A 57671-nucleotide genomic window follows, 5' to 3' on the forward strand; every position below is an offset into this window, starting at 1 on the left:
CCCACGGGCCGGTCTGTTGACGCAGGTCAGCTTCTTGTCGCTGCACGCACATCCGGGACGCAGTTCGCCGACGCTACGCGGTATGGCGTTGCGTGAATTGCTGTTATGCCAGGTCGTGCCCGCGGCGCCGGCAAGCGTGGATTTTTCGGTCATCAATAATCCCGACTCGCATTACCCAACACAGCGCGATCGCGTTAACGCACATCTCGAGACACCCAGCTGCGCTGGCTGCCACCGAATCATGGATCCCATCGGTTTGACGCTCGAGAGCTTTGACGGCGAGGGTCGCTTTCGAACGACCGAGAACGGCGTCGCTATCGACACGACAGGCTCGCTGGACGGTGTGGAATACAGCGATGCGATTGGCCTGGCGCACGCATTGCGCGACAACCCCGGCCTGCCGAGCTGCCTGGTTCAGCGTGTCTTTGCGTATGGCACTGGCGGACCAGTGCAACAGCAAGACCGTGCTTACCTGGAATACATGACTGAAGCGTTCAAGGCAGAAGGCTACCATTTGCGCGGTTTGCTACGGTCGGTCGTTCTGAGCGACGCCTTCTCCAAAATTAATGAGCCTCCGCCGTCGCAGCCTGCAGAGCAGAATGACGAAGGTCGAACAGCTACCCTCTCACCAGATGACGAAGCGAAACTCGCAACAAGCGGCGATTAATTCGAACGCCAGCTAGCGACACGCTTCCGATTGCAGGACAGGAGATCAAAGTGAAAAAGCTAACGAGACGTAATGCTCTAAAAGGAATGTTAAGCGGTGGTGCGGTGACCGTTGCACTTCCTCTGCTGGATTGCTTCTTGAACGAGAGTGGCACAGCCCTCGCCGCTGGTGCGCCTATGCCGCTGCGGTTTGGCACGTGGGGTTACGGACTCGGCGGCTCGTCCAATATCATGGTGCCGAAGACAATCGGTGCCAACTACGACTTGCCCGAGGAGATTGCCTCGTGGGAGCGTGTGCGCGATCACATTAACTTTTACTCGAACACGACGGCGCATATGGATGCGTCTCCAAACAACAACCATTTCACGGGTTGGGTTGTTGGGCGATGCGGCATAGCGCCTTCTGGCGGCATTCCGAGTGAAACCATCGACACCACGATTGCCAACCGCATCGGTAAGACGACGCGCTACATGTCTCTTACCGCGACGGCAACCGGTGACGTTACCAACACCTACAGTTACGTAAACAAAGTCACGCCAAATCCTGCGGAATGGTCGCCGCTGAAGTTTTATACACGCCTGTTCGGGCCGGACTTCCAGGACCCGAATGCGCCTTCGTTTACGCCTGATCCGCGAGTCATGGTCCGCAAAAGCGTTTTATCCGGTGTGATGGATCAAACCCAGACGCTGTTAAAAGCTGTGGGCAGCGAAGACCGCAATCGCATTGATCAGTACTTTACCGGCTTGCGACAACTCGAGAACCAGTTCGAGCAACGTCTTACCAAACCTGAACCCATCGCGAGTTGTATTGCCCCCGGCAAGGCACCCGTTGATCCACCAATGAATAAAGAAGTGGAAACCGTGCAGTTGCGGCATCGCATGATGACCGAACTCATGGTGATGGCGGTCGCGTGCGATCAGACCCGGGTCTTCAATATGGCGTTTTCTGCTGCTTTCTCTGCACTGGTAAAACCGGGCTTTCCACAGCCGTACCACACCTGCACGCATGAAGATCCGATCGATCCGGACCTCGGCTACCAGCCGAACTCATCATGGTTTACCCGCCGCACGATGGAATCGTGGGCCGACTTCGTTGAAGCATTTACCAAGGTTAAAGAGGGCGACGGTACGTTGCTCGACAATGTCTTGATATACGCCACGACTGACGTAGGTAATGCGAGAACTCACGCCGTTGACGACATGCCAGTATTCACTGCTGGTCGCGCGGGCGGCAAATTGAAGTCCGGATTGCATATCGACCTGAAGGGCGCGTCGCCCACCGTTGTCGGCTATACCGCATTGCGACTGATGGGCGTCGATGTACCGTCGTGGGGAACCTTGAGCAATCAGACCTCCGAAGTATTCAACGAAGTCCTCGTATAAATGTGACGACAGGCTTTGCCAGCGCCGTGTGGACTAGCGTTCATCCACCGGCGTTGCGGGCAATGTACTTAGGCCAGACAGGAATCAAGTAGATATGCGGTCATCGGCGAACCAGTTCAGGGTTCTACTCAAAGTCTCACTTGCGATCTTTGCGACGACAGCGCTACTCAATGGCGCACCGATCGTAACTGACGCGGCAGCAGCAACCATTACGCCCGATAGTCCGGAGGCCGCCAAATACTGGCAGTCGCCGGAAAGTACTGATCGCGAACCCTTTATCGAAGAGCCGATGCCGCCCGGGTTTCAGGTTATCGTCAGCCAGTTTGAAGGGCCGGTATTCGCGGACGCACAAGGGCGAACACTCTACAAATGGCCACTGCGGGCGTTACGCAACGGTGCAACCGGCGACCGGGAAGAAAAGCCTTCCAATTGTACGGACGAGGTTCTGACCACATCGGCGGGCATGATGAGCCCGTACCCTCCTGGCTTGTTGTTGCCTGATCTTGATACGCGCCTGAGTTGTACAGCCGTATGGCCGCCTGTTATTCCTTCCGAAGGCGCCGAAGAGGTCGGAAACTGGACCATCATTCCGCGTCTCGACGGCACACCGCAATGGGCTTACGGCGGCTACCCGTTGTACACCTCGATACTGGATCATCAACCGGGCGATGTTAACGGCGGCACGAAAATGCAAAGCTCCAGCGATGGCGGTGTCGTGCGCGTACCCGTAGAACCGAAATACGGCATCCCGCCCGATTTTGCTGTCGTTCAGTCTTCCACCGGACGGCTGCTCCTTAACAAGGACAAATACTCGGTGTACGCCTGGGATGGCGATGCGCCCAATACTTCGAATTGCCACGATGCCTGCTTGCTCACATGGACGCCCGTGCCGGCGCCGCAAAACGTTGTGGAACACTATGGATGGACCGTCATCGAGCGTTCACCCGGCATTAATCAGTGGGCATTCCGCGGTCAGCCGCTTTATACGTATAACCATGATCGACGTACCCAAAGTTTTTGGGGAGCTGATATAGAGGGCTGGCACAACGTCTATACGCAACGTGACCTGCGACCACCCGAAGGATTTACCGTCCAGGACGTAGAAGCTGGCGGCCAGGTTTTGGCGGACTCAGAAGGCAGACCCATTTACCTGTACAACTGCCGGGACGATTCGTTAGCGCAGCTGGCCTGCGATAATCCGGATTCGACCCAGGCGTACCGTTTGGCGATATGCGGTGCCGGCGACCAGGCGGTCTGTCGTGAAAACTTCCCGTACGTTCCTGCACCGACCGACGCGAAGAGCGACAGTCCGCTATGGAGCGTCATGGCCATCGACCCTGATACCGGCCATCGAGCCAGCGCCGGGCAAACAGCGATTCATGTCTGGGCCTATCGCGATCGGCCGGTCTACACCTACAGCGGTGATCATGGCAAGCCAGGGGTGACCCTCGGTGACGGCTACGGTGAGTTCACCGGCAAGCGCAACGGTTTCAAAGCTTTTATTCTGCGAGATGTATTTCAGCGCAACAATTTTCGTCGATGATTCTGGCAACGGAGTCGCCGGTAGTGAAGAGGACACCTATGAATACGAAGTGGGCAAATACAACTGTGCGGCAATCGAAGGTCTCTCACTTGCTTCTGGGTACCTTGGCCTTCGGTATGCTGGCCACGAGTGGAGCGGCACTGGCCGATGCACCCAAGGACGGCCGGATCGGCTACGTCCTGACCAAACGGGTGTGGGCAATTCACGAATCTGAACGCGGTGAGGTTGAGTGCCCGCAAGGCTTCAACACCGGGCCGCGAGAAGAGTATGCCCTGCTGTTTCCCGAAGACAGCGGCAAGACCTACACCGAGATGGAAACCCGACTGGCGCGGGAAGGGCTGGCTTTCCATACGACGGACGAAAAACCATTGCCGTTCTTCGATGCACAAGGGCCAACGTCCTACGGCCTGAACCTTGATGGCAAAGTTGGTCCGGAAGACTTTACCAACCCGGATGGCGAAGAAGGTGTCGATAACCAGATGTACCGCGCGATGGGTTGTGTCAACGCTTACCGTACGGATGGCGTAATCTGGTTCTTCGCAACCGATGACATGTACCGGAATGCCTACAACCGCTGGCTGATCGAGCTGACTAATGTGGACGACCTCACCAATGACGACGACGTTACGGTAACGACCTATCGTGGCCTGGACGAGTTGACGCGGGACGGTACCGGCACGGCGTTTATCGCTGGCGCAACCCAGCAAGTTGATACGCGTTGGGGTCAGAGTTACATCGAAGAACTCAAGGGCAAGATTGTTGACGGAGTGTTGATCACAGAACCCGTCGATTCAATCACCATTCCATGGTCACAGCCGGGTGTCGCCACTGGCGTTTATGTCGTGCGGGATTTGCAACTAAAGCTCGACCTGACCGACAAGACCGCGGACGGACTCTGGGCCGGTTATCTCGACGTGAATTCGTACAGTCACCAGCTCAACACGAACTGGGCAACGCACCACCAGAGCTACGGCCAGCTTTCTGCATCGTCGATACACCGCGCAGCACGCCGCCTGGCTGATGCGTACCCGGATCCGGAAACCGGCCAGAATACGGCGATTTCTACCGCGGTGCATGTGTCGTTCGTGCAAGCCCACATCAATCATCCGGATGAAGACACCCGGATGGCTGGCGCCAAGGCGCCACGCAACTAGCGAAGCGACGCCCGCCAATCCGCGGGCGTACGGTAGTGGAGTGTGCAAACAGAAAGGGGGCGTGACGCCAGACGTCACGCCCCCTTTTTCTTTTCGGCGATGTTAGCGACCAGCGCGAGCAATGCGCCAACGCCAATAGACAGTGATTACTCAGTCTGCCTTCTTATTCTCAACGCGCTGCATTATGTACGGCGCCAAGCGCTCTTCGTACAGTACCCGCGGCCTGGACTTCGCACCGGCAATGACCACTGATACTCCCAGACTGATGTCACCACTGCGAACCGCCAGGCCATCACCCCACCAAAGCGCTTCGTCACCGAACTCTTTCGGTGTGGGTGCAGAGGGTATTTCGCCATTATCGGCAGCATCGCGAAAATCCTGCAAGAAGCCGCTTGCGAGTCCGCTGCCAGCTGGCCATTGAGTCGCATTCAGGATTACAAAACTTCTGCCACCCAGCGGAGCCCGCGGATTGAGTTCTACGCCCTCCGCTTGTTCCATGATCCAGACGCAGGTTGACGAGTAAGAGCCATCGGCCTGAAAGCCCATGTCATTGCGAAAATCACGCTCGACCGGGTGACCAATTACCTGAGAAATTTCTGCTGGCACCAGCAAAGTACACGCGTCGAGCTCCTTCGCCATTGCACCCGCTACCGGCGCTTCAGCGCCGACCTGATGGCCAAAAAGCATCAGCTTTCCTGCCGCTACGGCCGCAATCAACAATCTGGTTTTCATTCCTGCTCCAACAAGTTTTGGTCGCGCCATTCTAGCAATTCAAAGAAAATATTGGCGAGTAACCGGGCATAACGCACGACCAAACTGCCGCATACCTATACCGCTATGCCCTGGGTGCTTTAATCACCATGACCTTCATTAGCACGAAGGCGCTGAGTGCGGTGATCGAGAAAATACCGAGTGCCGGCCCCACGGTTGCAGCGGGAACATACCGGCCGTAAAGAAGATACAGACCGACAACCAGGCCGGCCGTTCCCAATTGATGCAAAAGGAACTGTGTGGTCGCCAGTTTTCCCGTGGTTCCGGGTAGCCAAAGCTTGTGTACTGCGGCATAAAAAAATGACACCAGGAAGCCAAGCAACATGATGTGAGCATGAGCCACCATCTGGCTGTGGTTCTCGCTGGCGGCCATGTAGATGCCGAGTATCAGCCCGAGTATGCCGTAGCCCATGGCAGTCATCAGAAATTTCCTGTCCATTATTATTGTTCTCCAGAGCAGAAAAAACCCGCCGATTGTAAATCAGGCAGGGTGCATCTGTTGAGTAGAACTCAAGGCGGCAGGGCGGATCGGATCACGGCAGGCTAACGCCTTCAAGTCGTGCTAGGACGGTGCAATCGGCTCCCGGCCGGAACGCCTACGCTACCGCAGCGACTCTTTCGGACCAAAAAAAGGGGGCCAGATGGCCCCCTTTTTTACTGCTGCTGAAGCCGTACTCAGAAACGGGCCTGAATACTCAACCGAACGTAGCGCGGTGTCTGCCAGCCATAGGCGGCACCGTACCACTCGTTCGCCGTACCTTCAGATTGTTCAACGTGCTCGTTGATCGAAGTCGCTTCCTGAATATCCAGGATGTTGAAAATCTGCAGGTTGGCCGACATGTCCACATCACCCACGAAGAAGTCGTAGGTCAGCGATGCGTCCAGCGTGGTTAACCAAGGCGTACGACCACCGGAACCGCGTGGGTTGAACGTGTAGATTTTGTCCGCTTGTACGTTGGCGGGTGTGCAAGGGCCAACGACCCCGGCGGTGTTGCAGGTGTTGGTGAACAGGTAGAACGTATCACCGTAGGCACCGTAGATATCCGCGGCATCATCAGGATAGCCCTGCCCAAACATGCTGAGCGGACGACCACTGGCCAGCGACGCATTCCAGCCCGCCGTCAGCTGTTCGCTGATCTGGTAGGAGCCGAAGAACTTGAACACGTGACGCCGATCGTTCGGCAGATAGCCATCCGAACCGTCCATCAATGCCGGGAAGTCGAAGTCCTGAGTAATGCCTGCATCCGGTTGTTGGATATCGGATTTAACCGCGCCCTCGAAGTTACCGATGCTTTGTGACCAGGAGTAGGTGAAGCTGTAGCTGGTCCGTTCACCCGTATGGTCCCACTGCAACTGCACGGCGTTGTACTCGTTGCGCCCTTTCGGCAGTTTGATCTGATCCGCCGGGTGGAAACGGGTTACGCCGTCGGTATCTTCCCACGTGCCACCGAATCCAGGATTGACCAGCGTGCAGTACGTGCCGTTTGCGAGCGGGCCGCAGTAGTCGTCCAGCGTGGCGCCCACTTCACGGTTCACGTAACGAATCGACACTTTGTCCTCATCGGACAGGTACTTCTCGTAGCCGAGAATGAACTCTTCCTTGAAGAACGGATCGGCCTCCTGAGCCTGGAACTGCGCCTGGGTGGGCGCCGTGCCATCCGAGTTCACAACGGTCGAGGTATTCAGATCACCGGTTACCGGCGAAAGCCCTGTCGGTGCGCCTGTCGTTGGATCCACACCCGTATAGGTGTAATGGGTGGTGGTATCACTGACGCCAGAGGCTACCCGGAAGTTAGTGTTGTTCGCGACGGGCAGGTAGTAACGGCCCCACGTTGAATACACTTTGTCCTGACCGTTGCCGGTTGGGTCCCAACTCAAGCCAACGCGCGGCGCCCATTCCTGATCGAAGTCGGTGAACACAACACCCGTGCCACCGATATTCGTCAGCTGGTCTTTGCGAGCGCCCAGATAGAGAACGACGTTGTCATTCAGCTGCCATTCGTCTTCGATGTAATAGGCTGTCAATTCGCTCGTGAACTTACCGCCTGACTGGCCATTATCAAACAGGCGATTGTTAACAATCTCCTGCGGGGCGCCCGTCGTGTTGGTGTAAATCACACCGTTGGTACCCTGAATGGTGCTGTTTGGCGCGAGTGTTGAGTAGGTGTAACGACCGCCGCCAATCGGCGAGGAGAGGTGGAAGGTGTCGCGGTCCTGCTTATCCAGACCGACGCGTACCAGGTGGTCGCCGATCGAATACTCGAGATCCAGGCGGAACTGTTCATTCGTGTCGCGGTTGTCGCCAAACTGGCCGCCGGGCCCGCAACCAGTGAACGGTGCGGCCGGTGCCGGGGTACGGTTGTCAGTCACCCGTGGGCACCGAACCACGTCATCCGGTTCAGTGGTGTACTCGGTTTCGATCGTGCCGAACATCGCGGACACCGTGAAGTCATCCATGAACGTGCCGGTATAAGCAATACTCGATGCTGTTCCGCCGCGTTTGCGGATAAAGAACGAGTTTGACGTAGAGCTGATTTGGTTCGTTACCGGGTCTTTGGCAAAGTGGGTGTCAATGCCGTCACTGCGGTTCGAATAGCCCCAGGCACTCAGGCGATGGTAATCATTGATGTCCCAGTCGACCTTGGCTCCCCAGAACAGGTTGTCCGAACCGGACTTGTCGATTTCCCGGTATTCCGTGTCGCGGTTGAACTCTGCAGACGGCGAGCCTGCCTGCCAGGAGAAGTTTTGTTGTTCGTCACGCGGATTGACGATGGCGTAGACAAACAGCCGGTCCTCAATGATCGGTCCGGATGCTGTCAGCCAGTACTCGAAAAGGTCATTCTCGTCCTTGGTCGTGTCGCGGAAAATGCGACCTGTGCCGACGCCGCCCTGGCCGCCACCCAGTGCGCCGTTGCCGCGTGAGATTTTGCCTTCTTCATAGAGCGATTTCGGTTCTATTGCGGCGCCAACTCCGAACTCCCACTCATTACCGCCACTCTTGGTAACCGCATTCAGTACACCGCCGGTGCTACGACCGTACTGTGCGGAGTACCCGCCGGTCTTTACCTGGAACTGCTGGTAAAACTCGAACGGCACAGCACCGCAACCGAGGCCCTGGCTGGTGTTCGTGACTTCAAGACCGTTGATGTAACACGAGTTCTCAGCGATGGACGAGCCACCGAACGAAGCAAAGCCCGGTCCGCCGCTCAGTCCGAATTTGCTTTCACCCAGTACAACACCGGGCGCAAGCAGGGAGATGCCGGTTAAAGTGCGCGCGACCGGCATGATGTCAATTTCCGTTTCGCTGAGCACAAGACCCGAGTCTGTGGAATAGACGTCGCCGGTCAATGCAGTGGCTGTCACCACGATCTCTTCCAGTGCTCCGTCCGACACCTCAAAGCGCGCTACGGTGTTGCCGTTAAGCGCAACGTTGTATTGACTTTGTGCAATGACATTGCCGTTGTTACTGACGGAGACGACGTACGCGCCAACCGGGAGTTGCGAAAAGCGAAAATCGCCACTTGCGTCCACGTTGACGTCGCGCGACCGGCCGGTAGCCGTGTGCGTTGCATTGACGGTGAAATCCCCGCCGCTGTAGTTTTCAAGTGAGCCAACAATATTGCCCGTGGCCTCACCGACTGCGTATGCGGGTACGGTGACGAATAACGCCAGCGCAACGCATAAAGTGCGCATTAGCAATCTGATGTTCATGGATTGATTCCTTAACGTAAGTAAAAGAAACGTACTGGAGTAATGTGCAAAGCCCCGCTCCCGGCAGCGATGAATCGAGCCAACGGCGGACGCCTGAACTGCATGGTGTGAGTTGGCACTCTTGAGCGGCGCGGAAGAGTAAGTCGCAATCTGCATAAGTCGTAACGACGACTGTCTCCACTGTTGTTGTTTGCCAACAAGAGCGTGTGAGTTCCTCAGGCTCTGTTTTGCATGGCACGGAGCATACTGGCTATGCTGCTGTATTCTTACGATCAAATGGTTATAACGTTGCCCTGTCTATATCTGTTGTGAAAAACCATCACACCGAAACGCATGACTTATTCCTTGTGGTTATTGATGGCGTCGCCGGGTGTTGTCGGGGCACGATGTAACTGGCAGTTGGCAAGTCCCGCTGAGCCGCGAATCAGAAAGGAAATGCGATGGGCCCGTTGGCAGGCATTAAGGTCATTGAGATGAAAGGGCTGGGGCCCGGGCCCTACGCCGGCATGTTGCTGGCAGACATGGGTGCTGACGTCGTGGTCGTAGAACGCGCGTCAACCGCAACCGGCCTTGCACTGGCAAGTCGCCGCGATGTGCATTCGCGCGGCAAGCGCTCTATCGCTGTCGACTTAAAAAAGCCGGCGGGCATAGACGTCTTGCTGACCCTGGTCGAGCAGGCCGACATGTTGTTGGAGGGTTACCGACCGGGCGTTGCAGAACGTCTTGGCTTTGGTCCTGATGTCTGCCGGCAACGAAACCCGAAACTCATCTACGGTCGGGTTACAGGTTGGGGGCAGGACGGGCCACTCGCGAAACGGGCCGGTCATGACATTAACTACATTGCGTTGACCGGTGCACTCGCTGCGATCGGCGATCAGGAACACCCGGTACCGCCGCTCAACCTGCTCGGCGACTACGCGGGCGGCAGTCTCTTCGTCGTGCTTGGCTTGCTCGCCGCCTATATAGAAGCGAAGTCTTCGGGCAAGGGTCAGGTCATCGATGCGGCGATCACCGACGGCACTGCGAGCCTGATGTCAGTCGTACACAGTTTGTCAGCTTTGGGTATGTGGAGTACGGAGCGCGGCAACAATCTACTGGATGGCGCGGCACCGCAATACGCTGTGTACAAGACCAGCGATGGCAGACACGTAGCGATCGGTGCGCTGGAGCCCGCATTCCTCGATGAACTGTTGACGAAGATTGGTGCTGATTCCGGCGTTGCAGAAAGGCTGCGCGATCAACGCCAATGGCCACAGATAAAACGGGAACTGTCGAATTTATTTGCGCAGCATACGCAACGCTACTGGTGCGACCTCCTGGAAGGCAGTGATGCCTGCTTTTCGCCAGTACTCAACTTTGACGAGGCTGCTGCGCACCCACACAACCGTGCGCGCAGCACGTACATCGACCTGGCAGGACAGCAGCAACCCGCTCCAGCTCCGCGATTCAGTCGTAGCAAAAGCCGTGAGCCGATGCCGCCGCACCGGGAAGGGGAGGATACGGACCAGGTGCTCACGGAAGCCGGCTTGAGTGTCGCTGACATCGCGTTGCTACGTGCGAATGGCGTACTCAGCTGATGGCTACCGGCAAAGACCGGGTTCCATCGGGGCAGTCACGGGATGTTGTAGTGCGTAGTCGAAACGCAGCACGCGAAAGAGACCGCCGCTCTGAATTTTCCCGGCGGACGGTAGCGGCATTGACCACGCGGGCCGAAATCGTGAGTTGTGTGCAGCTCGAGAAACTAGTTGGCGTTTGCTGACGACTGGCCATAGTCAGCGCCGCTGATGGCCGCACAGTCGTGGTCGCCGATGATTGTTACAATGAATGATCCTGTGACGCTAGCGATCAGCATCCTGAAGGCAAGCGGTCGTGCCCTGCAACAGCTCACATAACGGTGATGCTGGCGGCGCGTCACGCCGGTCGGGTAAACCCAGTACCTCAAGAAACAGGGGGTAGGCATCGGTGATGCTGATCGTGCCGAGAACTTTACCGGCTGGCAGCCTTGGTCCGGCGGCGATAAAAATACCGTGCATGTCGGGATCATTGGGAGACCAGCCGTGGTCGCCGTGATTTTGTCGCCGACCCGGCTGCCGTTTGTTGACCACCGCGTAGCCCGCGTCGGCCTGCAACAGGACGTCCCCAAGGCGGGGATTGTCGCGCACGTGCCAGTCGGCGGGGGCTTCCGCTGGCAACCAGGCACGGCCGTGTTGCCAGCGGGCATTAATGGCATCACGCAATTCACGAGCACGAGCAGGGTCGGGATTGTCGAGGTACAGCATCGCGAACGCGCCACTGGCACGCACCGTCACGCCGTTCAGATCGAGGAATTCAGACAAAACCAGTGGCTCCGGGTCCGGTCGGAACCGGCTCTGCCCGTGGTCAGATACCACGGCAATATGCAGTTCGTCCTCAAGCCCTGCTTGCTCGATGCCATCCAGCAGCTCGCCTATCCAGTGATCCACCTGCTCGATAGCGGCGATGCTTTCTGCCGAGCCCGGGCCGTGCCGGTGCGAGGCAACATCCACCTGTTCGAAATACAAGCCGATCATCTGCGGGCGCTCGGCTAACGGCAGTGCGAGCCAGTCGAGAACCTGCGTAACGCGGTCAGCGCCGGGTACGCTGGCATCGAAGGCCCGCCAGTGGCTCGGTGAAACACCACCGATACGGGCCTCAGAGCCAACGAAAAAATAGGTGGCGCTGATCAGGCCGGCTCGTTCCGCCGCAACCCACAGCGGTTCTCCGCCGTACCACGCCCCGTTCTGCACGGTTGCGCTGTCTTTGTAGCGATACCAGTCTTCCCGGCGATCGTCTGGGAACTCATTGGCGACGATGCCGTGATCGGCGGGATAGAGACCGGTCACAATCGAGTAGTTGTTGGGGAACGTCAATGATGGCCAGACCGGTTGTACAGATTCCGCGCGAACTCCACGATCGGATATTCGGTCGAGCGCCGGCGTTGAATAACGTGCCTGATAATCGTGGCGAAACCCATCGATGGAAATCAGCAGCAAGTACGGATGGCTGGTGTCATCGTTGCCAGCGGCGGAAACCAGCCCGGCAGCCAGTAGCATAGACGCTATACTGAGCACCGCCGCGAGTCGGCCCACGAAGCGAATTATCATAGAACTCATTATATTCATTCCCAGTTGATTCACCGAGATTACCAGAGGGGCAAGAAATGAAAATGACCAGGATTATTGCGGGCGCGTTACTCGCGCTGTTCGCGGCAAGCGCTTCGGCGCAGGATACGGAAGCCCTCAAAGTGTACATTTCGGCCGACATGGAAGGTATTGCAGGGGTCGTCACGTCCGAGCAACTCGGTCCTGGCGGTTTCGAGTACGAACGTTTTCGTGGCTTCATGACGGCAGAAGTAAACGCGTGTATTGACGCGGCACGGGACGCTGGCGCAACCGAAATTCTGGTCAGTGATTCGCACGGCAACGGTCAAAACCTGTTGATCGAGAAACTCCCGGACGACGTAATGGTTGTGCGCTCCTGGCCACGCGAACACGGCATGATGGCCGGAATCGATGAATCATTCGATGCAGCAATCTTTATCGGTTATCACTCCAGTACTGAGAACAAACGCGGAGTGCGCGCCCACACGATGTCCAGCGCGAACGTTACCGGTCTTCGTATCAACGGTATGTCCATGTCCGAGGGCAGCATGAACGCAGCCATCGCGGGACAGTTTGGCGTGCCGGTTGTCATGGTTTCAGGGGACGACGTTGCTGTCGCGGAGAATCAGGTCATCATCGGCGACATGGAAGGCGCTGTGGTCAAGTGGGCGCAGGGTTTTCACTCGGCGCGAACTCTGACGCCCGCCGCCGCCCGCGAACTCATCCGCGAGCGTACCCTGGCCGCTCTGGCGAGGCTGGAGGATTTCAAGCCGTACGTACTCGAAGGTCCGTTGCAACTGGATCTCAGCCTCAAGCATTACCAACCCGTCGAATTACTCGGCTACCTGCCCAACGTTGAACGTCTTAACTCGCACACGGTGCGCTACGTGGCACAGGACATGAGCGAAATTTCGCGGTTCCTGACGTTCGTCACCAACTACAACATAGGTCTGCAACCATGAAATTTGTTCGTTCACTCCTGCTATTTACAACCGTTGCCACTGTCTGCTTGCTGGCGGCATGCAGCAAGCCGCCTGCCGCCCACGGCACCGCTATTCGTAACGTAACGGTCATCGATGCAGTGCACGGCGTGCGCGAGGCACAGACAGTTATTTTCGATGGCGATGAAATCATCGCGGTTGGCTCGGCCACAGACGACCTGCCGCTTGCGGCCGAAGAAATCGATGGCAGCGGCCGTTACCTCATTCCGGGCTTGTGGGACATGCATGTGCACCTGACCTACGACCCGGCATTCACGCCGTCGATGCCAGCGTCGTTCCTGTACTACGGAATCACCAGCGTGCGCGATACCGGCGGCATGATCGAAAACCTGCAGCCGGTCATCGCTGAAATGCGCGCCAAGGATGCTCACGCGCCCCGGGTCTGGTGGAGTGGCCCGCTGCAGGATGGCGGTTTCGTGGTCTACGACGGCGAGTCACGACCCCTGATCGGCCACACCAACCCCAGTCCGGACGCGGCCCGTGCCAGTGTTGCAGCGCTGGCTGACGCCGGCGCGGATTTCATCAAGATTTACGAGTTGGTACGACCGGATGTGTTCAATGCTCTGGCGGAGGCTGCGCGCGAACATAAGCTGCCCATCGCCGCTCACGTGCCACTCAGCATGACCGCCATGCAGGCCGGACCCGAGGTCGATTCCATGGAGCATCTGCGCAACGTGGAACTTGCCTGTGCCAGCAATGCGGCGGAACTGCACGAGGAACGACAGGCGATACTGGCTGCAGCGGACGATATCTCCGGATTTGAACTTCGCTCATCGCTGCATACCCTGCAACGCCTGCCCGCCATCGCTCGTTACGACGAGGCCCGTTGCGCCAATGTCATCAACTCTCTGGCGGGTACCATTCAGGTACCGACATTGCGCCTCAATGCCCTGGCCGTGCAGCCACCGTTCACGCGAGCGGACTGGCCGGCTGCTGCCGCATTGTTGCCTGCCGAACCTGCGGCGAGTTGGTTGGAGACCGGCGAAAACTGGGATCAGAACGAGTATTCGCGCAACACCGAGTTCGGCGACTGGAGTCTGAAGCTGGTTGCCGAGATGAACAACGCCGGAGTTCCGGTCGGCGCTGGTACAGACACTCCCATTGGCTACGGGGCACCCGGTTACAGTCTGCATTCGGAGCTTGATTTGCTGGTGCGGGCCGGCCTGAGTCCGCTGCAGGCGTTGGCCGCTGCCACGGTGCGCCCGGCGCAGTTCTTCGGTCTGGAGGGTGAGATGGGCAGCATTGAGCCCGGCCAGAGAGCAGACTTGCTGTTACTGAACGCAAACCCGCTGGACTCGATCGCCAACACGCGCCGTATCGATACCGTTGTAAGCCGCGGCCGCGTCATGCAGCGTGATTACCTGCTCCGCAAACTGCAGGAAGCCGTAAACCAACCGTAACAATGGCACTGACAGCCCGTGCGTTCGCTTATCTGGCGCGGGCTGTCACACATTGTTCACAAATCTGTTACCTAACTTAAACACGATATTTCTAAAGTCCTCTCCGACATCGGGCCAGAGCATTACGGACCCGGTATCCCGACCAGCCTGTTTTACCTGACCTGCCATTCGTCGCGCCTATCATGTGGCGCACCGAACGGCCCCGGGTATAGGCGGCGGAATTCAATGCCCGGCGCACATGAGGTGTCGCCGGCACAGCCTGTCCGGAGACTGACTGATGAGAACAAAACTGGCGCTTACCGCCGTCGTCACAAGCATCGTAGCCGTAGGTTGCGGTAGTGGCGATATCAACATTGACCCGGTGACGTCTGTCACCAATAGCAACAACACCACCAATACCGGTGGTAGCAGCGGCACCACGAACCCCTGCGCGTCCTACCAGAATACTGGCGGACAATCGATTCAGGGAACCTACGACGGCACCGACTGCACGTACTCACCGTCTTTCGTCGATGCAGGTAACAACCTCATGGTTGACCTCACCCTCGCGGACTTGCCCAACGACGGCGCCCACCTTTTCGAAGGCAGCCTGTTTGTTGGTGAGAGCCACGATAACGACGCAGATCTCGCGGCTGCCGGCATCGCAGAAGGTGGCGACGGCCCGGTCCTGACTGTTGAAGCAGGAGCCACGCTGGCATTTCAATCCAGTGCGTCATTCATGATCATCAACCGCGGTTCGCAATTGTTTGCCGTTGGCCGTGCGGATGCCCCGATCACCTTTACCTCGCTTTCCGATGTCAACGGCACCGTTGGTCCGGAAGATGTACAGCAATGGGGTGGAATGGTCATCAATGGCTTCGGCGTTACGAACAAATGTGCCTACACGGGTTCTGTCGCAACCAATGACCTCGCAACCAGCGACTGCCACGTGGACGCCGAAGGCGCAGCGGGCCTTGACGAATCGCAGTATGGCGGTGACAACAATGACGACAGCTCTGGTCGTATGGAATACGTTGTTGTCAAACACACAGGTGCGACGGTCGGCAACGGTGATGAGCTGAATGGCATTACTTTCGGCGGTGTTGGTCGCAACACCATCGTCAACAACCTGCAGGTTTACTCGACGTTCGACGATGGCATTGAAATGTTTGGCGGCGCTGTGAACTTCAATAACTTCGTCGGCATGTATGTTCGCGATGACGCCATCGATATCGACGAAGGTTACTCCGGCACGATCACCAATGCGCTCGTTATCCAGTCGGAAACCGACGGCAACCATTGCATCGAGGCCGACGGTATCGGCGGTTTTGATGATCTGCTGCCGGCGGAAGTCGAGGCCATGATCAGCCAGGGAATCAATAGTCGTTTCGTGATCAACAACCTGACCTGCGTTATCTCGCCGAACGGCGCTGCCACCGCAACGCACGATCCGGGCGCAGGCTGGCGTTTGCGCGAAGGTCTGTTCGCAGAGATCAATGATTCACTCTTGATCGGCTCAATGCCCGCGAACGACCAGGTCAGCAGCAACGATAACTACTGCCTGCGTATCGACAACCGTACCCAGCAGGCAGCCCTTGATGGCGACCTGACGCTCAACTCTGTCGTTTTCGCCTGCGCTGAAGCAACACGTGGTCAAACGTTCGCTGATGGAACCACCACTGAACGCAGCTTTGCCGAAGCCGGTGGCAATATTTTCGCAACGATTGCCAACAATACTTCAGTCGATCCGACCGCAATGAACGACGCCGACCTGCAATTGCTTGAAGGCACGCAGCCGATTTACTCCATCGGCTACACAACGATGCAGGTTGACGGTGCAGCCCCGGCGGGTGCTCCGCAAAGCGGCACTTTCATCGGTGGCCTGAGCTTGTCAGAGACGGACTGGACCACGGGCTGGACGTTCGGTTTGCACCCGGATAACCGTTCTCAGGCCCTGTGGTTCGAATAAGCGGACTCACTTCATGATACTTATCCTGAACCCGCGGAACGCACTGCGCCTGGCAATTGCCGGCGCAGTGTTGTTACCGCCCCTGCCTCTCTACGCGCAGGACGCCCGTCCACCCTTGGCGGCCCCGGAATCGCCGGCTGTAGTAGAGCAAGAAGCCGGCGAGATCGAAGAAGTGGTTGTCCTCGGACGGTTTCGCAGCGCGAGCCAGCAATTGCTCGACGAGCGCCTGAACGACGATTCTGTCAGTGATGTCCTGGATGCGGACACTATCAGCCGCCTCGGTGATTCGACCGTAGCGTCGGCATTGCGCCGGGTGCCGGGCCTGTCCCTGGTTGGCGGCCGCTTTGTCTATATCCGCGGTCTGGGCGAGCGCTATTCGGCAACGTCACTGAACGGCGCGCGCATTCCGTCGCCGGATCTGACCCGCAATGTGATTCCGCTCGACATCTTCCCGACCTCCACCGTGCAGTCACTGAAAGTTCAGAAGACCTGGTCGCCCGAACTGCCAGCGAACTTTGGCGGCGGCAGTGTTGATATCCGCACCAAGAGTGTGCCGGATGGTTTCAATGCCAGTGTGGAAGTAGGCAGTGGTTATAACAGCAACCTCGGCGGCGATTTCCTCTCGTACCCGGGCAGCAGTGATGATGATTTCGGCTCGGATGACGGCAGCCGCGCGCTCTCGGCAGACCTCATGTCGCAAGTGCACTACTACCAGGGCAACGTCGACGTGCAGGGAATTCTCAGTCGCTTGCGCGCCGAAGACCCGAGCGCAACCCTGGCCGATGCTCAGCTGATCAACCGCCAGCTCGGATTGCAGCTCAACCGCGAGATCGGCATCGAACGCCGCGACTCAAGCCCGGATATCGGTTTGAAGGGCACCATCGGCAACAGCTTCGCAGCGGGTGATAACTTCGAGTTCGGGGTGCAGGCCAGTGCGGCATATGACACGCAGTGGCGTCAGTCACTGGAGAAAGCTCGCAGCTTTAATTTCCCCGAACAGCGAACCAATACCGAAGATGAGTCCACCCGCACCGTCAGCCTGACCGGCACGCTGAATCTCGGGATGCGTTTTACGGAAGACCACGAGTTCGAAACGACGACCTTGTACCTGCGTAATACGGACAATGAAACGGCCGTTCGCGATTACTTCAATGAGAACCGGGAAGTCGATGACGGCATAGGCTGGCGCAACTACCGTTTTCAGTTTGAGCAGCGTGACATGGTTGTAAACCAGGTGAAAGGGACGCACAGATTTGGAGAGGCAACTCGCCAGATGTTGCCTGACGCGTTCCACAGTCTGTTCAACCTGGTGCCGGAAGAAACCAGCATTTCCTGGTTCCATTCCGACGCCACCGCAGAAACGAGCATACCAAACCAGGTCGAGATCTCATCCCAGACCGTTACTGATTCGACGACAGGCGCGGTCCTGGACGAGCTGGTGACACTGGATGCGACGGCGGCCGACTATCGCTTCACCGAGCTTGATGACGAGTTGCAGAACTACGGTTGGATGGCAACGGTCCCGTTCTACACCAACGATTCCATTGTAGAGGCGAGCTTCGGTTACCAGCATGACCGCAAGGCCCGGACTTATCGCCAGTTACAGTTCAGTCTCGGTGCGCTCAACGTCGGCGATATCGGTACACTTGGCGGTACGCTGGACTCGGTGTTCTCAGACTCAAGCATTCTGAATCCGGACAACAACTACGTCTTCGATATTCGCGGTACCAATAACCAAAGCTACATTGCGGCGACCATGACGGACGCGGTCTTTGGCAAAGTTGACTGGACCTGGAAGGACAAGTGGCGGCTTGCAGTAGGTGCGCGCTGGGAAGACTATCGTCAGGTTGCCCTTGACTGGAACCCATTTGGTTATACCGAAACCAACCCGCAAATCTCAACGGATCCGGAGGTGCTGGAGCGCGGCACGTTTGCCAGCGATGATATCTTCCCGTCAGCGTCAGTAACCTACATAGGCGATCTGTGGGCAGAAACTTTCCAGTTGCGGTTCGGCTGGAGTGAAACGGCCATTCGACCCGATCTCCGGGAAATAACCGACGCCAGCTATGTTGATCCGGTGACCGATGACCTGGTCGATGGCAACCCAGGCGTCGTTCCCTCGGCCGTCAACAACTTCGATATTCGCGCGGAATGGTTCTTCGCCAGTGGCGACAACGTGACGATGACGTTGTTCCACAAGCAGATCGACCGACCGATCGAATTCTTCGAGTCGGCGGCTAGTGACACCACGGTGGCACGTGAGATTGTTAATGCGGAGTCTGCCGAAGTTACCGGCATCGAAATCGAAGCGCTAAAAGAACTGGGCTTTCTGGGTTCGGCCTTCGATACGATGTTTGTACAGGGCAATCTGACCGTACAGGACTCGGAACTTGTCGCCGGCCCCGATGCCGATGCACCGACCAACAACGTCCGCGAACTGACGGGTGCGTCCAAGTACGTGGCCAACTTCGCCCTGGGCTTCGATTCGCCTGATGCCCGTCATTCGGCGTCGCTGGCTTACAACGTGTTTGGTGAGCGCTTGTACGTTGCAGGCCGGAACGGCGCGCCGGATGGCTTTGAGCAGCCGTTCCACTCGCTGGACCTGACCTACTCCTGGTACCCGAGCGATACGATCACGATCAAAGCCAAGGCGGCCAATCTGCTGGGCGAGCAACTCGAAATTGAACGAGCCGGTATCGTGACGTTTGAAGAAGATCCGGGCTCCAGCTATTCGCTCAGTTTCACCTGGGCGCTGTAAACCAACCCCCCCTAGCGGAAGCAGCGTCACTCCCAGACAGTGCTTCCGCGACCTTGCCCGGAATTCCGGGGCCGCGCTGCCGAAAGGCAGCGCGGCAAACGGGACGTAGCCCGCAGTCATCACCCTTGAACCGATTGCAGGCTGTGGCTTACTAACCGGTTGCACCAACCATCCAAGGTGCTCTTCCTGTTTCAGCCGGGGCAAGTGTCGGGCGGCGACGGGTAGCCCGTAGGTCAACGTTGCATACCGACTGATAAGGCCAACCGACAGCGCGGCTACCGCCTATCGGCAGACGCCTCACCCATTCCGTGTTGTCGCGGGCGAACGATCCGATACTGATGGAGAGTGGCGAGGTATACGAGCTGGTCCTGACGCCGATGTCGAGAAGCTACCGGTTCAAGAAAGGCTAAGGAGCCAGACCCGCAAGGGCTGGCTCCTTTTCTATTGGGCGTATTACCGTTCGGGCAGCGGGTTGAACGCCTTGGAGAAAAACAGCGCATTCAGCAGCAGCTTGTCGGTGCCGAACCAGGTGGCACGGAACGTTGGGTTATCGGCAAACAGGATGACACTGCCAGCACCCTTGCGTTCCGCGATCAGGGCGGCGGTCCCTTCGAGCTGTTGCAGGTTGGTGTCCGACGTGTAACCCGACAATAACGGCGGTGTTGCGTAAGTAATGACACTGGCATACGGGTTCTGCGGTCGCGTAAGTACGCTGGTCGTGTTCTTGTGCAGTGCGATGTTGCGACGCTGATAGCCAAAGCCCAGCGGGTGCGCCGTGTCGAGGTCGCCGGAGAAAATCGCGCCACCGATGATATCCAGTGCGTCGCGCTTTTCTTTTTCGGCATAACTGAACCGTTCAGGAACCAGCTCCGGATCTTCCACCGGTACGTGGCCCGATTCCGAAAGGGCCAAGAGCAGTCCGGCAGCATCTTCCGCCAGCGGGTCTATCCAGTCGAGCACGTTGGTTCGTACCCAGTCTGCGCCCTGACGCATACCGATAACTGTCCCGCCTTCATTCACCCATTGCCGGATTCGCCCAGCGTATTCCGGCGCGTAGGTTTCGTAGTTGCCGCCGACAAACACAAGGTGCGTGTACTGGTTGAGCGGGATTCCCCCCAGTCGATCACGGTCACGAATGGTTACTTTCATGTCCATGCGCTGGTCGAGCAAGTGCCAGATCTCGCCCGCGTTGTACCAATCGACATCACGCCCGGCGACCAGCAGAACCTCGGGCTTCTTGAGCGCTTTGAAAAACTGACCGCCGACGTCCGAACCGCGGGTGCCGATCGCGCTGCGCCCGGAGCTCAGTGCATGCACGGTTACGCCATCTTCGCGCGCAATCGTTCGCATCAGTTCGTCAATCTGGTCGCGGGCCTGTTCCTGGCGGTCAAAGGCAATTACTACAGTGCCGCGATCGAGACTGACGGTGCCGCGACTTGTTTCGGCGACGAACGGGTCGATCGAGACCCGCGCGAACAATTCTGCCGACAGTACCCGGTTCAATGCGCGTGGGGCGTAGTAGCCGTTCCATTCGAAGGCGTATGCATAGGCGGCTTTATCCGGCGTACTGGCGACCGGCATCTCCAGTGACGCGGGTTCGCCGAGTTGCCCTGAGTTGAGTCGACGACCGGACAGGCTGGCATAGTCCAGGCCGTAGGCGAGAGGCACGGTCCAGGTTGAAACGTCATAGAATGTAGTGTCTTCAAATTCCGTGATGGTTTCGAAGATGCTGCGTATGAGTTGATGCTGCGGTTGATCGAGCGACACGATCATCGCCTCACCGGCGCGATAGGTAATACCACCCTCGGTCACATCCTGTGCCAGCGTGCGTACTTCAATACGGTGGAAGTTCAGCAAGTCCACAAAGTGGTAGAGGCGGGCATCGTCGCCCGGCGCGGCGAAGACGTAAGCCTTGACGCTGTGATTGCTCGCGCGCTCAGACGCTGAGTCGTAGAAGTTTTTCTGGAATTGCAGCAATGCATCGCGTTGTTGCAGCGCGCCTTCGGCATTCGCAATGCTGGTGCGGAAATGCTTCAGAATGTTCTCGCGATACGTACGCAGGCCATTGCTGGTCTTGCGCGCTACACCGCGTGCGGCGCTCGCTTCATGCAGAATTCCAATGCCGCCGTTGACCAGTGGGAAGCCAGCGCCCTTGCCGAGGTAAAAGTGGTCGTAGCGGTCGCCGTGAAAATACAAACGACCTTGTGAATCCATGAACTGCTCGGCCGGAGCAACCACATCGGCGATGAGCTGCATACTTTCGTCCGGAATCAGCGGGTGCGTGCGGGTCGGTATGCCCGGTGCAAAATAGTAAGTCTGTTCACTGCCCATCTCGTGGTAGTCGACCGAAACATTCGGCCGCCATTCGTGCCACTTACGCATCCACGCCCGGGACTCAGGCTGAGTCACCGACAGCCACTGCCGGTTGAGATCGAACCCGTAGTGATTGGTGCGCGCTACCCGGCCATCGTAATCCTGTTCCATGTTGTTGGGATCCGGGTTAACGACGCGGCTGCCGTAAGTGTCGAGCCACGCTACCCGGTTCGCGTGACCGTCCGGGTTGAACACCGCCGTGACCAGAATCACGCTACCGGCAAGCAGCTGGTCGACTTTGGTACCTTGGGCTGCGGCCAGGTAATAGACCGTTGGCAAGGACGCGTCCATGCCGCTGGCCTCGGCGCCGTGCACGCCGTAGTTGAGCCAGGTAATGACGGGCATGTCTGCCGTCACTGACTGCCGGAGATCGGGCTCTGTCAGTGCGATGTGTTGCGTGCGTATGTCATCGATGCGCGCCTGATTCGCAGGAGATGTGGCAACCACAAAGAGTATCGGTCGACGTTCGTGGCTGTAGCCGATGACTTCCACGCTTAGTCGGTCCGACAGACCGGAAACCTTGTTGATGTACTCCACCAGTTCGTGATGACGAACCGGCGCTGCGCCGAGAGGCCGGCCGAGAAATTGTTCGGGCGTCGGGATACGGGCATCGTACTGCACATCGGTCGGAAACATTTCGGCATCCGGGTCGAACGCCGCTTCCTGCGCGCTGCTCGTAGCCGAGAGAAATAACGTTGCGAGGGTTAGCAGTGTTCCGATTGTTCTTATGGGTCTCACAAATGATCTCCGGTTAACGGGGGATAAAGCAGCGGCCAACCATACCGTGCATCTGCCTCGTGGAACAATGCGAAAAGCGACGATCGGAATTAGTTTTGCTTATGGTTGCCGGACGTTGCGCGCGTAGTTCCACGAGCCGACGATGCGAGTGGCAGGTTCGTGATGTAACAATGCCGTTTGCCGGTACTGCTCGAAGCCATCGAGGTTCAGTTCGGCAGGAATCTGCCAGGGCTCGCGTGCGAAATAGTTGGCAACATATTCGGCCAGCCAGCCGTCGCTACGAACGGCGGTCAGAGTGTCGAGATAGTCGTCGGCATCATTGGCCCCTTGTTCCTGCCAGGTATCGAGTAGGTGGCTGCGCGCGGTCAGTTCGCAATCAAAAGAACTTGCGCGGGCCGGATTGTCGCCGCCGATCGCGAGCTTGCAGGCGCTCAGGGTCAGGCTGTAGCTGACCCAGCTTTGCAGTACCGGGTCGTCATCCGTCAACGCCCGTTCGGCGAGGTAAAAGGTATCGCCATCCGTCACCCCGTCGCGCAGATAGATTTCGCTATTGCAGCCGAAGACGAACTGCAGCAGAACGGTACAACAGATCCCGTAGCTGAAGCGGTGCGGCAAACGGTTCATAAACGAATTCCGGCCGGCGCACCGATGGCGCGCCGGCAACGAGAGGCCGGCCCTGAAAGTAACGTGCGCCGATGTCACAAATCAATTGCCCGGGTGCGGTATCATCCGCCGGGGCCGTTTGGGAGGAAACCGTTTGACCATCAGCATCCTGATATTAGCCGCCGGACAGGGCACCCGCATGCGCTCGTCCCGGCCCAAAGTTCTGCAGGCATTGGCCGGCCGGCCGTTGCTGCGGCACGTCGTGGACTGTGCCCGGCAGATCGACGCCGCTGACATTTGCGTGGTTTACGGTCACGGTGGTGACCAGGTACAGGCGGCGTTTGCCGATGACGACTTGCGCTGGGCGCTGCAGGCCGAGCAGCTCGGCACCGGCCACGCCGTCATGCAGGCGATGCCGGAAACCGCCGACGACAACCGCGTGCTGGTGCTGTTTGGTGACGTGCCCCTGCTGCGACCCCAGACGCTCGAGCGGCTGCTGAATGAATGCGGTCCTGACGACCTCGGCGTATTGACCGTGGACGTGCCGAACCCACAGGGTTACGGCCGGATCGTCCGCGAGAACGGCCGGGTTGTGCGTAACGTCGAAGAAAAAGACGCGAATGACAGCGAACGTCTGATTAAAGAGGTCAACTCCGGCGTCATGTGCGCGCCGGCCAAAAAATTCAAAGGCTGGCTGGAGCGCCTCGGCAACAACAACAGCCAGGGCGAGTACTACCTGACCGACGTGATCGCCATGGCGGTGGCCGACGGCAGCGCGGTACACGGCATCAAGGCCGACAGCGTCGAAGAGCTCATGGGCATCAACGACCGCCGCCAACTGGCCGAGGCCGAACGGGCACTGCAGCGCCGGCTGGTCGGCGAGTTGATGGCCGCCGGGGTTGGTTTTGCCGATCCGTCGCGGGTGGATATCCGTGGCACGTTGCGTTGCGGACAGGATGTTTTTATCGACGTTAACGCCGTGTTCGAGGGAGATGTCGTCATCGGCAGCAATGTCGTGATCGAGACCGGTAACCTCATTCGCGACAGCCGGCTCGGCGATGGCACGGTGGTGCACTCGAATTGCCACATCGAGCAAAGCGACGTGGGCCGTGAATGTGAAATCGGCCCGTACGCGAGACTGCGTCCCGGCACGAAGTTGGCTGAGCAGGTGAAGATCGGCAATTTCGTCGAAGTTAAGAAGAGCAACATCGCCCGTGCCAGCAAGGTGAATCACCTGAGCTACATTGGTGACGCGGAAATCGGCAGCGGCGTCAACGTGGGTGCCGGTACTATCACCTGCAACTACGACGGTGCGAACAAACACCTGACGAAGATAGGCGACGGTGCGTTCATCGGCTCTGGCGTGAATCTCGTGGCGCCGGTGGAGGTGGGTAGCGGTGCGACGATCGGTGCGGGTTCCACGGTATCGAAGCCGGCCCCGGCCGATCAGCTGACGGTTGCGCGGGCCCGCCAGATGACCGTTGCGGGCTGGAAGAAGCCACAAAAGAACAGCTGAAACCGCAATACAATCAGTAATCTGGGGCTTATACTCCGGCTCCGGTAATGCGAACTGCTGCACGCCCTTCGGCGAATTTTCCTGCAACAATTCGCCACCCTGCGAGTGACAACAGCAACCAGACGGGTCCGGGAGGACTGACAAATGTGTGGAATTGTCGGCGGCGTCGCCGAAAGAAACGTAGTGCCCATCCTGATGGAAGGGTTGCGCCGACTTGAATACCGCGGCTACGACTCGGCCGGCATTGCCGTCATGGAAGATTCCGGCATTGATCGTCTGCGCCGGCTCGGCAAAGTACAGGAACTGCAGAACGCACTGGACGAGCAACCGATCCGTGGCACGACCGGAATCTCCCACACACGCTGGGCAACCCACGGCGCACCGAGCGAACTCAATGCTCACCCGCACATGTCGCACCCGGAAATTGCGATCGTGCATAACGGCATCATTGAGAATTACCAAACGCTGCGTGCGGAACTGTCCGCGGCGGGCTACAAATTTGAATCCGACACGGACACCGAGGTTGTTGCTCATCGCGTTCACCAGCACCTGAAAGACAGTGCTGATCTGGTGACGGCGGTTCGCAAGACCGTTGCCGAACTGGAAGGTGCTTATGCGCTCGCGGTTATGAACCGCAATCAGCCCGGCAAACTGGTACTGGCCCGCGCGGGCTGCCCGGTGGTTGTCGGTCTGGGAATTGGCGAAAACTTTGTCGCCTCTGACGTTGCAGCACTGTTGCCGGTTACCCGCAGTTTCATGTTTCTGGACGAGGGCGATATCGCGCTGGTCGAGCGCCGACAGGTTACGGTATTCGATGCGGCTGGCAACCAGGTTGAACGACCAGTCAAAGAAAGCGAGCTGACAGCTGATGCGGCGGATCGCGGCAGCTATCGCCACTACATGCAAAAAGAAATTCACGAACAGGCGAGTGCGGTAGCCCGTACGCTGGCTGATCGTATTGAGAACGGCGTTGCACTGGATACCGCGTTTGGTGACGACGCATCGGCCGTACTCGACAAGACCAAAGGCGTGCACATCATTGCCTGTGGCACCAGTTACCACGCCGGCCTGGTCGCGCGTTACTGGATCGAGCAGCTTTGCCGAATTCCATGCTCGGTCGAAATTGCGAGTGAGTACCGCTACCGCTCACCGGTGGTGCCGGACGGTACGTTATTCATCAGCATCAGCCAGTCCGGCGAAACGGCCGATACGCTCGCCGCGTTACGCGAAGCGAAAGTGTCCGGCTATGTTTCAACGTTGACGATTTGCAACGCGCCCGAAAGCTCCATGGTTCGCGAATCCGAGCTGGCGATGATGACCAACGCCGGTCCTGAGATTGGTGTTGCATCGACCAAGGCGTTTACCACGCAATTGGCAGCGCTCGCGTTACTTACGATCTGTCTCGCCCGTCGGGCGGGCCTTGAAGAGCGGCAGGAGCGTGCGCTGGTCGCGCAGCTCGCGGAACTGCCGGGGCTGATCGAACAGACCCTGTTGATGGACAAGTCCATCGAAGTGCTCGCCGAAAAGTTCGTCGACAAGCATCACGCCCTGTTCCTCGGCCGCGGAGTCCAGAACGCCGTCGCCATGGAAGGCGCGCTGAAGCTGAAAGAAATTTCCTACATTCATGCCGAAGCGTACGCCGCTGGCGAGCTGAAGCACGGGCCGCTCGCACTGGTTGACGAAGACATGCCGGTCATCGCGGTTGCACCTGATGACCAGCTGCTGGAAAAGCTGAAGAGCAATCTGCAGGAAGTTCGTGCCCGCGGTGGCGAGCTGTTCGTCTTCGCCGACCCACGCGTTCAGTTCGGCGAGAAGGACGGTATCCACACGATGCGTATGCCTGCCCTGATTCAGGATTTCCAGGCGCCGATTCTGTACACGATACCGTTGCAGCTACTCGCCTATCACGTTGCGGTACTGAAAGGCACGGATGTGGACCAGCCGCGAAACCTGGCGAAGTCGGTTACTGTCGAGTAGCTCTGAGACCAATTCTGCTCGGTGGTTTCCGGTAGTAAAGACTGTCGGCTTGCAATGAAGAGCATCGTAGATTTTCGCTAGCTATTGACTGACCTGGAGATCAGGCGAATTCTTCGTAATTAGAAGCTTCGGAGATCGATATCGATTGCGGCTCTGGACCCGATACCGGTCGTACAAAGCTTTCAGGGTAGAATGACCGCTACTGACCCAAAGCGGACGTTCACAAAATAAGCAGAACAAGGACTCCAAATGGGATTTTCGATCTCTTGGCTCGCTGTTAAGACGGATGACTTGGACCAGCTTTTCGAGGTGGCTGACGTTGCCCCGACTACTGAATCCGACGAATGCCTCGAATCAGAATTTTCGGGTAGCGGACTTCAAAACGGGTGGTACTTTTTTCAAACACAGGGGTGCGATCATCCGATAATCTCAGGTGACTCGCTGTCGAAAATCTCGAAACTTGGCGAGACTATCGCTTGCTCAGTAGAAGAACACGTCATGGTCAGCGTTGCCGAGGGCTGGAACGACGGGGCGCGCAGCTGGTCAATCGCGCACAATGCTCAGGAAGGGATGTTTGACCTTTCCGCAGATGGAGAACTTCCCGCTCACTATGAGGCAACCAAAAACGATTTCGTCTCTCAGCAGAATGCGGAAGGCGGTGAAGATGCAGACGTAGATTTCATCTTTGATATTCCTCTTCAGGTTGCCAAGAGGATTTGTGGCTATAAACACGATGACGGGTCACCACCTTGGGTACCACCCGGGCCAGTAGCGTTCACTCAACAAGGAGCTTCGACAGCACCCTCTGCGAAGCCGTGGTGGAAGTTCTGGTGATTCTCAACGGCTGGTTCTGGCCGATAGCGGAAGGTCGCTGTGTCCCCAAACAAGACGATCGAGCGGCGGCTTGGTAAATAACCGGCCATTCGCTATCCGACACTTACAATTGCGGATTTCGTCCGCCCGGCTGGCGCCCATTCATTGGCTTGGACGCGTTTTTCCGACGCTAATGATTACCCGAAACCACCGGTCGTTTGTGTGTCTGTCAGAAGTCTGCAAAACACATGCAGTCTGGGAATAGGGCAGTAGCTGCTACGTTTCGCCAGCAATGTTTTTGCATGGCTTTATGGATAAGGGTCTGTCGAGTCGTCCAGGTCTATGCCGGTCGACGATTCACCGTGATCTCAAGACTTGCCACTCGCGAACAGTTGCTTTCGGTGAGTAGCGACTTGCTCTTTTTGAAAGGGCCCTGACCTTATACTGGTGCTTACGACACTTCTGGCGTGGCTACGATATCTGCAAATGTGGCAAGCAAAAAATCTTGCAATGCGACGACAGCCTGAGGCTGACCTTTTCGGGACGGTGAAACCAGGCTAAGTTGAGCAACGCCGGCATGCCAGTCCGGCAGGACTCGTCGAAGTTGCCCGCGCCTTAGTTCGTCACGGCAGGTATAAGCGGGCAACGCAACAACACCGGCCCCGCTTGCAGCGGCATGCTTGAGTGTGGACATGTCGTCGCTCTTTAGTCTGGGTGTGATCTCTATATCGAGCTTTTCGCCAGAAAGCCTCTCCAGCAACCATTTTCCGCGCGGTGATTGCCAGCCGAGCGCGAGCGTCTGATGGTTGTCGATATCGGACGGGTTCCCTAGTGCTGTGTGCTGATCCTCGTAGTCGCTCGCGGCGAATAGCTGCCACTCAACTTGGGCCAGAGGTCGCTGAATGAGCGATGAATCTGGTAACGCCGCTGAATGGCCACGAATTGCCAGATCGACACCTGAGGCAATCATATCGATATTCTGGTTCGTTACTTGCTGCGAGACGGTGACCAGTGGATTTTCCGCGAGGAATCGCGCTATGAGCTCTTTCAATGCAAACTGGGCGACGCCAACCGAACAACTGATCGTGACGTTTCCCGACAGGCGATTCTTCTTTCGCCGCACTGCATTCTCTGCCTTCTCCATTTCATCGACGACCGTACGAGCGTGGGCGTAGAAGGTCTCTCCGAGCTCAGTGACATTGAATTGCCTGGTCGTTCTCTGAATCAGGCGCGCATCCATTCTTTCCTCGAGTTGTCTGATGTGCCGGCTTAACCGGGACTTGGGCAGACCCAGCGCCTCAGATGCCGCCGAGAACCCTTTCTTCTCGACCACGTGCACGAAGTAAAAGTAGTCATTTAGATCAGGTCTTGGCACCTGCTCCCTCCGATTGAGCGCCCCTGGCCAGTCTATTGTTCCATTCTTGCAACATAAATTTCAAATTGTGGGCCTTCTGCTAATTATTGTTCTGTTATTACACTGGATACAGCACTCACTAACTAGCACGAGGTACGGAATGAGCAGGGCAACTGAGCGGGCTACAGACAATGATCTGGGCAATGTCCAGGTAGTAGCGAGGCCGGCGGATGGTGATCCGCTTTCTATCGGCAACGGTTTTTCAGCGCGGAGTTTTCGTGCCAGAGACGTTGGCCAGTCGATGGATCCTCTGGTGTTGGTTGATCACTACGTCATGACCGAACCCACCTTCGGTACACACCCTCATGCAGGACTATCGGCGGTTTCGCTGATTTTCCCGGACAGCACAGGACGCTTCCATAACCGCGATTCGCTCGGCAACGACTTTGATCTCTTGCCAGGTGATCTCTACTGGTTGCAGGCCGGTCGAGGTGCCTTACATAACGAATCCCCACGAGAAGGTTCACGAATTCACGGTCTCCAGGTATTCGTCAACGTCCCACAAGATTTCCGCTATGACGAACCTTTTTCGCTGTTAGTGCGGCGGCAGGATATGCCGGTAATAACCAACAGTCAGCACAGCGTTCGTGTGGCTCTGGGTGAAAGCAATGGTGTGGCTGGCGCCACATCCCCCGGCTTGCCTATGACCATTCTCGACGGTCAGTTGGTTCGCCACGGAAGCTTCGAGCACGAACTCAACAGCGGTCGAAATGCTTGGGTACACGCAATTGACGGGGAGATCGACGTTACCGTATTGACGAACGGCGCAAGACTCCGAAAGGGCCAGGCAATCGCCATCGACAATTCCGGGGGTAACAAGTCAATCACTGTGCGCGTATCCGCCAGCAGTCGCCGTCAGGCTCAATTCGCCTTGCTTGATGGCCAGGCAATAAAGGAACCATTCGTCCAGCGAGGACCTTTTGTAATGGGCTCGGCAGACGAACTCGATGCGATCGATCAAGCCTTTGACGAGGGTCAGTTCGGGTCGATCGATTGAGTACATCGGCCAACCCACCGAATAACTTTCTAATGTTAACTCAGGAGAAAAGAATGCCTAGCAACTCACACAATCCCGAGCCACTCACCGCGAGCAATGCTGCCGTTGTTTTTGTGGATAACCAGGTCGGTTTGATGACCGGTATCCGCGACTACTCAATCGCTGAGCTCAAGCACAACATCGTAGGCTTGGCCAAAGCAGCACGTGCACTCGACCTCCCTATTGTGACGACGACCACTTCCTCGGAAACGCTTTGGGGTCCGGCTATACCGGAACTGCAAGCAGCGCTTCCCGGGCAAAGTTTTATCGATCGTACGACGGTAAATGCCTGGGACGATCCGCGCGTCGAAGCCGCGATTCGAGCGACCGGCCGTAACAAACTGATCTTCGCCGGACTTTCCCTTGAAGTGTGCGCGGCATTTCCTGCAATGCGCGCGGCCAGAGAAGGCTTTGAAGCCTACGTGGCAGTGGATGCATGTGGAACATTCGACATGACCAAGCGGGAAACCGGAATTGTCCGCTTGATACAAAGCGGTGTTGTTACAGCGGACGCGTCCAGCCTGATGATTGAAATTCTCGGAGACAACGCCTCGCCTAAGGCGCAGGAGGTTTACAGGGCACTTGGAATGGACTGGTCAATCCTGGTCAGTCAAGTCCGTGAGAGTGCGGCCGCCTAGGTCATACGGACTTAACCCGGAATTCGTGGAGCCCGTCACCGATATGAATTATCTGAAAAAACCAATGCGCATAGTTTTTTGGAAACACTACTCGACTATGCGCTCAACCGAGACGATGCAAACCGGTTTTCTTGAGGTTCATTGGCCGGCCCGCTCCCGACTGCTTTGTAGCTCCCGCGCTGTCATCGGTGCAGTTGGTCCACGCCTGTTAACCGTCTGCGCGGCGGCCGCCACGATTATGGTGTCAATGACTTACCGGATCATGCCTGGTTCGAAAACGATCATTGCTCGCTGGCTGTACGAGCAGCCAAGTAGAGAATATCCGGCCATAGAATGCGGCGAAGACAGCCAACGCTAGAACTGACCATGTTCATGCGAATCGCCGACTTACTTCTCAAATTACACTAGAGGCAATCATGAATAAGTTTACCGAAACTCAACAAAAACCAAGCGGGTTGACCCTGGTACTAGGGGCTTCCGGAAAAACCGGCCGACGAATCGTTCAGCGTCTCAAGTCGCGTGGAGTTCCAACCCGAATCGGCTCGAGATCCGGCAGTCCAGCTTTCGATTGGGCTAAGCCCGAAGACTGGGATGCGGTGTTGGATGGCGTTCGTTCGGTCTATATTTCCTATGCCCCTGACCTTGCTGTTCCCGGTGCCACTGACTCGATTCAGCATTTCGTCGATAGAGCGGTCGCAAAAGGTGTTACGCGACTGGTGTTGTTGTCCGGGCGCGGAGAAGAGGAAGCACAGGCCTGCGAAAGGATTGTTCAAGCTACTGATATCGAATGGACGATAGTGCGATCCAGCTGGTTTATGCAGAATTTCTCCGAAGGGGAATTTCTCCAAATGGTTCTCGGTGGCACAATCGCTCTACCTGCAGCGGATGTTGCTGAACCGTTCATCGATGTAAACGACATCGCGGACGTTGCGGCAGCCGCTTTGACGGAAGCAGGCCATACCAACCAGGTTTATGAAGTCACCGGTCCGCGTCTACTCACCTTCTCGCAACTGGCCAAAGAAATAGCTGAGGCCGTGGGTCGGGGCGTGCAGTTCGAGCAGATTCCGGCTGAAGCGTTTGCTGCAGGGATAGCCGAGGCCGGGGTGACCGGGGATGTCGCCTGGCTGCTCAACTATCTCTTCGATACGGTACTCGATGGCCGCAACGCGTATGTTGGAGACGGTGTAAAGCGTGCGCTCGGCCGGGAAGCTGCAGATTTTTCGACGTTCACTCGCCGGATCACGGCGCGTGGCATCTGGCAGCCCGATACTACGGAGGCAGTCGCATGAGTATCCCTATGACTATCGCAATTTGGGCGGCCATTGTTGGCAGCGCGCTGATAGGCGGAATATTCTTCGCCTTTTCGAATTTCATCATGAAGGCACTGCGACGCGTACCAGCTCCTGAAGGGATATTGGCAATGCAAACCATCAATATCACCGTGTTGAATCGCGGGTTTCTCGGTGTATTCATGGGCACAGCATTGCTCTGTCTGGTTCTCGCGGTCATCTCCATCGCTGAATGGGAAATGGCACGTTCGCCGTACTTGCTCGGCGGCGCGGTCGCGTACATCGGAGGAACATGGTTCGTGACGGTCCTGGGTAATGTTCCATTGAACGACAAACTGGCCGGAGTAGAGAGAGAAAACCCGGAATCGCTGGACCTTTGGGCGCACTACCTTGAACGTTGGACCAAGTTGAACTCACAGCGCGCCGGTGCCGCTATATGCGCCTCAACGCTGTTCTTTATCGGTTTGACTTACTCAGGATAAGGGGAAGGAGTCGATTCGTTAACACACTGTCATCAATGCCAATTGAGGTCCGCGGCAGCCATTTCCAGGTGACACGAACGGCCACTTCTGGGCGATAGCGGAAGTGCACAGTTCCCACAAAAAGGCGCTCGAAAGATTGTTATCCAAATAGGCCGACAGTTGCTACCGGTAGCAGAGGGAGTTCAAGGTAGGCTGACGCATGATGCCCCAAAGTGGACATTCTTTACCCTTTCCAGATACGTCGCCGGATTCTGCATCGGAAGCACGTTGGCCGGGCGGGAACGATTATGGCGGCGGCTCGATGTCTTCAAGTAATGCAGCGGTGCGGCGCTTGATTTGCTTTAGGAACTTGACGTGATCGGAGGCCTCGAAAGCACCTGCTTTCAGCGCCCCAATCAAGACCTTGTCCGTACGTACTATCGAAGCCGCTTCATCCCAATTTAACTCGGGACTCCTCCCGACACCGTTGCTCATCAGCTGATTTCTGATCTTCTCCCAGGTCAACGAATACAGCGTCTTTTCGACGTCATTGATCGATTCGATGAACAGGTAATGGTCCCGCAATGCGCGAACTAACGCCTCATCCTGGAAGACAAGAATATCGCCCGTTGCGACCATGTCGTCATAGGCGTGCCGGGCGGTATCGAACGTGCGGTTATACTGGATGACGGTGATAGCCTGGTCCGCCGCCATCGTTCGGTCTACAAGGGGGACCTCAGTCTTAGTCTTCTTGCCAAGCTTGGAACCTTCTATGTGGCATCTGTTACGGATTGCCATCAGGGTTGTTGTCAGCGGCATCCCGAAAACGAACATCGGTAACATCGACCTTGAAGAACTCGAAGTACTGATCAGTACCGAAAAAATTTCCCGCCTCTATGCGGGTCGGCAGGTTGTAGCCATCAAAGTTCCTGTACCGGGACAGGTGGCCGCCGAACGGCTGCAACTGATAACGCTTCTGCGGATTGGCATCCGACCAGCGCTGAAACACGATTTTCGCAAGACGCCCGTCGGGCTCGACAAACAGATCAACAGCTTGCTCCAGACCCTCGAACCGATAAATCACCCGGGCCAGAGAGTCATCAACAGCCTCCCATTTGACGTTTTCACTCGTTAGCAATACCGCCGGTGTCCAGAACACAGCTTCGGCCACGCAACGACCGAACGCGGACCGACGGTGGTCAGCGTCGCCGCCGACACGTGCGACGGGAATAACTTGCTGCAGCCAAAAATGACTCCAGCTCATCCGGCCTTCGGTCATATCAGAACCCGAGACTCTCACCAGCCCGGCAGATGCACTCATTCGCCAAAGAAATCCGTACGGAGCGGCCAGTATCTGCTCGGCCTGCAAGCTCATGTCACCGGGCTGGTCGCTGCTGCCCAGTCTGAATGTCCCCTGCATCGTGACTTCGGCCACGCAAAAAAGCGGTGTGCCGGGTGCAATGGCATATCGCAGATAGCGTTGCGCTGGTTCAGGTAAGGTCCGGAGCATTGCCGGGTCGAATCGTGCCGGTTCAACAAGCTGCAACGCCGCCAACCGGGTCCATACGGCTTGTTCTTCGCGCTGATCGAACCATCGCCAGCACAGCATAAACAGCAGCACGACAACAATAATGATGATGACACACAGGATCAGTTCGCTCATGGAAGTTTAATGCAGGCGCGGTGATTCACGCTGTCCGCTGGCTCCGCCTGATCTCTGACGTTAGCCCTTACTATCCGGCGGAACCGTTACAGTCGCTATTCGTACATTCCGAAATTCCAGGGTTGGTTCAACGCTGTACGCACAGGTTGCGTGCGGCTGGTCAGCTCAGTCAGCGGGTAAGGAGGAGGTCTTGTTCCTGGAATGGGCTTTCGAGCGCACGTACACCTCTTTGCTGACGTGGGCCACTGTCTGGCCGTTCTCGTCTTTTAGGTACACGTCAAAGTGGTAGGTGTTCTTGCCGAGCTGGTCGACCTCTGCACGAATCTCCTCAAGACGCTCAGTGCTCACCTCGAATATTCCGGTGATGGTGCCCTTCGCCGGCTTCAGGAAATCAATCGCGGCGGATTTGTCCCAGACGATGTAACCGTTACCCAGATTCATGGTGATAATGAAGACAAAAAACGGATCCGACATGGCATAAAGGCTGCCGCCGAAGTGCGTGCCGAACAGGTTGCGGTTGTACCAGCGAGACCGCAACTCGACTTCAAAGCGGGTGAAGTTGTCTTGCGAACTCCGCACTTTGATGCCCATGCCGAGAAACGGCGGGTACAGGTTGATCTTCCTGATCAGTTTGCCGAACTTCGAGTTCTTCATTGTCTGTTCGTCTCAAGTGTTCATTCGCTGTTGCTTGGTCGTGGGGTGTTGCCCGCCTTTGAGACACCGCGGCGCTCCTGGCGAGACTGATGATCAGACTACAGATCCCTGCCATCGTGCCCGCTCCGAGCGAGCCGCCGAACGGTTTGAATCAGCCGTTGCCGCGGTGCTCATACTCGGCTACCAGGTGTTCCGTGTTTTGCAGGATCTTGCGCGTCGATACCGATACTTCAAACAGGAGAAAAACCAGCGACAGAATCAGCAAGACCATGGCCAGGACGAACAGGTAGACGATCAACGTGCCCAGATTGATCTGCACGAAATCACCAACGAACAGGCTCATGACCACTACGCAGATGAAAAGCGCAGAGGTTACCGATAAGCGGATAGCCCAGTTGATTGTCATGATGCGGCGCCATAGCAAGCCGGTTTCTGACATCAGCATTTCTTTGTGCAGGTCAGAGGTCACCAGGCCCAGCCGCCGTTGCACCACTCTGGCCCGATCAACCACGCGGGCGAGCCGCGTCGTCAGAACGGACAGAATCGCACCGATACCGGTCAACAGAAATACCGGTGCTACCGCGAGTTGTATCGCCTCTGATATCGAACTGACGGGAAGAAAATGATCCATAACGCTGTTGCTCCGGCACGGGTTTGGCAGGTGGAAACGCAGCCAGTCACCGTGGGGTTTGTTGCGGCTGTCGCAGAGTGGTCGCTAATGTAACAAACCGGCAGCGGAACCATAACCCTGCAGGCGGTTCACCTTGCTGAATCTGAGGCCTGGCGTTTTCCTGCGACGTAATGACCGATGATCATTCCGGCAATTTGCGCTGCCCATCGTTTGTATACCGGAGGGCCTGGGTGGAAGCCGTCATCAGCCATCATGGTTGCATCACCGGACGTGTCCGGTTCACAGAGCAGGCATGAATCAGTCTGTTGCGCGAGCTGCCGGAGAACTGCCGAAAACTGTTTTGCCCGCTGCCCGAGCACCCAGCGCAATGGCTGCGGCAGGGCGGGAAAAAGGTGCATTGGCGGCAGCGTGGATAGCACGATGCAGCTTACGCCATAGCGTTGCTGAAGCTCACTGATCAGTCGGTTCTGTTGCCGCTCGAAGGTCTCGAGCGTGATACCCCCTGTGACATCGTTCACGCCCAGTGAGACCACGGCGATATCGAACTCGTCCTGTCCGGCGGGCGGAAGTCTGGCCAGTGCTGTGCTCGTTCTGGCACCCGTGGCAGCGGACAACTTCCAGCGGACCGTGTAGCGATCAGCCAGTTGTGCAACGAGCTGACCGGCCAGTGCATCACGCTGATCAACGGCGCCGACACCGGCCGCGGCCGAATCGCCGAGTATGAGTAGCCGCAACTGCGGCCCGTTGCCGGCGATCCCATCGCGTGCGCCGTCCGGCTCTGGCAAGCGCGGTGTACGGGCCCGGGTCCAGCGCCCCTGCAGGAACAAGAGCGGTGACAGCAACAGGGTGATGAGCAGGTAGCGCATGTATTAGTAACAGCTCAAGGAAACAGGCCGAGCCCGAAAGCGGCTGGAATCATGATCTTAATAGACTTGCAGTGCATGCCGATGCACGGTCGCCGTAAGCCGTAAGCCGTAAGCCGTAAGCCGTAAGCCGTAAGCCGTAAGCCGTAAGCCGGCACGGCACAGGGGTCAAGCACCGACCAGCGTGGCGGTGGTCACTACACACTCCCTTCTGTTTCCACCACCAGAATGCGTGCAGCACCGCGTGGATGCGCGACATGTTCAGTGCCGATCGTCGCATGAAAAATATCACCGCTTTCCATCGTGACAACGTGTTCACCGGACTCGTCGCGATAGTGCATGTCGACGCCGCCATCCAAAACGACAAATACCTCCTCGCCATCATTGGTGTGCCAATGGTACGGCTGGTCGGTCCAGTGCAGCCGGGTAGAGATGCCGTTCATCGTGGCAACAGGCAGCGCATCCCAGGCCTTCTTGCCAGTGAAGTCTCGAGCTCGAATAAATTTCATGCCGTCGTTCCGCAGTAAAGTTTTTGAATGAGGCTATGCTGAGCGGTCTGCGAACAGTAGAGCCCGGGCTGACGTCGCTGGCGCTACTGTTGCGTCTGGACGTTAACGACAGCGAATTCTGTCAACGCTCCAGCAAAGCCACACGCACGCCGAGCGCCACCAGCACCGCGCCGAAAACCCGGCTGACCGTCTGTTGCGAGCGGTCGATGAAGCGGCGTACGGCAGGCCGGTCCAGTGTATAGACAAAGAACAGCCAGAACAGCGCACTGATAAGGACGGTGCTCGCCACCAGCAGCGACGTTGTGCCAGCCGTGGTTTGCGGGGTAATCACAACCGTGAAAACCCCAAGGTAGAACAAGGTCCCTTTGGGATTAAGCAGGTTGTTAATGAAGCCCTGCAAAAACCAGGTGCGGCGATTTATGCCTTGCGTGACGTCCGCCACCCGCAGCGATGTTCGTTCATGACGAAAGCTATTTATGCCGAGATAGATCAAATACGCCGCACCCGCGAACTTGATGATCGAGAAAACCACGATGCTTTGCGAAATGATCCAGCCGATGCCAATCAGGCAATAGCCGATATGCACGAGATTGCCGGCCAGTACACCCAGCGACGTTTGCAGGCCGGCGATGCGGCCGCCGACAATCGTGTTGCGCATGACGATAACCATGTCCGGGCCGGGACTGATCATGACCAGCACCGTAAGAGTAGCTACCAGTACCAGCTGTTCGTACATCTACAGCACCTCTCAAATTTGGGTACGCAGTGCACTGGAGTCCTGCGTGTCAGCAGCGCGTTCCTGGTCGGCCAATCATTCACTCCTGCCGGGCCAGATTGACAAGCAAGATTGTGCGCAAGACGAAATGCCCGGCTACTTTAGCTCATCGTTGGTGGACAGCAACGTGCCGGCTGAATCAAGAACCAGAGGCCACGTGCTTGAATCAGGATCGATCAATTCAAAGTGCCCTGAATCCGGTGCTTCGACCAGCCGGACGTTTTCGCCGCGTTCACGGGCGGCCTCAAAGTAGCGGCGGGCGGGCGGTGACCAAACATCGTCATGCCGGCCGACGAGCAAAATCTGAGGTGTGTCGCCCAGTGACAGCCGAACCGGATCCGTCCAGTCGTAACGCTTCGGCTGTTCGGCTGGTGAGCCGCCGAGCAGCTGATCCACGGCGTGGTCGCAGGTCCCTTCCTCGTGCAGATAGTTGAAGTCTGCTGCCGCAGCGAGACCAAGCACGCCCATCAGAGCCAACGGGTTTGCCGAAGAGCCAGGTCCTGACCCGCTGAGGTTTGTGCGGGCCGCGAGCCAAAGCGCCAGTTGGCCACCCGAAGAGTGGCCCATCGTGATGACCCGGTTCAGATCGAGTTCGTACTTACCGGCAATCTCGCGCAGATGATCCGTACCGGCCGCGACATCCGCAAACGTACCCGGCCAGCCGCCACCGTCATTGCCAACCCGGCGAAACTCCAGCGACCAGCTAGCGATGCCGTTCCGAGCGAGAGCAGCTGTGAGTTTGCTGCTGTGGGCAATGTCGTACTCGGCCATCCAGCAACCGCCGTGGATAAACACGGCAACGGGATGCGGGCCGGTGCCAGCTGGCAACCGCAAGTCCCCGAACTGCAGCGGGTCAGAGCCGTAGTGCAGGCGTGCGTCTGCCGCCGGCTGGTCGAAGCTGGCGAGATCGGCGCTGGTCAGCAGTTCAGGGTTATCCATTGCTGTGGCTACGGGCTGGGCAGCAAGCAGCATGACCATGGCGAGCAGTTGTCGCGACAAGCGTGGCCGGGGTGTTGCTGCGTTTGTGAACAAGCGTCAATTCTCTCTCAATGCTCTGTCGGCGTGGATGAAAATAACGGCGGGCAGGGATCGTGTCGTTGATACCGCAAAGCGTAGCCAGTTCCATGCAGACTACTGCAGAGAACCGCTCAGTATCATCGGCTCTGCAGCTCGACGTATTCGCCATGATAGTCGCCAATGCCATTCAGACCGGGTCCGACGGGACGGAACGTCCAGCCGAGACTGGCGCAGGCGCGTTGGTCCCACACGCCATCGCCGAAATAGGTGATGCTTGCGAGCTCCGTGGGTAAGGCGCGCAAAGCGGTTTGCATGATATCGACCCGCGGCACCGCATCATCAGCGGTTGCGAGTGGCAGGTCGGTGACGTCGAAGCCCGCGGTGTGCAATTTCAGTTGTGCGGATTCGCGCCAGCAACCGGTTGCCAGTGCTACCGCATGGTCGTTCGATGCCCGCAGCCGGTCCAGGAGTTGGCGTGCGCCGTCGATTTCGCGGAACGGCCCGTTGGTCTCAACGTACGCGCTCAGCGAATCCAGGAAGCGGCGTTGAATCGCGGCGATTGTATCGTCGGTCGCCGCGATGCCGTTGTCGCTCAATACTTCCCGGAGAATGCCGAAATCTGAAACGTGTTCGTAGTCGGCCAGTTGAGTGCGAAACCGAACATCGCCCACGGTGTCACGTATGGCCTGTCGATACAGCAGGTCGTCAGCCGACATCGAGTGCAGCAGCGTATCGTCAATATCGAAAATTACGGCGTGGATCACGAGGCAATCTGGTGGGCAGGAATCAGCATCGCGGCATTCTGACACAGCACCTGCAGAGCGTCGACGGCGACTGTTTTTGATCGAATCTGTGTTGCACACGCTATATAGTGATTTCTTTCATTGCCCGCGACGATCATGCTGACTGCACTGCTCGTATTGATCTACATAACGCCAGCCACTCTCGGCGTTTATCACGCGTTGCTGTACAAGCGCGACCCGCGAGCTGCGATGGGCTGGATCATGGCCTGTATATTCGTGCCCTACGGCGGCCCAATCGCGTACTTCCTTTTTGGCATCAATCGTGTTCGCTCGCGTGCGCGGGGGTTGAAGCGTCGCTTGTTCTATGTGGGCTACGAAGTCGGCCAAAGGGCTGCTGTTCATGCGGGAGAAGGTGAGCCGGGGAAGAGCGGTGTCGGTTGGCGCATAACCGGCCAGACGCTGACGGACGGCAATACCGTCATGCCGTTGTATAACGGTGACGTTGCCTATCCGCAAATGCTCGAAGCGATCGAGCGCGCCAGCGAACGCGTGTATCTCGCGACCTACATTCTGAAAATGGACGCGGTCGGAACGCAGTTCGCCGATGCGCTACAGGCGGCGGTCGAGCGAGGGGTCGACGTGCGGGTCCTGGTTGACGGTTTCGGTGAGATGTACTCCTGGCCACGGCCATCCCGGGTACTCCGAAAGCGTGGTATTGCAACTGCCAGGTTCCTGCCGCCGAGGCTCATTCCACCTAGCATTTACCTGAACATGCGCAATCATCGCAAGATTCTGATTGTCGATGACACTATCGCGTTTGCCGGCGGCATGAACATCAGCGACGACCATGTCGAAACTGACAGTCAGAAACGCGATGTAACGGACGTGCATTTTTCCATTCGCGGCCAGACGGTGGGTGAGCTTGCCGCCGTGTTTCTCGGCGACTGGAGCTTCGCGACCCGGGGCGAAGAGGATGAGGTCCCGAAACAGGTGAAGAAGCCGAAAGGTGACATGCGCTGCAGAATTGTTCCGGATGGCCCGAACGAAGCGCTCGATGCGCTGGCCGTAACCATCCAGACCGTCATCAGTGCAGCTGAACACTCAGTTGACATCATGACGCCCTATTTCCTGCCCAGTCGTGAGCTGATGGGCGCCATGGAGTCGGCGGCGCTCCGCGGCGTGCGGGTGAGGCTGGTGTTGCCGGAGAAGAACAACCTGTTCTATGTGCACTGGGCGCATCAGAACGTTCTTGCGGAGTTGCTGCGCTGGGATATCGAGCTTTGGTACCAGGAGCCGCCGTTCTGCCACACCAAGCTGATCTGCATCGACGACGACTACACACTGATCGGCTCCGCCAATCTCGATTCACGCAGCCTGCGATTGAATTTCGAACTGGGCATCGAGGTCTTTTCGACAGACCTCAATGCCGAGCTCGCCGCGTATTTTCACCGCGTCATTGCGACCGGCCGCCAAATTAGCTACGACGAGCTTGCTAACCGTTCCATGCCCGTTCGCCTGCGCGATTCCGCCGCGGCATTGTTCTCGCCTTACCTCTGAGCAGCAGCCCGTCTATTGCAACCACAGATGCGTGGCAATACTGGCCGCATAGCCCAGCGCGATAAAGGGCGTCCAGCGCAGGTGGCTGAAGAACGTGTACTGACCGCGTGCCTGCCCCATCAACGCGACACCGGCCGCGGAGCCGACCGATAACATGCTGCCGCCAACGCCAGCGGTCAGGGTGACTAGCAACCACTGATCAAGTCCCATGGCCGGTTCCATGTGCAGCACGGCCACCATCACCGGAATGTTATCGACAATGGCAGACATGATGCCCACCAGCACGTTGGCTGTGGTTGGACCGAGCTGCAGGTACATGTAGCCGGACAAGTGCGCCAGGTAGCCGATGAACGACAAGCCGCCAACGCTCATGATCACGCCGAAGAAGAACAGCAACGTGTCCCATTCCGCGCGCGCGACCTCGCGAAAGCTGTCAAACGGCACCACTTCGCCGGCTGAATGATTGCCATGATCATTGGCGTTGAATTTGTCGTGCGTAACTCGCAGGTAGTAGCCGAACAACTTGAGGTAAGCGAGACCGGTAATCATGCCCAGGAACGGCGGGAGGTGCAGGAAGTTGTGAAAACAAACGGCGGTCGTGATGGTCAATGCGAACAGTGCGATAACCCGCTTCGCGCCCCGTCGCATGACGACTACTTCGTTTTCGACGTTCTGTACGTCGTTGCGCACGGCGAATGACATAAACACTGCCGGTACGATGTAGTTCACGACGGATGGCACAAACAGTGCGAAGAATTCGGTGAAGTGCACGATCCCGGCCTGCCAGACCATCAGTGTCGTGATATCGCCGAACGGACTGAATGCGCCGCCAGCATTGGCGGCAACCACGATATTGACGCAGCCAATCGCAATGAACTTTGGATTGCCCCGGCCTACCGCCAGGATCACAGCGCACATGACCAGTGCCGTTGTCAGGTTGTCGATGAGTGCCGACAGGAAAAAGCTGAGGACACCAGTAATCCAGAACAGCGCTTTGTAACTAAAGCCGCGCGAGAGCAATTTGCTGCGCAACGCGTCAAACACGAGCCGGTCGCTCATCGTGTTGACGTAAGTCATCGCCGCGAGGAGGAACAGAAACAGCTCCGCAAATTCCGTCAGGTACTCGCGTACGGCTTCATCGAGTAATTCGTGTTCCCCGGTTTGCGCGTAGTACACGCCGATCACGGCCCAAATAATGCCGGCGGCGAGCATGACGGGTTTTGATTTTCTTAGGTGGGTAAATTCTTCGGTGATGACGAACGCGTAAGCAACAACAAATACGACCAGGGCGGTGATTCCTACCCAGTGTCCGGTCAGGTCCACGATGCACACTCCATGACGTATGGCGACCGGAAACCTGCGGATGCTATTAGTGGCCGGGTTGCGCCAAAGACGAAATAATCACATTGACGACCTTGGCTCGCAAGCCTTAATTCGCCGAGCAAACGTCAGTGAGACAGTTCTTTTTGTAACGATCCAGATGAGGTTTCTTGTTCGCCCAGTGATGCACGAATGAAGTCGAGTACAACCTTCCAGGTTTCGTCGGTCGGAGCACCTACAAGGGATTCGTTGAGCATTGACGAACCGTGTACCCCTGGATCGGCGACATAGGTTTGATGACCTTGCTCCCGAAACAATTCAAGTTGCAACGGTACGCTCGGTGCCTGCATTTCACTGATCGGTCGCAGGGCCAGCATAGGCTGAGTGACGTTGTTGCTGTACTGCTCCGGCTGGCAACCTTCCATTGCGTCTCCGGCCGCGGGTGAAAATGCGAGCACGGCGTCTATGTCATCCGTGTTCTCAGCCGCAAGGCGAATCGCGAGTGCGGCGGAATAGCTGCTGCCCCACGCGACGCGCGGTCCGGTGAAGCCGTAGCTGTCAGCAAATTGAAGTGCGGCTTGCAGGTCGGCATACGCATCGCAATAGGAAACGTCTTCGTAACTGCGCCGTTGCGCATCGAAACGTTCGGAGGTGCGGTTAAACATGCCGAAACGATCACCGCCACGGCGCTGGTCGATGGCGAGTGCGTGATAGCCCTCAGCCAGCAGCTGATCGACGAGCGGACCGTACTCGCCACGCGCATCGCCACCACCTTGATGAAACAGCAGGATCAGTGGTGCGTCCTTCTGCCTATCTGGCGCGAGATAGACGTCACCGTAAACCAACACGCCATCGCTGGTCTCGAAATCGACTTCGACTCCGTTCGCCCCCGCCATCGTCGCGACGAGCAGTAACGCTATCAATGTTGAAAGCCGCATGCCGCATTTCTCCGCTATTGTGCTTCAGTAACTCCGACCGCTGAACGATGCGATCGTTCGGCGGCATAAGCGGTATACCGTTGGCGTGGAGGCTTACGGGCCCGAGCGAAGCTTTGGCTCAGAAGCGGTAAGCGGCGCCCAGGCCGACAAAACTGTCAGGCGCACGGTCATTGAGTCCGAGACCCAGATGCACATCGAACTGCAAATCCGCAGAGCGCAAAAAGGTCATGCCACCGTTCAGATTATGTTGTGGCCCGCCGTTCTCCGGGTAGGTACCAAAGTACTCGACGTATGCACCGCAGCCACGGCATCGCTCGCTGACCGGCAGGCTGATGCCAATAGCATTGCTGATAGTGGATTCATCGTCGAACTCGGAGAGCAGCACCGTGCCAAACAGGTTGATACGGCCGTTGTGTGCCCAGAACAGGCCGAGCGTCGGATCGACTTCATTGCTGCTGAACTCATCGTCGCCGACGGGTACGGACAGCGACGCAAATACACCGACCGGAGTGGTCGCCGCGTCGTCGGTCAGTTGCCATTTTACGCCGACACTGGCGTCGGCGGTGCCGGTGAAGCTTCCCGGCCCGGTATCGACTTCATTGAATCCCGCCCAGCTGAACTGCACTTCGGCGCGTTCACCGGCGCCGTAGCGCAACAACAGTAACGGTAAGGTATGCGCGTCCACGGCACTGTTAACGCGTTGATACTGGTAGCCGACTTCGACTTGCCAGCGCTGGTAGTCGAGCGCGAGTGGCGACGAGCTGAAGCCCGGGCGCTCGGCATTGATGTTGCCCTGTGCCTGCGCCGTAACGCTGAGCAACAAGGCCAGGACGGGAATGATTGATTTCATACGGGCCTCCTTCAGGCCGCCGCAGTCTGTCCGCCGCTGCCGGGCAAATCAAGCCTGCCGGCGCTTCAAGGCGTGAGTTCTGGCCGATTTGGCCGTCGGTGGCCGATCAGGCCAACCGTGAACCCGTTCGCAGCCTGACCTAGGTCGTTCGACCTATACTTGCTGCCGTCTACGATCGAATCGTCAATTTTTGTTGCAGTAGCGGAAAAAACAACTGTCTGTACATAGACTTGCCTGACTCTGCACTGCGATGGATGGGCCTGGCCGCTTTACTACGGAGCAAAGCCGGTTCTGCAGGGCCACTGTATTCAGGACTGATTGTGCCTGGCAGCGGTAACCCGCAACGCTCGATCGTTTGACCCCGACAGCATGACGTTGTCTAGAAAACCAGCTTGAGGAAGCACAATGATGGATGTCCTAACCCACGTCGCCACCTGTACGGCCCCGCGCGCGCTGCGCGCTTTCGCTTTGGGCCTTACCGCCCTGTGTCTTACCCCGCAGGCCGCACTGGCCGAAGGTTCAGTCCAACTGGAGTTCGGTCAACGCCTGCTCGATTATCAGGCGGCCGGCAATTCATCCAACGCCAATGACTATGCCTACGCGATTGATGATACCTCCGCCGTATTATTTATAGATGTCCTGAACGCGAACGAAGTCATCAACGTTTCGCTTTGCGGGGCACAGGACAGCGACGACGTCGGCGTGGAGATATACGACGAGGCCGTCAACCTGGTTTTCTCCGACAGTCAGACATCCGGTACGCTTGATTGTAACGACCCGATGGATGCGCCTCTGCCTATCGCCGGGCCCCAGGTGCCGTTTCGTTACACCGCGCCAACACCGGGCACGTACATCATCCTGTTGCGGAATCTGACCGGCACTGAATTCAGCACCAGCTATTTCGAACGTTTCGACATTTCCATAACGCCGAGCTTGGCGGAAAGCCCGGATCCGCGGATCGCGGCGGGCCGTTTGCATGCCTATAGCTGGAATGTGAATGCCGGCTCGTTCACTGTCGACAGTGCGACCGACACCGATTTCTTTGCTCTGGTTCCTGGCGGCAGGCCGAATACCAACTACATCTGGAAACTCGATCTGAACCGGTTCGCCGGTTTTGGTTACAACGTTATCGCCAACGCTATAGGTGTGGATGCCCCTAACTCTGGCTATTCGACGCCACGCGGTGGTAATTCCGCAACCTATCAGTACCCCGTTTATCTTGGCGTGCCGGAGAGGGCAATGTCCTTGCCGACGGATCCGCCGGAAGTTCGCAACGCACGCTTCATCGATAGTGCGAACGAGGACTACGGTATTTCGCCCCAGGGTGCTGATGGCAATCAGGACACAGGTTTTTTCGAATTCGACTCCGATGTTGCGGGCACCTACGCAATCACGATCGACACTGACAGGAACGGCGAATACGGCAATGCAGACGACGTACTGCTGGTTGGCCCGGCTGTAGTAGGCGCAAACAGCGTCGAATGGGACGGCAGGAATGCCAACAATGCATTTCTTGCCAACGGCACGTATAACGCACGCATAGCCGTACGTATGGGCGAATACCACTTCGTTGCCAACGACGTTGAGACCAGCGGTGGCGACAATGGCGGAGATGTCCAGCCGGGTCTGACCATCTTTCTCTCGGATACCGAAGGCAATACAACAGACACCCAGGTGTACTGGGACGACGTTACGATCCTTGGCGCCGCTGAGGGCGGCACCAACAACCTGCCCGCCGGGGCCAGCTCAGGCACGGCAGCGGGCCGACACTCATGGGGCGATTTCGACGTCAACGGCACCGGCTTCGGCAATGGCCGCTTCATCGATACCTATGTGTACGGTCTTACGACCCATGCTACCGCCAGCGTAGCCATCACGGCTGACGATACGCCGTTGCTGGGCACCACCGGTACCGTTGAAATCACCGATTACCTGGCACGCAACGACACATTGACGATCACGGTCGATGACGCGGACCTGAATGTGGGGTCGACCGCTGTTGAACGTGTCTCGGTTTACGTCGTTAACAATGCCACGGGTGAACTTGAACAGGTCGAGTTGATTGAAACGGGCCCGGACACAGGCGAATTCACCGCTGACTTGCCCACCACCTTCGGCACTGCTGCAGGTAACAGTAACGACGGTGATATGGTCGCGCAGGAAGGCGATACCATTACTGTCAGCTACAACGATCACCTTGATGCCGTCGGCAATTCAGTAACACCGACCGACACGGCAACCGTCAGTACCGACGTTGATAACGACGGCTACTTCGCCGAAGAGGACGCCGATGATGACAACGACGGCATTCCTGACAGCGCCGAAGCAGTCGGTGATGCTGACGGCGACGGGCTGCCAAATTTCGAGGACATAGATTCCGACGGCGATGGCGTGCCCGACAATATCGAGGCACAGGCCAGCGGTGCTGCCTACCGCGCACCGCAATACACGGACACTGATCAGGACGGACTCGACGACGAGTACGACACGAGTAACGGTGGCACCGCTATCGTGATCCAGAACAGTGACATGGCGGATTTGCCCGACTACCTAGATACGGATTCGGACAACGACAGCATTCCCGACGCGCTTGAAGCACACGACGCCGACTCGAACGGTGTTGCTGATCGCACAGCAGCGGGGGATGACACTGACGGTGATGGTCTTGACGACAACTACGATACCGTTGTCGCGCCGGCGGCGGGCAATGCCAACGGCAGCAATGTCGCGCAGCAGGATACCGATGCTGACGGTGCACCTGACTGGCGCGATGCTGATGACGATGGTGATGGCACCAACACGATTGATGAAGACGGCAACAGCAATGGCAACCTTGCCGATGACGACGCCGATAGTGACGGTCGACCGGATTATCTCGAGTCGTCTTCGACGGATGCCGATGGCGACGGATTCTCCGCGCAGGCCGATTCGAACGAAGCGGATGCCTGCGTGCCTTCGCAATTCGGTACGGGCTGCACAACGGACACCGACGGCGACGGTACGCCTGATAGCGTCGAAGGCGCAGCCACCGATTCTGATGGTGACGGCACGCCCGACTATCAGGAATCGTCGCTGACCGACGCGGATGGTGATGGCTTCCCGGCGCAGACCGACCCGAACGAAGCGAACGCCTGCGTGCCTTCCCAGTTCGGTACGGGTTGCACAACGGACACCGACGGTGACGGTACGCCTGACAGCGTCGAAGGCGAAGCCACCGATTCTGATGGTGATGGCACGCCTGACTACCAGGAGTCGTCCACAACGGATGCCGATGGTGATGGATTCTCCGCGCAGGATGATCCGAATGAGGCTGATGCCTGTATTCCTTCGCAGTTCGGTACGGGCTGCACAACGGACACTGACGGTGACGGTACGTCGGACAGCGTCGAAGGTCAGGCCACTGACACTGACGGAGATGGCACGCCCGACTATCAGGAGTCATCCAGCACGGATGCTGATGGCGACGGCTTCGCGGCACAGGATGATCCGGACGAGGCTGATGCCTGCAACCCTTCCCAGTTTGGTACCGGTTGCACGACTGATACTGATGGCGACGGAACGCCCGACAGCGTCGAAGGTGCGGCAACTGATTCCGACGGAGACGGCACGCCGGACTACCAGGAATCCTCTACGACAGACGCGGATGGCGATGGCTTTGCCGCGCAGGACGATCCGAACGAGGCAGATGCCTGTATTCCTTCGCAATTCGGTACGGGTTGTACGACAGACACGGACGGTGACGGCACGCCCGACAGTGTTGAAGGAGCGGCAACCGACTCCGACGGTGATGGCACGCTCGATTACCTGGAGTCATCCAGTGCAGACGCGGACGGCGACGGTACCGTTGACCAGAACGACAGCGACGATGCGGATGCCTGCGTACCCAGCACGCTGGGTACCGGTTGTGAAGCGGACAGCGACGGTGACGGCATCTTCGATCCGATCGAAGCGGCCAATGGCACCAGTCCGACCAATCCCGATACCGACGGTGACGGAGTTAACGACGGCACTGAAACCGGCGGAGATGGTGTCTTTGATGCAGGTGATACCGACCCAACGGATGCTGATACTGACGACGACGGCCTTGCTGATGGTGCAGAAGATCGCAATGGCAATGGCACGGTCGATGCCGGCGAAACCGATCCGCTAGACAGCGATTCGGATAACGACAACATCTCTGACGGTATTGAACGTGGTGTGACCGGTGGCGTTGCTGACCCCGACGGCGCCGGCCCACTGAGTGGAACAGCAGGACCGTTCACTGGCGATGCCGATCCGTCAACCACGACGAACCCGCTGGCTGCCGACACCGACAATGACGGCCTCGACGATGGTGTCGAAGACGCCAACCGCGACGGTCAGACATTGAACACGATCGGTGGCACCGGTGGTGCTGCCGGCAGTGGTGAAACCAACCCCTCCAACCCGGATACCGACGGCGACGACCTCAGCGATGGCGATGAGGTTAACGGCACGGGACCACTGGCATTGATCGGTCCCACCGATCCGCTGGATACCGACACTGACGACGGCGGTGTACAAGACGGTGCCGAGGTAAACACGGACGGTACTGATCCGACCAACGGCCTGGATGACACGCTGGACAGTGATGGCGACGGTGTAACCGATCCGCGCGAGGCCGCGTTGGGTACTGACCCGAATGATCCGGATACCGACAATGACGGTCTGTCTGATGGCGAAGAGGTTGGCAGCAATGGCCAGCTCGATGCTGGCGAGACCGATCCTCTGGATGGCGACAGCGATGACGATGGCCTGTCCGATGGCGACGAAGTCAACGGCACTGGTTTGCTGGCAATCTACAGCCCGACAAATCCTCTGGACGCCGATACGGATGGTGATCAGATCAGTGACGCTGTTGAGGCGGGCGTGTCCACGGACGGCGTCAACGGCGGTAACAGCGACAGTGCCGGGATTCCTTATGCGGGCACCGCGGCCGGGTTTGTCGGCGACGCGGACCCGGGTTCGACCACCGATCCGACCCTGGCCGATTCTGACGATGACGGCCTGGACGACGGTATTGAAGACTTCAACCGGGACGGCCAGACGGTCAACACGATTGGTGACGACACCAGTTCGGGTACCGGCGAGACCGATCCGAACCTTGTTGATACCGATGGCGATGGCTTAAGCGACGGCGACGAGGTCAACGCCAGCGGTCCGTTGCTCGCCTATGGCGCAACCGACCCGCTGGATGCGGACACCGACGACGGTGGTACCCAGGACGGTACCGAAGTGCTGGCTGACGGCACTAATCCGACGTTCGGCAATGGCGCCGACGATGCGGCGGCTGACCCGGACAACGACGGACTGAGCAATGCGCAGGAAGCGATGCTGGGGACTGACCCGAACGACAGCGATACCGACAACGACGGTATCGATGATGCGGATGAGCTGGGTCATGATACGTCCCTCGACGCAGGCGATACCGACCCGTTGAGCGCCGACAGCGACAACGACGGACTGTCCGACTACGAAGAACTGCGCGGCCTGGACGGTGTGCCGAACAATGGCGACGAAACCGATCCGCTTAATGCCGATTCTGACGGCGATGGACTGCTTGACGGCACCGAAGCTGGCCGTACCAGCGGTATAGCCGGCGGCACCAGCGACGGTGATGGGCTTGCCTACAACGGCACGGATACGGGTTCCGGCAAACTTTGTCGCCGATGCCGATCCCTCGACGACTACGAATCCGGCCGATCCGGACTCCGACAACGATGGATTATCGGACGGCGCTGAAGACCTGAACCGCGATGGCCAGACCGTGAACACGCTGGGCGGTAGCGGCACGGCTGGCAGCGGTGAGACTGACCCGAACCTCGCGGACACGGACGGTGACGGCCTGCGCGACGGTGACGAAGTGAACGGCACCGGCCCGCTGGCTGTGGTTGGCCCGACCGACCCTCTTGACACCGACACGGATGATGGCGGTACGGAAGACGGCACCGAAGTCCTGGCCGACGGCACGGACCCAACAGCGAACGGCGCGGACGATGCGGCCGCTGACCCGGACGGTGATGGGCTCAGCAACGCACAGGAAGCGGCGCTCGGCACGGATCCGACCGATGCAGATACCGACAATGACGGTATCGACGACGGCGATGAAGTTGGCAATGACGCGACCTACAACTTTACCGACAGCAATCCGTTAAGCGCTGACAGTGACAATGACGGCATCAGCGACGGTGCTGAACGGCTCGGTGCTGACGGTGTGCCGAACACGGGCGACGAAACCAACCCGCTACTCGCCGACAGCGATGGCGACGGCCTTTCCGACGGACTTGAGATCGGTGTAAGCGCTCCGGTTTCTGGCGGCACCAGCGACGGCAATGGCATTGCCTTTACCGGCACGGACGCCGGGTCGCCTTCTTATATGCAGGACAGTGACCCGTCGAGCACGACAGACCCAACCGATGCCGACAGTGACAACGACGGTTTGCAGGACGGGGTTGAGGATGCGAACGCGGATGGCGCCACGGTGAACACCATCGGCGGCAATGGCACCACGGGCTCTGGCGAGACCGATCCGAACAATGCCGACAGCGACAACGACGGCCTGCGCGACGGTAACGAGCAGGACGGTTCAGGTGAGTCAGCGGCGGCCGGTCCCAGCAATCCGCTGGATTCGGACAGCGACGACGGTGGCGCCGACGATGGCACCGAGGTGCTGGTGGATTTCACGGATCCGAATAACGCCGCTGACGATCTTGTCGATTCGGACGGCGACGGCGTGACCGACGGTCTGGATAGTGCACCCAACGATCCGTGTGCGCCGGACTTCCCGAGTGCGGCCTGCGCCGACAGCGACAATGACGGCGCTGCCGATTTCGGTACAGCCACCACCAGCGTGCCCGTTGAGCAGAGTGCAGCAGCGGACACCGATCCGTGCGACCCGGATAACACGGTCGCTGCTTGCGATTCGGACAACGATGGCGTGAGTGATGGCGACGAGATTGCCAATGGCACCGATCCGAACAGCAACGACTCGGATGGCGACGGCATTCCGGATGGTCAGGAAACCGGAGACAGCGATGGCGACGGCATTCCGGATGCACTGGATACCGACTCCGACAACGACGGGATTCCGGACAGCGACGAAGTTGGCAGTGATCCGAGCATGCCGCTGGATACGGACAACGACGGGACCCCGGACTACCTGGATACGGATTCCGACAACGACGGTACCCCGGATGCGTCGGAGGGTAACAGTGATGCCGATGCGGACGGTCTGGGTGCCAATCAGGATGCGGACAGCGACGGTGACGGTGTTCCCGATGCCGTGGAGGATGGCAACCTGACCGGTCTGGATTCCGACAATGACGGTATCTGATGACGGTTACGACGTCGATTCGACCGGTGGTAATGACAGCAACGGCGACGGTATCGATGACGACGTCCAACCGCGAGATACCGATGGCGACGGTGTGCCGGACAGCCAGGATGCTGACAGTGACAACGACGGTATACCTGACAGTATCGAGTCTGGTACTGCGGCGTTGACCGATGCGGATGGCGATGGAATCAGCGATAGCTACGACGTTGACCTCACGATGGGTACCGACGCCAATGGCGATGGCATAGACGACAACGTTCGACCGCGCGATACGGACAATGACGGCGTGCCGGACTACCGCGATCTCGACAGTGACAACGACGGCATCTTTGACGTTGTCGAAGCCGGCGGCACGGACGCCAACGGTGATGCGCTTATCGACGATGCGGCCAATCGACAGGGGACGCTGGTAGCACCGACGGACAGCGACAGTGACGGCATTCCCGACTACCGCGAGACCGACAGTGACAACGACGGTGTCACCGATATCTCGGGCACGGACAACGCCGCGCTGGATGCCAATGTGGACGGCGTCATCGACAACAATGCCGACGCCGATGGTGACGGCATAGCCGATGTCATAGACGAGGTCGTTGGTTTCGGCACGATCGCCGATAGCGATCAGGACGGAATTCCCGATGAAGTCGAGGGTAGCGGTGACACTGACGGTGATGGCATTCCGGATGCGCAGGATCCTGACTCGGACAACGACGGTATTCCCGACAGTGTCGAGTCGGGTGGCGTGATTCCGCCGCGTGATACAGACGGTGACGGCAACCCGGACTATCGGGATACCGATAGCGACAATGACGGCATCAGTGATGCGCTGGAGGGTAATGGTGACTTCGATAACAACGGTGTTCCCGACTATCTTGAGAACAACGGCAGACTGGAGACCGCTGTGACGGGTTCCGGTGGGGATAGTTTCGGCACGGTCTTCCTGTTGATCCTGCTACTGTCATTCGCGCTGCGTATGCAACGACGAGTGAGAGGTGTGTTACCGGCGATCCTGGTTGTCTGCACGCTGCCGCTGTTCAGCGCAACGGATGCGCATGCCGACGATTTGTGTGAGTGGTTTGATACCGCCTATACCGAATCCGGCAATGATCGGGAATACGAGCGCGCAGAACGGCGCGAGTGCTGGTACGCCGGAGTAGGTCTTGGCATCTCTTATTTGTCGCCCGATGAAGAAGCACAGAACTTCGTACCGGACACGAGCGAAAACAATTCCGGTGGCTGGGAATTGCGCGTGGGCAAATACCTCACGCGGAATATTTTCGCTGAGTTCAAGTACGCGGATATCGGCGAAGCCGACCTGACCAACCGCAACCCGGCCATTGCGGCCGCGTACCCCAATGCGGCTATTTCCTACCGTGTGCCCTCCCTGATGGGCGGCTACAAGTGGCGCGTGGAGCACGCGCTGCAGCCGTTTGCGAAAATCGGCTTGTCCTTCATCAGCAACAGCGCCGAGGGCGGGCCGATACCGTTCGAGAAGCAGTCGTCGGTACAGATCGCGTTTGGCGGCGGCGTCGACTGGAACTTCGGTACGCGGCCATGGTACTTGCGTGGCGAACTGGACCTGTACGATCGCGACGCCTGGTTTGCGAGCTTGTCGATAGGGCGGGTGTTCGGCGGTCCGGACGACTGATGGCAGCCGCTGACTTCTCCAGAGACATCGGCCGATGAAATCGGACCACGCGTCATCTGCCAGAACTGCTCGCCGAACGCTGGCCGGTGACGAACTGGCGGCGCGTATTCTCTCGCACGCCCGTGACGTGATGTACGACCGCGGGGCGGCCGGCTTCTCGGTGCGCAAGGTGGCGGATGCTGCAGGAATCAGTATCGGTCATCTGCAGCATTACTATCCAACACTACTCGATCTGCATTGCGCTATCGTCCGGCTGGTGTCACAGGACTTCGTCGATTTCTACGCTACGCGCGTAACGGCTATCAAGGATCCCGTCGAACGGTTGTTGGCATGTGCCAGATACATTCTCGAACTGGACGAAAAGAAGAATCACCTGACTCTCATGCGCGAGTATTGGGTACTGGCGACGAGAGACGAACAAATTTCCGGGTTGCTTGCCCGGTTCTACACCGCATGCCGCGAACTGGCGGAGGACACGATACTCGATGCGAATGCGAAACTGGGTCGTGACGAAGCGCGACGCCGCAGTTGCGTTGCCGTGTCGCTGTTATCAGGGGCGTTCCTGTACACCAATCCATCGTTCGATAGCGCCATGTCTGAGGAATTTCGCAACCACGTGCTGGATGAGATTCGACGACTGCCGTTCACCCCGCCCGTCGAATTGCCTGCGGCGTGAACGACGGCGCGTAGCACGGATTTCCATACGATACATACCGACCCACATATAAAGACACCCGCCGGGTTGACGCATCCCGTGCGGTGATCCGAACCCGCCCGAGGAAATAACAACGAGTCGGCTTTTTGCCTGTGGTCCGGACCGATGCTCTGTCCCGCATCAACCTGCATCGCGTCTGCTGGAAAATTCCCCTAACATAAGGCGTCCTGTCAGTTACTGAATGCCGGTACCGCTAGCGCGGGCACGGTCGAAATCGATGTTTCTAACGCTCGTGCGCTATTTGCGCAAAGACAAGCCGCCAACGCGGCCGCCAGAACCGGAACAAATTCGGGCCCAGCAGAACCTGCGGCGCGGAATTCTCATGTCCTTGCTGATGGCGGTGCTGGCGATGGCATTGTGGGTCTATCTCGCGCTCGTATTTGATAAATACTTTCCGTGGGTGTCGATGTTGCAAGGGATCATAATTGGTCTCGGCATGCGACGCGCTGGCCGTGGTGTCGACTGGCGGTTCCCGCTGGCGGCGGCGGCAGTCACCGTCGCAGCGGCTGCCGTCGGCAGTTTCGCGGTGGCGCTGTTTCTCACCGGCCGGGAATTCGGTACCGGCGCGCTGGAATTGATCAGCGAAATATCGACGCACACTGTGGGTACTTTTTATACCCGTGAGTTCGGCATTATCGGTGTTATCTACATGTTGTTCGCCGCTTGTCTGGCGGCGTACTATGCGAACCGCCGATTGAGCACCGCGGAAGCCGTAGCGCTTCGGCGGCTGCGGCAAAACAGCCAGGGGTAGCGGTATGCACGAAAACCTATGCATTTATGGCGATTCCCGTTCTGGTAATTGCTACAAGCTGCAACTGCTGTGCGCTGAACTTGGGCTCGACTATGAATGGCGCGAAGTCGACATACTCGCCGGCGAAACGCACACCAAAGACTTCCTGCGACTGAACCCGAACGGCAAGATTCCATTGCTGGTCGTTGACAACGACTATTGTCTGCCGGAATCCAACGCAATCATGAGCTACCTCGCGGACGGCAACGCGCTGGTCGGCACCGACAGGCGGAACCGCGCCGACGTCCTGAGCTGGATGTTCTTTGAGCAATACAGTCACGAGCCGTACATCGGCACTGCACGGTTCATCGTCAAGTATCTCGGCAATCCGCTGGAACGGCGCCAGGCGCTGGAAGAGAAGCAGCAAGGCGGGTACCGCGCGCTTAACATTCTCGAGCAACAGCTCAGCATCCGAGACTTCATTGCTGGAAACGATTTCTCGCTCGCTGATATTGCACTGTTCGCGTACACCCACGTGGCCGGTGAAGGCGGTTTTGATCTCAGCACCTATGCCGCGATAAACGCATGGTTCGAACGTATTCGCGCCAGGCCGGCGTTTGTGCCGATGAGCGCCCCTGCCAACTGATTGCTGGTGCCCGACGCCAGCTTTGCGAATCATCGCTACCGAGGCAAGCAAATGACGAAACGCCTGGAGTTTTTTTTCGACTACGTCAGTAGTTATTCCTACCTCGCGAACAGTCAGTTGGCGACGCTGGGCGCAGACGAGCTCGAGTACCGACCGATGCTACTTGGCGGGGTCCTTAAGGCGACCGGCAATGCTCCGCCCATGCTGGTGAAGGCGCGCGCAAAATACCTGCTGCAGGACCTGCAGCGCTGGGCCGACCATTACCAGCTACCGTTCCGCATGAACCCGCTGTTTCCGCAGAACACACTCAAAGCATTACGGCTGGCGCTGGTAGCGAAGCGCGAAGGGCGGTTCGAGGCATTGCACCAGCCCATGTTCGATGCGATCTGGGTGCACGGTCGCGATTTGAGCGACGATGCGGTGCTAAAGGATCTGGCGATTGCCGCCGGGCTGGACGCGGACCGCTGTCTGCAACGGTGTGCCGACGATGCGATTAAAGCCGAGCTTCAGGCGAATACCGAAGAGGCGATATCCCGCGGTGCATTCGGTGCGCCAACCATATTTGTGAACGGTGAGATGTACTTCGGCAATGACCGGTTCGACTTTATCCGTGCCGCGCTTGCCGCGCGCTGAGCGCGTCAGGCGGTCTGGTAGTCTTTGTTGACGTCGTGCTGGCTCGGCACGCGAGCCAGTTGCAGATCAACCAGTTCCTGCATCTGTCGCGGCGCATCACTGTCGGCCACATAGGCATGCGGTGTACGTCGCAACAATAGCCAGTCGCCCGTCTTGAGCACGCGTACGAGGTGCTCCATGTTGATGCGGATAGCTTCGACGTACGGGTTCTGGCCACTGAACAAGACTTCGATGTAGCGGTATGCCCGGTTGAACTTCGACTGCAATCGCGTCTTCAGTACGTGCTGATAAAAATCCGGTGTTTTTTTGAGCAGATCCAGCCCGGATTCGTAGCGCACCGAAAAGTGGCCGGGTTGCGAGTGTTCGACAGCAATGCCGCCCAGCACGAATTCCTTGTACAGGCTGTCACGGCATTTCTCGAGGTAACAGCGGTCCGCCATTTGTGCAATGAGGTCGGCCGTGCCTAGCAGATGCCCGCAGATAGAGTCGCGCGGGTCTTCGAGTTCAATCTTGTCGATGTCCAGCTCGTAACCCGTGAAATGGACGATCATGCTGGCTACTGCCACGTCCCGCGCCAGCCCTAGCTCGGGCAGGTAGCGGCGCAGAAAGTCAGCGCTGCGTGATACGTGTTGCTGGGTAAGCTGGGCGCCGTTATGAAATTCCTTGTCACGGTCCGCATGGCGTATGTAACCGGAGTCATGAAACAGCGACGTAATGATGGCCATCTGCGCACGGTCTGCGCCGAGGCGGTCGGCTTCATCAGCGCTTTGTTCGTAGCCGGCGACCAGGCGGGCAAGCGCGAGTGTCATATCCAGCGTGTGCTGCATATCGTGGTAAGTGGTGTCGCAACCCATGTAGCCGGGAAACTGCCCGGAGAACAGGCGTTCGAAATCGTAGAAAGCCAGCCAGAGTTTGTCGAACGGCGCACCCGGATAGGCGGTGGAGAATAATGTACGAACGGCGTTGCGCACGGCGTGCGGGTTGCTCACCTGCACAGTGTTGGTGACGTCGTAATCGTTGCGTCGATCCTGCGACAAGATTCTGCTCTTGTTCTTATCGTTGTCTGGCCGCAGCTTTAACGCTGTTGCATTACTCACGACCGTCTACTCCTGACTGGGAACTGCGCACGCCGGCTGGCTGCTCATCAGTCCGGGGAGCAATGATACATCGGGAGAGGTACTCGATGATGGTCATATTGCCGCAATATGTCACATCGGCAGGGAATCTGTCACACGCAAAATTCGGCAATTACCGGGGTATGGTCTGATGGCCGCTCCCAGCTTCGTGGTTCCTTATCCACATAACTGGCGTCACAGTGCTGCGCCAGGGATTTGCTGGCCAATATCAGGTCGATGCGCAGACCTGCATTGCGGCGAAAGCCAGCCGCGCGGTAGTCCCACCAGCTGAAGGTCGCTTCCGGCTGTTCGAACTGCCGGAACACATCGACCAGACCCAGCGCGGTTAACTCGCCTAGCGCTGCGCGTTCGGCTGGGCTGCAAAGTATGCCTTCGCCCCATTTTTCCGGGTCGTGAACATCCCGGTCGTCCGGTGCTATATTGAAATCGCCAAGCACGACCAGTTGCTCGTGTCGGGACAGTTCGTCAGCCAGCCAGTCGCGCAGTGCCGCCAGCCAGCCCAGTTTGTACGCGTACTTGTCCGAGCCGACACTCTGGCCATTCGGGACGTACAGATTGACCACACGGACACCGTTAACGGTGGTTGCCATGACCCGCCGCTGCGGATCATCCAAACCCGGGATATCCGTGATGACGTCGTCCATGGTGGCGCGGGCAATATTGGCGACCCCGTTGTAGGTTTTCTGGCCGTTCGCTATGGCGTGGTAGCCCAGCTCTGCGAACACGTCGGTCGGGAACGCGTCGGATATCTGCTTGATTTCCTGCAAGACCAGGACGTCGGGCTGCGCACTTTGCAGCCACTCCGTGACCTGTGGCAGTCGAACTTTCAGCGAGTTAACGTTCCACGTTGCAATCTTCACGCGGCTATATCGATCCCGCTCTGTTTCAACAGCGCTTCAAGTGTCGGCTTGCGCCCGCGAAAAGCGACGAATGCCTGCATGAAGTCACGGCTACCGCCTACTTCCAGAATTTCCTGG

At 58.0% G+C, this 57671-nt stretch carries 47 protein-coding genes (2 of these 47 running past the window's edge); 25 read left to right on the forward strand and 22 right to left on the reverse strand.

Annotated features, from left to right (window positions below; genetic code table 11):
- The 4 genes from AC0L8N_RS09510 to AC0L8N_RS09525 all read left to right on the forward strand — a co-directional run.
- Nucleotides 1-667, forward strand: partial view of a DUF1592 domain-containing protein gene (locus AC0L8N_RS09510; protein ID WP_473667403.1) — the 3' portion only. Its footprint begins 1016 nt before the window's first position; 667 of the gene's 1683 nt are visible here — the last part of the coding sequence; the start codon falls outside the window, past its left edge; it ends in the stop codon at nt 665-667.
- Between the two features lie 50 nt (nt 668-717).
- Nucleotides 718-2049, forward strand: a complete 1332-nt coding sequence (locus tag AC0L8N_RS09515) for a DUF1552 domain-containing protein (protein ID WP_473667404.1) — start codon at nt 718-720, stop codon at nt 2047-2049.
- Nucleotides 2050-2143: 94 nt separating this feature from the next.
- Nucleotides 2144-3592, forward strand: coding sequence for a hypothetical protein (locus AC0L8N_RS09520; RefSeq protein WP_473667405.1), 1449 nt, complete (start codon nt 2144-2146; stop codon nt 3590-3592).
- Nucleotides 3593-3630: 38 nt separating this feature from the next.
- Complete coding sequence (locus AC0L8N_RS09525; protein ID WP_473667406.1) at nt 3631-4746, forward strand: hypothetical protein; 1116 nt, start codon at nt 3631-3633, stop codon at nt 4744-4746.
- Nucleotides 4747-4896: 150 nt separating this feature from the next.
- Here AC0L8N_RS09525 and AC0L8N_RS09530 read toward each other — a convergent pair whose 3' ends face one another.
- The 3 genes from AC0L8N_RS09530 to AC0L8N_RS09540 form a co-directional block, all read right to left on the reverse strand.
- Nucleotides 4897-5478: a hypothetical protein gene (locus AC0L8N_RS09530; RefSeq protein ID WP_473667407.1), complete on the reverse strand. Its 582-nt coding sequence runs from the start codon at nt 5476-5478 to the stop codon at nt 4897-4899.
- A gap of 103 nt (nt 5479-5581) precedes the next feature.
- Nucleotides 5582-5956: a TonB-dependent receptor gene (locus AC0L8N_RS09535; protein WP_473667408.1), complete on the reverse strand. Its 375-nt coding sequence runs from the start codon at nt 5954-5956 to the stop codon at nt 5582-5584.
- 236 nt (nt 5957-6192) lie between these two features.
- Nucleotides 6193-9228, reverse strand: a complete 3036-nt coding sequence (locus tag AC0L8N_RS09540; protein WP_473667409.1) for a TonB-dependent receptor — start codon at nt 9226-9228, stop codon at nt 6193-6195.
- Nucleotides 9229-9668: 440 nt separating this feature from the next.
- Here AC0L8N_RS09540 and AC0L8N_RS09545 point away from each other — a divergent pair, with 440 nt between their 5' ends.
- Nucleotides 9669-10805 (forward strand): CaiB/BaiF CoA transferase family protein, encoded by a 1137-nt coding sequence (locus AC0L8N_RS09545; protein ID WP_473667410.1) that lies wholly within the window; start codon nt 9669-9671, stop codon nt 10803-10805.
- Nucleotides 10806-11066: 261 nt separating this feature from the next.
- Here the strand turns inward: AC0L8N_RS09545 and AC0L8N_RS09550 are convergent, their stop codons facing one another.
- Nucleotides 11067-12359 (reverse strand): alkaline phosphatase family protein, encoded by a 1293-nt coding sequence (locus tag AC0L8N_RS09550; protein ID WP_473667411.1) that lies wholly within the window; start codon nt 12357-12359, stop codon nt 11067-11069.
- 47 nt (nt 12360-12406) lie between these two features.
- Here AC0L8N_RS09550 and AC0L8N_RS09555 point away from each other — a divergent pair, with 47 nt between their 5' ends.
- The 4 genes from AC0L8N_RS09555 to AC0L8N_RS09570 all read left to right on the forward strand — a co-directional run bounded on the left by AC0L8N_RS09555 (nt 12407) and on the right by AC0L8N_RS09570 (nt 19454).
- Nucleotides 12407-13309 (forward strand): M55 family metallopeptidase, encoded by a 903-nt coding sequence (locus AC0L8N_RS09555; RefSeq protein ID WP_473667412.1) that lies wholly within the window; start codon nt 12407-12409, stop codon nt 13307-13309.
- Nucleotides 13306-14748, forward strand: coding sequence for an amidohydrolase family protein (locus tag AC0L8N_RS09560; protein WP_473667413.1), 1443 nt, complete (start codon nt 13306-13308; stop codon nt 14746-14748). The genes AC0L8N_RS09555 and AC0L8N_RS09560 overlap by 4 nt, the downstream gene beginning before the upstream one ends.
- Nucleotides 14749-15025: 277 nt before the next feature.
- Nucleotides 15026-16696 (forward strand): serine/threonine protein kinase, encoded by a 1671-nt coding sequence (locus tag AC0L8N_RS09565; RefSeq protein ID WP_473667414.1) that lies wholly within the window; start codon nt 15026-15028, stop codon nt 16694-16696.
- A 13-nt stretch (nt 16697-16709) separates the two neighbouring features.
- Complete coding sequence (locus AC0L8N_RS09570; protein WP_473667415.1) at nt 16710-19454, forward strand: TonB-dependent receptor domain-containing protein; 2745 nt, start codon at nt 16710-16712, stop codon at nt 19452-19454.
- Between the two features lie 453 nt (nt 19455-19907).
- Here AC0L8N_RS09570 and AC0L8N_RS09575 read toward each other — a convergent pair whose 3' ends face one another.
- Entirely contained in the window at nt 19908-22565 is a 2658-nt protein-coding gene (locus tag AC0L8N_RS09575; protein ID WP_473667416.1) for a M14 family zinc carboxypeptidase, read from the reverse strand.
- A gap of 99 nt (nt 22566-22664) precedes the next feature.
- On the reverse strand, nt 22665-23189 hold the full coding sequence (locus AC0L8N_RS09580; RefSeq protein WP_473667417.1) for a hypothetical protein: 525 nt from the start codon (nt 23187-23189) through the stop codon (nt 22665-22667).
- 139 nt (nt 23190-23328) lie between these two features.
- On the opposite strand from AC0L8N_RS09580, the gene glmU reads away from it, so the two are divergent.
- The 3 genes from glmU (at nt 23329) to AC0L8N_RS09595 (ending at nt 27495) form a co-directional block, all read left to right on the forward strand.
- Nucleotides 23329-24684 carry a bifunctional UDP-N-acetylglucosamine diphosphorylase/glucosamine-1-phosphate N-acetyltransferase GlmU gene (gene glmU / locus AC0L8N_RS09585; protein WP_473670113.1) on the forward strand — a complete coding sequence of 452 codons (1356 nt, stop codon included), beginning with the start codon at nt 23329-23331 and terminating at the stop codon, nt 24682-24684.
- 144 nt (nt 24685-24828) lie between these two features.
- Entirely contained in the window at nt 24829-26661 is a 1833-nt protein-coding gene (gene glmS / locus AC0L8N_RS09590; RefSeq protein ID WP_473667418.1) for a glutamine--fructose-6-phosphate transaminase (isomerizing), read from the forward strand.
- Between the two features lie 249 nt (nt 26662-26910).
- Entirely contained in the window at nt 26911-27495 is a 585-nt protein-coding gene (locus tag AC0L8N_RS09595; RefSeq protein ID WP_473667419.1) for a hypothetical protein, read from the forward strand.
- A gap of 430 nt (nt 27496-27925) precedes the next feature.
- Here the strand turns inward: AC0L8N_RS09595 and AC0L8N_RS09600 are convergent, their stop codons facing one another.
- Nucleotides 27926-28849: a LysR substrate-binding domain-containing protein gene (locus AC0L8N_RS09600; RefSeq protein WP_473667420.1), complete on the reverse strand. Its 924-nt coding sequence runs from the start codon at nt 28847-28849 to the stop codon at nt 27926-27928.
- A 139-nt stretch (nt 28850-28988) separates the two neighbouring features.
- Between AC0L8N_RS09600 and AC0L8N_RS09605 the strand changes: the two genes are divergently transcribed.
- From AC0L8N_RS09605 to AC0L8N_RS09625, 5 genes are read left to right on the forward strand one after another with little or no spacing between them, the layout of a single operon-like run.
- Nucleotides 28989-29885: a pirin family protein gene (locus AC0L8N_RS09605; RefSeq protein ID WP_473667421.1), complete on the forward strand. Its 897-nt coding sequence runs from the start codon at nt 28989-28991 to the stop codon at nt 29883-29885.
- Between the two features lie 53 nt (nt 29886-29938).
- Nucleotides 29939-30562, forward strand: a complete 624-nt coding sequence (locus AC0L8N_RS09610) for an isochorismatase family protein (protein ID WP_473667422.1) — start codon at nt 29939-29941, stop codon at nt 30560-30562.
- A gap of 43 nt (nt 30563-30605) precedes the next feature.
- A complete protein-coding gene (locus tag AC0L8N_RS09615) occupies nt 30606-30920 on the forward strand; it encodes a hypothetical protein (RefSeq protein ID WP_473667423.1) in 315 nt (104 codons plus the stop codon).
- Between the two features lie 58 nt (nt 30921-30978).
- Entirely contained in the window at nt 30979-31851 is an 873-nt protein-coding gene (locus AC0L8N_RS09620) for an NAD(P)H-binding protein (RefSeq protein WP_473667424.1), read from the forward strand.
- Between the two features lie 8 nt (nt 31852-31859).
- Nucleotides 31860-32333, forward strand: coding sequence for an anthrone oxygenase family protein (locus AC0L8N_RS09625; RefSeq protein WP_473667425.1), 474 nt, complete (start codon nt 31860-31862; stop codon nt 32331-32333).
- Between the two features lie 285 nt (nt 32334-32618).
- Here the strand turns inward: AC0L8N_RS09625 and AC0L8N_RS09630 are convergent, their stop codons facing one another.
- From AC0L8N_RS09630 to AC0L8N_RS09670, 9 genes are all read right to left on the reverse strand, one after another.
- Nucleotides 32619-33026 (reverse strand): hypothetical protein, encoded by a 408-nt coding sequence (locus AC0L8N_RS09630; RefSeq protein WP_473667426.1) that lies wholly within the window; start codon nt 33024-33026, stop codon nt 32619-32621.
- A 70-nt stretch (nt 33027-33096) separates the two neighbouring features.
- The gene (locus AC0L8N_RS09635) at nt 33097-33975 is read right to left on the reverse strand and encodes a DUF6544 family protein (RefSeq protein WP_473667427.1); all 879 of its coding nucleotides are present in this window, start codon (nt 33973-33975) and stop codon (nt 33097-33099) included.
- Nucleotides 33976-34140: 165 nt separating this feature from the next.
- Nucleotides 34141-34629 (reverse strand): DUF4442 domain-containing protein, encoded by a 489-nt coding sequence (locus AC0L8N_RS09640; RefSeq protein ID WP_473667428.1) that lies wholly within the window; start codon nt 34627-34629, stop codon nt 34141-34143.
- Nucleotides 34630-34780: 151 nt separating this feature from the next.
- On the reverse strand, nt 34781-35260 hold the full coding sequence (locus AC0L8N_RS09645; RefSeq protein ID WP_473667429.1) for a DUF2721 domain-containing protein: 480 nt from the start codon (nt 35258-35260) through the stop codon (nt 34781-34783).
- Between the two features lie 128 nt (nt 35261-35388).
- Nucleotides 35389-36126 (reverse strand): SGNH/GDSL hydrolase family protein, encoded by a 738-nt coding sequence (locus tag AC0L8N_RS09650; protein ID WP_473667430.1) that lies wholly within the window; start codon nt 36124-36126, stop codon nt 35389-35391.
- A 194-nt stretch (nt 36127-36320) separates the two neighbouring features.
- Complete coding sequence (locus AC0L8N_RS09655; protein WP_473667431.1) at nt 36321-36632, reverse strand: cupin domain-containing protein; 312 nt, start codon at nt 36630-36632, stop codon at nt 36321-36323.
- 121 nt (nt 36633-36753) lie between these two features.
- Nucleotides 36754-37368: a LysE family translocator gene (locus AC0L8N_RS09660; protein ID WP_473667432.1), complete on the reverse strand. Its 615-nt coding sequence runs from the start codon at nt 37366-37368 to the stop codon at nt 36754-36756.
- A gap of 135 nt (nt 37369-37503) precedes the next feature.
- Nucleotides 37504-38439 (reverse strand): alpha/beta hydrolase family protein, encoded by a 936-nt coding sequence (locus AC0L8N_RS09665; RefSeq protein WP_473667433.1) that lies wholly within the window; start codon nt 38437-38439, stop codon nt 37504-37506.
- Nucleotides 38440-38561: 122 nt separating this feature from the next.
- Nucleotides 38562-39188, reverse strand: coding sequence for an HAD family hydrolase (locus tag AC0L8N_RS09670; protein ID WP_473667434.1), 627 nt, complete (start codon nt 39186-39188; stop codon nt 38562-38564).
- 135 nt (nt 39189-39323) lie between these two features.
- On the opposite strand from AC0L8N_RS09670, the gene AC0L8N_RS09675 reads away from it, so the two are divergent.
- Nucleotides 39324-40724: a phospholipase D-like domain-containing protein gene (locus tag AC0L8N_RS09675; protein ID WP_473667435.1), complete on the forward strand. Its 1401-nt coding sequence runs from the start codon at nt 39324-39326 to the stop codon at nt 40722-40724.
- A gap of 12 nt (nt 40725-40736) precedes the next feature.
- Here the strand turns inward: AC0L8N_RS09675 and nhaD are convergent, their stop codons facing one another.
- The 3 genes from nhaD to AC0L8N_RS09690 all read right to left on the reverse strand — a co-directional run bounded on the left by nhaD (nt 40737) and on the right by AC0L8N_RS09690 (nt 43832).
- Nucleotides 40737-42047 carry a sodium:proton antiporter NhaD gene (gene nhaD, locus AC0L8N_RS09680; RefSeq protein ID WP_473667436.1) on the reverse strand — a complete coding sequence of 437 codons (1311 nt, stop codon included), beginning with the start codon at nt 42045-42047 and terminating at the stop codon, nt 40737-40739.
- Between the two features lie 125 nt (nt 42048-42172).
- Nucleotides 42173-42982 carry an alpha/beta hydrolase family protein gene (locus AC0L8N_RS09685; protein WP_473667437.1) on the reverse strand — a complete coding sequence of 270 codons (810 nt, stop codon included), beginning with the start codon at nt 42980-42982 and terminating at the stop codon, nt 42173-42175.
- 118 nt (nt 42983-43100) lie between these two features.
- The gene (locus AC0L8N_RS09690; protein ID WP_473667438.1) at nt 43101-43832 is read right to left on the reverse strand and encodes a transporter; all 732 of its coding nucleotides are present in this window, start codon (nt 43830-43832) and stop codon (nt 43101-43103) included.
- 405 nt (nt 43833-44237) lie between these two features.
- Here AC0L8N_RS09690 and AC0L8N_RS09695 point away from each other — a divergent pair, with 405 nt between their 5' ends.
- From AC0L8N_RS09695 to AC0L8N_RS09725, 7 genes are all read left to right on the forward strand, one after another.
- A complete protein-coding gene (locus tag AC0L8N_RS09695; RefSeq protein WP_473667439.1) occupies nt 44238-49592 on the forward strand; it encodes a hypothetical protein in 5355 nt (1784 codons plus the stop codon).
- Nucleotides 49474-51183, forward strand: a complete 1710-nt coding sequence (locus AC0L8N_RS09700) for a hypothetical protein (RefSeq protein WP_473667440.1) — start codon at nt 49474-49476, stop codon at nt 51181-51183. Before AC0L8N_RS09695 ends, AC0L8N_RS09700 begins: the two co-directional genes overlap by 119 nt.
- Nucleotides 51170-52834 carry a thrombospondin type 3 repeat-containing protein gene (locus tag AC0L8N_RS09705; RefSeq protein WP_473667441.1) on the forward strand — a complete coding sequence of 555 codons (1665 nt, stop codon included), beginning with the start codon at nt 51170-51172 and terminating at the stop codon, nt 52832-52834. Before AC0L8N_RS09700 ends, AC0L8N_RS09705 begins: the two co-directional genes overlap by 14 nt.
- Nucleotides 52835-52868: 34 nt before the next feature.
- Complete coding sequence (locus AC0L8N_RS09710) at nt 52869-53510, forward strand: TetR/AcrR family transcriptional regulator (RefSeq protein ID WP_473667442.1); 642 nt, start codon at nt 52869-52871, stop codon at nt 53508-53510.
- Nucleotides 53511-53766: 256 nt separating this feature from the next.
- Nucleotides 53767-54300, forward strand: a complete 534-nt coding sequence (locus AC0L8N_RS09715; protein ID WP_473667443.1) for a hypothetical protein — start codon at nt 53767-53769, stop codon at nt 54298-54300.
- A 4-nt stretch (nt 54301-54304) separates the two neighbouring features.
- Nucleotides 54305-54925, forward strand: coding sequence for a glutathione S-transferase family protein (locus AC0L8N_RS09720; RefSeq protein ID WP_473667444.1), 621 nt, complete (start codon nt 54305-54307; stop codon nt 54923-54925).
- Between the two features lie 51 nt (nt 54926-54976).
- Nucleotides 54977-55558 (forward strand): DsbA family protein, encoded by a 582-nt coding sequence (locus AC0L8N_RS09725; protein WP_473667445.1) that lies wholly within the window; start codon nt 54977-54979, stop codon nt 55556-55558.
- 5 nt (nt 55559-55563) lie between these two features.
- Here AC0L8N_RS09725 and AC0L8N_RS09730 read toward each other — a convergent pair whose 3' ends face one another.
- The 3 genes from AC0L8N_RS09730 to AC0L8N_RS09740 all read right to left on the reverse strand — a co-directional run.
- The gene (locus tag AC0L8N_RS09730) at nt 55564-56655 is read right to left on the reverse strand and encodes a hypothetical protein (RefSeq protein ID WP_473667446.1); all 1092 of its coding nucleotides are present in this window, start codon (nt 56653-56655) and stop codon (nt 55564-55566) included.
- 131 nt (nt 56656-56786) lie between these two features.
- Complete coding sequence (xth, locus tag AC0L8N_RS09735; RefSeq protein WP_473667447.1) at nt 56787-57554, reverse strand: exodeoxyribonuclease III; 768 nt, start codon at nt 57552-57554, stop codon at nt 56787-56789.
- Nucleotides 57551-57671, reverse strand: partial view of a M3 family metallopeptidase gene (locus tag AC0L8N_RS09740; RefSeq protein ID WP_473667448.1) — the final stretch only. The gene runs 1907 nt beyond the window's last position; 121 of the gene's 2028 nt are visible here — the last part of the coding sequence; its start codon lies off the right edge, out of view; its stop codon occupies nt 57551-57553. Before AC0L8N_RS09740 ends, xth begins: the two co-directional genes overlap by 4 nt.

The sequence above is a fragment of the Woeseia sp. D3-10 genome, from assembly GCF_055809415.1.

Coding starts and splice junctions, on each gene's coding strand:
- AC0L8N_RS09520 (WP_473667405.1), top strand. CDS start 2,144: ATGCGGTCATCGGCGAACCAGTTCAGGGTTCTACTCAAAGTCTCACTT.
- AC0L8N_RS09525 (WP_473667406.1), top strand. CDS start 3,631: ATGAATACGAAGTGGGCAAATACAACTGTGCGGCAATCGAAGGTCTCT.
- AC0L8N_RS09530 (WP_473667407.1), bottom strand. CDS start 5,478: ATGAAAACCAGATTGTTGATTGCGGCCGTAGCGGCAGGAAAGCTGATG.
- AC0L8N_RS09535 (WP_473667408.1), bottom strand. CDS start 5,956: ATGGACAGGAAATTTCTGATGACTGCCATGGGCTACGGCATACTCGGG.
- AC0L8N_RS09540 (WP_473667409.1), bottom strand. CDS start 9,228: ATGAACATCAGATTGCTAATGCGCACTTTATGCGTTGCGCTGGCGTTA.
- AC0L8N_RS09545 (WP_473667410.1), top strand. CDS start 9,669: ATGGGCCCGTTGGCAGGCATTAAGGTCATTGAGATGAAAGGGCTGGGG.
- AC0L8N_RS09550 (WP_473667411.1), bottom strand. CDS start 12,359: ATGAGTTCTATGATAATTCGCTTCGTGGGCCGACTCGCGGCGGTGCTC.
- AC0L8N_RS09555 (WP_473667412.1), top strand. CDS start 12,407: ATGAAAATGACCAGGATTATTGCGGGCGCGTTACTCGCGCTGTTCGCG.
- AC0L8N_RS09560 (WP_473667413.1), top strand. CDS start 13,306: ATGAAATTTGTTCGTTCACTCCTGCTATTTACAACCGTTGCCACTGTC.
- AC0L8N_RS09565 (WP_473667414.1), top strand. CDS start 15,026: ATGAGAACAAAACTGGCGCTTACCGCCGTCGTCACAAGCATCGTAGCC.
- AC0L8N_RS09570 (WP_473667415.1), top strand. CDS start 16,710: ATGATACTTATCCTGAACCCGCGGAACGCACTGCGCCTGGCAATTGCC.
- AC0L8N_RS09580 (WP_473667417.1), bottom strand. CDS start 23,189: ATGAACCGTTTGCCGCACCGCTTCAGCTACGGGATCTGTTGTACCGTT.
- glmS (WP_473667418.1), top strand. CDS start 24,829: ATGTGTGGAATTGTCGGCGGCGTCGCCGAAAGAAACGTAGTGCCCATC.
- AC0L8N_RS09595 (WP_473667419.1), top strand. CDS start 26,911: ATGGGATTTTCGATCTCTTGGCTCGCTGTTAAGACGGATGACTTGGAC.
- AC0L8N_RS09605 (WP_473667421.1), top strand. CDS start 28,989: ATGAGCAGGGCAACTGAGCGGGCTACAGACAATGATCTGGGCAATGTC.
- AC0L8N_RS09610 (WP_473667422.1), top strand. CDS start 29,939: ATGCCTAGCAACTCACACAATCCCGAGCCACTCACCGCGAGCAATGCT.
- AC0L8N_RS09615 (WP_473667423.1), top strand. CDS start 30,606: ATGAATTATCTGAAAAAACCAATGCGCATAGTTTTTTGGAAACACTAC.
- AC0L8N_RS09620 (WP_473667424.1), top strand. CDS start 30,979: ATGAATAAGTTTACCGAAACTCAACAAAAACCAAGCGGGTTGACCCTG.
- AC0L8N_RS09625 (WP_473667425.1), top strand. CDS start 31,860: ATGACTATCGCAATTTGGGCGGCCATTGTTGGCAGCGCGCTGATAGGC.
- AC0L8N_RS09630 (WP_473667426.1), bottom strand. CDS start 33,026: ATGGCGGCGGACCAGGCTATCACCGTCATCCAGTATAACCGCACGTTC.
- AC0L8N_RS09635 (WP_473667427.1), bottom strand. CDS start 33,975: ATGAGCGAACTGATCCTGTGTGTCATCATCATTATTGTTGTCGTGCTG.
- AC0L8N_RS09640 (WP_473667428.1), bottom strand. CDS start 34,629: ATGAAGAACTCGAAGTTCGGCAAACTGATCAGGAAGATCAACCTGTAC.
- AC0L8N_RS09645 (WP_473667429.1), bottom strand. CDS start 35,260: ATGGATCATTTTCTTCCCGTCAGTTCGATATCAGAGGCGATACAACTC.
- AC0L8N_RS09650 (WP_473667430.1), bottom strand. CDS start 36,126: ATGCGCTACCTGCTCATCACCCTGTTGCTGTCACCGCTCTTGTTCCTG.
- AC0L8N_RS09655 (WP_473667431.1), bottom strand. CDS start 36,632: ATGAAATTTATTCGAGCTCGAGACTTCACTGGCAAGAAGGCCTGGGAT.
- AC0L8N_RS09660 (WP_473667432.1), bottom strand. CDS start 37,368: ATGTACGAACAGCTGGTACTGGTAGCTACTCTTACGGTGCTGGTCATG.
- AC0L8N_RS09675 (WP_473667435.1), top strand. CDS start 39,324: ATGCTGACTGCACTGCTCGTATTGATCTACATAACGCCAGCCACTCTC.
- AC0L8N_RS09685 (WP_473667437.1), bottom strand. CDS start 42,982: ATGCGGCTTTCAACATTGATAGCGTTACTGCTCGTCGCGACGATGGCG.
- AC0L8N_RS09690 (WP_473667438.1), bottom strand. CDS start 43,832: ATGAAATCAATCATTCCCGTCCTGGCCTTGTTGCTCAGCGTTACGGCG.
- AC0L8N_RS09695 (WP_473667439.1), top strand. CDS start 44,238: ATGATGGATGTCCTAACCCACGTCGCCACCTGTACGGCCCCGCGCGCG.
- AC0L8N_RS09705 (WP_473667441.1), top strand. CDS start 51,170: ATGACGGTATCTGATGACGGTTACGACGTCGATTCGACCGGTGGTAAT.
- AC0L8N_RS09710 (WP_473667442.1), top strand. CDS start 52,869: ATGAAATCGGACCACGCGTCATCTGCCAGAACTGCTCGCCGAACGCTG.
- AC0L8N_RS09715 (WP_473667443.1), top strand. CDS start 53,767: ATGTTTCTAACGCTCGTGCGCTATTTGCGCAAAGACAAGCCGCCAACG.
- AC0L8N_RS09720 (WP_473667444.1), top strand. CDS start 54,305: ATGCACGAAAACCTATGCATTTATGGCGATTCCCGTTCTGGTAATTGC.
- AC0L8N_RS09725 (WP_473667445.1), top strand. CDS start 54,977: ATGACGAAACGCCTGGAGTTTTTTTTCGACTACGTCAGTAGTTATTCC.